This is a genomic window from Streptacidiphilus sp. PB12-B1b (genome assembly GCF_014084125.1).
In the GTDB taxonomy this organism is placed as follows: domain Bacteria; phylum Actinomycetota; class Actinomycetes; order Streptomycetales; family Streptomycetaceae; genus Streptacidiphilus.
Genome location: NZ_CP048405.1, coordinates 4,840,864 through 4,897,256, shown reverse-complemented (window position 1 = coordinate 4,897,256; position 56,393 = coordinate 4,840,864). Strand labels below are relative to the sequence as shown.

Annotated in this window: 50 protein-coding genes (2 of these 50 only partly in view); 26 read left to right on the top strand and 24 right to left on the bottom strand. The window is 74.2% G+C overall.

Annotated features, from left to right (window positions below; all coding sequences use genetic code 11):
* From GXW83_RS21655 to GXW83_RS21645, 3 genes are all read left to right on the top strand, one after another.
* Positions 1-784, top strand: partial view of an ABC transporter substrate-binding protein gene (locus GXW83_RS21655; RefSeq protein WP_182444669.1) — the 3' portion only. 542 nt of this gene lie to the left of the window's left edge; the window shows 784 of its 1,326 coding nt (coding positions 543-1,326); its start codon lies beyond the left edge, outside the window; its stop codon occupies positions 782-784.
* 123 nt (positions 785-907) lie between these two features.
* Positions 908-1,897, top strand: a complete 990-nt coding sequence (locus GXW83_RS21650; protein WP_225447161.1) for a carbohydrate ABC transporter permease — start codon at positions 908-910, stop codon at positions 1,895-1,897.
* A 1-nt stretch (position 1,898) separates the two neighbouring features.
* Complete coding sequence (locus GXW83_RS21645; protein ID WP_182444668.1) at positions 1,899-2,786, top strand: carbohydrate ABC transporter permease; 888 nt, start codon at positions 1,899-1,901, stop codon at positions 2,784-2,786.
* A 47-nt stretch (positions 2,787-2,833) separates the two neighbouring features.
* Here the strand turns inward: GXW83_RS21645 and GXW83_RS21640 are convergent, their stop codons facing one another.
* Together GXW83_RS21640 and GXW83_RS21635 are read right to left on the bottom strand one after the other, a co-directional pair.
* On the bottom strand, positions 2,834-5,554 hold the full coding sequence (locus GXW83_RS21640) for a DUF4132 domain-containing protein (RefSeq protein ID WP_182444667.1): 2,721 nt from the start codon (positions 5,552-5,554) through the stop codon (positions 2,834-2,836).
* Positions 5,555-5,648: 94 nt separating this feature from the next.
* Positions 5,649-6,641 (bottom strand): LacI family DNA-binding transcriptional regulator, encoded by a 993-nt coding sequence (locus GXW83_RS21635; RefSeq protein ID WP_370466889.1) that lies wholly within the window; start codon positions 6,639-6,641, stop codon positions 5,649-5,651.
* A 262-nt stretch (positions 6,642-6,903) separates the two neighbouring features.
* Here GXW83_RS21635 and GXW83_RS21630 point away from each other — a divergent pair, with 262 nt between their 5' ends.
* Positions 6,904-9,405, top strand: coding sequence for an RICIN domain-containing protein (locus GXW83_RS21630; RefSeq protein ID WP_182444666.1), 2,502 nt, complete (start codon positions 6,904-6,906; stop codon positions 9,403-9,405).
* Between the two features lie 94 nt (positions 9,406-9,499).
* On the opposite strand, the gene GXW83_RS21625 is transcribed toward GXW83_RS21630, so the two are convergent.
* Positions 9,500-10,894: a lipase maturation factor family protein gene (locus GXW83_RS21625; RefSeq protein WP_182444665.1), complete on the bottom strand. Its 1,395-nt coding sequence runs from the start codon at positions 10,892-10,894 to the stop codon at positions 9,500-9,502.
* A gap of 117 nt (positions 10,895-11,011) precedes the next feature.
* Between GXW83_RS21625 and pcp the strand changes: the two genes are divergently transcribed.
* On the top strand, positions 11,012-11,656 hold the full coding sequence (gene pcp / locus GXW83_RS21620; protein ID WP_182444664.1) for a pyroglutamyl-peptidase I: 645 nt from the start codon (positions 11,012-11,014) through the stop codon (positions 11,654-11,656).
* Here pcp and GXW83_RS21615 read toward each other — a convergent pair.
* The 5 genes from GXW83_RS21615 to GXW83_RS21595 form a co-directional block, all read right to left on the bottom strand.
* Positions 11,653-12,603: a pseudouridine-5'-phosphate glycosidase gene (locus tag GXW83_RS21615; protein ID WP_182444663.1), complete on the bottom strand. Its 951-nt coding sequence runs from the start codon at positions 12,601-12,603 to the stop codon at positions 11,653-11,655. The genes pcp and GXW83_RS21615 overlap by 4 nt on opposite strands.
* Complete coding sequence (locus GXW83_RS21610; RefSeq protein WP_182444662.1) at positions 12,600-13,721, bottom strand: PfkB family carbohydrate kinase; 1,122 nt, start codon at positions 13,719-13,721, stop codon at positions 12,600-12,602. The genes GXW83_RS21615 and GXW83_RS21610 overlap by 4 nt, the downstream gene beginning before the upstream one ends.
* Before the next feature lie 50 nt (positions 13,722-13,771).
* Entirely contained in the window at positions 13,772-14,845 is a 1,074-nt protein-coding gene (locus GXW83_RS21605) for a TIGR03617 family F420-dependent LLM class oxidoreductase (protein ID WP_182444661.1), read from the bottom strand.
* A gap of 153 nt (positions 14,846-14,998) precedes the next feature.
* Entirely contained in the window at positions 14,999-15,967 is a 969-nt protein-coding gene (locus GXW83_RS21600; protein WP_182444660.1) for an electron transfer flavoprotein subunit alpha/FixB family protein, read from the bottom strand.
* 59 nt (positions 15,968-16,026) lie between these two features.
* Positions 16,027-16,812 (bottom strand): electron transfer flavoprotein subunit beta/FixA family protein, encoded by a 786-nt coding sequence (locus tag GXW83_RS21595; RefSeq protein WP_182444335.1) that lies wholly within the window; start codon positions 16,810-16,812, stop codon positions 16,027-16,029.
* Between the two features lie 141 nt (positions 16,813-16,953).
* Here GXW83_RS21595 and GXW83_RS35400 point away from each other — a divergent pair, with 141 nt between their 5' ends.
* From GXW83_RS35400 to GXW83_RS21580, 3 genes are all read left to right on the top strand, one after another.
* Positions 16,954-17,292, top strand: a complete 339-nt coding sequence (locus tag GXW83_RS35400) for a hypothetical protein (protein WP_370466746.1) — start codon at positions 16,954-16,956, stop codon at positions 17,290-17,292.
* A 106-nt stretch (positions 17,293-17,398) separates the two neighbouring features.
* On the top strand, positions 17,399-18,253 hold the full coding sequence (gene ddaH, locus GXW83_RS21585; protein WP_370466888.1) for a dimethylargininase: 855 nt from the start codon (positions 17,399-17,401) through the stop codon (positions 18,251-18,253).
* A 139-nt stretch (positions 18,254-18,392) separates the two neighbouring features.
* Positions 18,393-18,587, top strand: coding sequence for a hypothetical protein (locus GXW83_RS21580; RefSeq protein ID WP_182444659.1), 195 nt, complete (start codon positions 18,393-18,395; stop codon positions 18,585-18,587).
* A gap of 19 nt (positions 18,588-18,606) precedes the next feature.
* Here the strand turns inward: GXW83_RS21580 and GXW83_RS21575 are convergent, their stop codons facing one another.
* A complete protein-coding gene (locus tag GXW83_RS21575) occupies positions 18,607-21,630 on the bottom strand; it encodes an AfsR/SARP family transcriptional regulator (RefSeq protein ID WP_182444658.1) in 3,024 nt (1,007 codons plus the stop codon).
* Positions 21,631-21,792: 162 nt separating this feature from the next.
* Here GXW83_RS21575 and GXW83_RS34315 point away from each other — a divergent pair, with 162 nt between their 5' ends.
* Positions 21,793-21,954: a hypothetical protein gene (locus tag GXW83_RS34315; protein ID WP_225447160.1), complete on the top strand. Its 162-nt coding sequence runs from the start codon at positions 21,793-21,795 to the stop codon at positions 21,952-21,954.
* A gap of 224 nt (positions 21,955-22,178) precedes the next feature.
* On the opposite strand, the gene GXW83_RS21570 is transcribed toward GXW83_RS34315, so the two are convergent.
* Both GXW83_RS21570 and GXW83_RS21565 read right to left on the bottom strand, forming a co-directional pair.
* Positions 22,179-22,442 (bottom strand): zinc-ribbon domain-containing protein, encoded by a 264-nt coding sequence (locus GXW83_RS21570; RefSeq protein ID WP_182444657.1) that lies wholly within the window; start codon positions 22,440-22,442, stop codon positions 22,179-22,181.
* A gap of 191 nt (positions 22,443-22,633) precedes the next feature.
* Positions 22,634-23,170, bottom strand: a complete 537-nt coding sequence (locus tag GXW83_RS21565) for a DUF4232 domain-containing protein (protein WP_182444656.1) — start codon at positions 23,168-23,170, stop codon at positions 22,634-22,636.
* Positions 23,171-23,367: 197 nt separating this feature from the next.
* Between GXW83_RS21565 and GXW83_RS21560 the strand changes: the two genes are divergently transcribed.
* Entirely contained in the window at positions 23,368-23,964 is a 597-nt protein-coding gene (locus tag GXW83_RS21560; RefSeq protein WP_182444655.1) for a TetR/AcrR family transcriptional regulator, read from the top strand.
* A 43-nt stretch (positions 23,965-24,007) separates the two neighbouring features.
* Here GXW83_RS21560 and GXW83_RS21555 read toward each other — a convergent pair whose 3' ends face one another.
* From GXW83_RS21555 to GXW83_RS21535, 5 genes are all read right to left on the bottom strand, one after another.
* Positions 24,008-25,276, bottom strand: a complete 1,269-nt coding sequence (locus tag GXW83_RS21555) for an MFS transporter (protein ID WP_225447159.1) — start codon at positions 25,274-25,276, stop codon at positions 24,008-24,010.
* A 167-nt stretch (positions 25,277-25,443) separates the two neighbouring features.
* Positions 25,444-26,235, bottom strand: a complete 792-nt coding sequence (locus GXW83_RS21550; protein ID WP_182444654.1) for an ABC transporter permease — start codon at positions 26,233-26,235, stop codon at positions 25,444-25,446.
* Positions 26,232-26,999, bottom strand: coding sequence for an ABC transporter permease (locus GXW83_RS21545; protein ID WP_182444653.1), 768 nt, complete (start codon positions 26,997-26,999; stop codon positions 26,232-26,234). The genes GXW83_RS21550 and GXW83_RS21545 overlap by 4 nt, the downstream gene beginning before the upstream one ends.
* On the bottom strand, positions 26,996-27,982 hold the full coding sequence (locus tag GXW83_RS21540; RefSeq protein ID WP_182444652.1) for an ABC transporter ATP-binding protein: 987 nt from the start codon (positions 27,980-27,982) through the stop codon (positions 26,996-26,998). The genes GXW83_RS21545 and GXW83_RS21540 overlap by 4 nt, the downstream gene beginning before the upstream one ends.
* Positions 27,982-29,139 (bottom strand): hypothetical protein, encoded by a 1,158-nt coding sequence (locus GXW83_RS21535; RefSeq protein WP_182444651.1) that lies wholly within the window; start codon positions 29,137-29,139, stop codon positions 27,982-27,984. Before GXW83_RS21535 ends, GXW83_RS21540 begins: the two co-directional genes overlap by 1 nt.
* Positions 29,140-29,446: 307 nt before the next feature.
* Here GXW83_RS21535 and GXW83_RS21530 point away from each other — a divergent pair, with 307 nt between their 5' ends.
* The 12 genes from GXW83_RS21530 (at position 29,447) to GXW83_RS21475 (ending at position 44,657) form a co-directional block, all read left to right on the top strand.
* Entirely contained in the window at positions 29,447-30,367 is a 921-nt protein-coding gene (locus GXW83_RS21530; protein WP_182444650.1) for a nucleoside-diphosphate kinase, read from the top strand.
* Entirely contained in the window at positions 30,364-31,239 is an 876-nt protein-coding gene (locus tag GXW83_RS21525) for a metallophosphoesterase (protein WP_182444649.1), read from the top strand. The genes GXW83_RS21530 and GXW83_RS21525 overlap by 4 nt, the downstream gene beginning before the upstream one ends.
* Before the next feature lie 166 nt (positions 31,240-31,405).
* Positions 31,406-31,564, top strand: coding sequence for a hypothetical protein (locus GXW83_RS21520; protein WP_182444648.1), 159 nt, complete (start codon positions 31,406-31,408; stop codon positions 31,562-31,564).
* Between the two features lie 53 nt (positions 31,565-31,617).
* Positions 31,618-32,703 carry an alkaline phosphatase family protein gene (locus GXW83_RS21515; protein WP_182444647.1) on the top strand — a complete coding sequence of 362 codons (1,086 nt, stop codon included), beginning with the start codon at positions 31,618-31,620 and terminating at the stop codon, positions 32,701-32,703.
* Positions 32,704-32,791: 88 nt separating this feature from the next.
* A complete protein-coding gene (locus tag GXW83_RS21510) occupies positions 32,792-34,012 on the top strand; it encodes a hypothetical protein (protein WP_182444646.1) in 1,221 nt (406 codons plus the stop codon).
* Entirely contained in the window at positions 34,009-35,787 is a 1,779-nt protein-coding gene (locus GXW83_RS21505; RefSeq protein WP_182444645.1) for an aminotransferase class I/II-fold pyridoxal phosphate-dependent enzyme, read from the top strand. The genes GXW83_RS21510 and GXW83_RS21505 overlap by 4 nt, the downstream gene beginning before the upstream one ends.
* The gene (locus tag GXW83_RS21500; protein ID WP_182444644.1) at positions 35,777-37,750 is read left to right on the top strand and encodes a DUF4910 domain-containing protein; all 1,974 of its coding nucleotides are present in this window, start codon (positions 35,777-35,779) and stop codon (positions 37,748-37,750) included. The genes GXW83_RS21505 and GXW83_RS21500 overlap by 11 nt, the downstream gene beginning before the upstream one ends.
* Positions 37,751-37,755: 5 nt before the next feature.
* Positions 37,756-38,778 (top strand): GNAT family N-acetyltransferase, encoded by a 1,023-nt coding sequence (locus tag GXW83_RS21495; RefSeq protein ID WP_225447524.1) that lies wholly within the window; start codon positions 37,756-37,758, stop codon positions 38,776-38,778.
* A 401-nt stretch (positions 38,779-39,179) separates the two neighbouring features.
* On the top strand, positions 39,180-40,883 hold the full coding sequence (locus tag GXW83_RS21490) for an ABC transporter substrate-binding protein (RefSeq protein WP_182444642.1): 1,704 nt from the start codon (positions 39,180-39,182) through the stop codon (positions 40,881-40,883).
* Positions 40,884-40,894: 11 nt separating this feature from the next.
* On the top strand, positions 40,895-41,968 hold the full coding sequence (locus GXW83_RS21485) for an ABC transporter permease (RefSeq protein WP_182444641.1): 1,074 nt from the start codon (positions 40,895-40,897) through the stop codon (positions 41,966-41,968).
* Positions 41,965-42,951: an ABC transporter permease gene (locus GXW83_RS21480; RefSeq protein ID WP_182444640.1), complete on the top strand. Its 987-nt coding sequence runs from the start codon at positions 41,965-41,967 to the stop codon at positions 42,949-42,951. Before GXW83_RS21485 ends, GXW83_RS21480 begins: the two co-directional genes overlap by 4 nt.
* Positions 42,951-44,657: an ABC transporter ATP-binding protein gene (locus GXW83_RS21475; RefSeq protein ID WP_182444639.1), complete on the top strand. Its 1,707-nt coding sequence runs from the start codon at positions 42,951-42,953 to the stop codon at positions 44,655-44,657. The genes GXW83_RS21480 and GXW83_RS21475 overlap by 1 nt, the downstream gene beginning before the upstream one ends.
* Before the next feature lie 103 nt (positions 44,658-44,760).
* Here GXW83_RS21475 and GXW83_RS21470 read toward each other — a convergent pair whose 3' ends face one another.
* Entirely contained in the window at positions 44,761-45,543 is a 783-nt protein-coding gene (locus tag GXW83_RS21470; protein ID WP_182444638.1) for a VWA domain-containing protein, read from the bottom strand.
* A gap of 209 nt (positions 45,544-45,752) precedes the next feature.
* On the opposite strand from GXW83_RS21470, the gene GXW83_RS21465 reads away from it, so the two are divergent.
* The gene (locus GXW83_RS21465; RefSeq protein ID WP_182444637.1) at positions 45,753-46,067 is read left to right on the top strand and encodes a nuclear transport factor 2 family protein; all 315 of its coding nucleotides are present in this window, start codon (positions 45,753-45,755) and stop codon (positions 46,065-46,067) included.
* Positions 46,068-46,095: 28 nt separating this feature from the next.
* Here the strand turns inward: GXW83_RS21465 and GXW83_RS21460 are convergent, their stop codons facing one another.
* Genes GXW83_RS21460 through GXW83_RS21430 form a run of 7 tightly spaced genes read right to left on the bottom strand, consistent with a single transcriptional unit; the run spans position 46,096 to position 53,959 of the window.
* The gene (locus GXW83_RS21460; RefSeq protein ID WP_182444636.1) at positions 46,096-46,833 is read right to left on the bottom strand and encodes a DUF5134 domain-containing protein; all 738 of its coding nucleotides are present in this window, start codon (positions 46,831-46,833) and stop codon (positions 46,096-46,098) included.
* Between the two features lie 5 nt (positions 46,834-46,838).
* Positions 46,839-48,125: a VWA domain-containing protein gene (locus GXW83_RS21455; protein ID WP_182444635.1), complete on the bottom strand. Its 1,287-nt coding sequence runs from the start codon at positions 48,123-48,125 to the stop codon at positions 46,839-46,841.
* Entirely contained in the window at positions 48,118-49,077 is a 960-nt protein-coding gene (locus GXW83_RS21450; RefSeq protein WP_182444634.1) for a MoxR family ATPase, read from the bottom strand. Before GXW83_RS21450 ends, GXW83_RS21455 begins: the two co-directional genes overlap by 8 nt.
* Positions 49,074-50,066, bottom strand: coding sequence for an XdhC family protein (locus GXW83_RS21445; protein WP_182444633.1), 993 nt, complete (start codon positions 50,064-50,066; stop codon positions 49,074-49,076). The genes GXW83_RS21450 and GXW83_RS21445 overlap by 4 nt, the downstream gene beginning before the upstream one ends.
* A 26-nt stretch (positions 50,067-50,092) precedes the next feature.
* Positions 50,093-52,471, bottom strand: coding sequence for an aerobic carbon-monoxide dehydrogenase large subunit (locus tag GXW83_RS21440; protein WP_182444632.1), 2,379 nt, complete (start codon positions 52,469-52,471; stop codon positions 50,093-50,095).
* Positions 52,468-53,037 carry a (2Fe-2S)-binding protein gene (locus GXW83_RS21435; protein WP_182444631.1) on the bottom strand — a complete coding sequence of 190 codons (570 nt, stop codon included), beginning with the start codon at positions 53,035-53,037 and terminating at the stop codon, positions 52,468-52,470. The genes GXW83_RS21440 and GXW83_RS21435 overlap by 4 nt, the downstream gene beginning before the upstream one ends.
* Before the next feature lie 31 nt (positions 53,038-53,068).
* The gene (locus tag GXW83_RS21430) at positions 53,069-53,959 is read right to left on the bottom strand and encodes a xanthine dehydrogenase family protein subunit M (RefSeq protein ID WP_182444630.1); all 891 of its coding nucleotides are present in this window, start codon (positions 53,957-53,959) and stop codon (positions 53,069-53,071) included.
* Positions 53,960-54,165: 206 nt separating this feature from the next.
* Here GXW83_RS21430 and GXW83_RS21425 point away from each other — a divergent pair, with 206 nt between their 5' ends.
* From GXW83_RS21425 to GXW83_RS21415, 3 genes are all read left to right on the top strand, one after another.
* On the top strand, positions 54,166-55,152 hold the full coding sequence (locus tag GXW83_RS21425; RefSeq protein ID WP_182444629.1) for a LysR family transcriptional regulator: 987 nt from the start codon (positions 54,166-54,168) through the stop codon (positions 55,150-55,152).
* Positions 55,153-55,260: 108 nt separating this feature from the next.
* Positions 55,261-56,340 carry an SRPBCC family protein gene (locus GXW83_RS35115; RefSeq protein WP_182444628.1) on the top strand — a complete coding sequence of 360 codons (1,080 nt, stop codon included), beginning with the start codon at positions 55,261-55,263 and terminating at the stop codon, positions 56,338-56,340.
* Positions 56,333-56,393 carry the 5' portion of an XdhC family protein gene (locus tag GXW83_RS21415; RefSeq protein WP_182444627.1) on the top strand. It continues 1,124 nt past the right edge of the window, so the window shows 61 of its 1,185 coding nt (coding positions 1-61); it begins with the start codon at positions 56,333-56,335; the stop codon falls past the right edge of the window. Before GXW83_RS35115 ends, GXW83_RS21415 begins: the two co-directional genes overlap by 8 nt.

Below are 56,393 nucleotides of genomic sequence, written 5' to 3'. Positions count from 1 at the left end.
CTGGGAGCAGCTGCAGAGCGAGGCCGAGACGCTGCAGAGGCAGGGCCTGGTGAAGTACGGCTTCGCCGGGCAGTTCGACTCGTACGAGGGTCTGACCTGCGACTTCACCGAGTTCGAGGCGGACGCCGGCGGGCAGAGCGTGAACAGCGGCGGCACCGCCTCCACCATCGATTCCGCCGCCTCGGTCAAGGCGCTCAGCTACATGCGGGGCCTGATCACCAGCGGGGTCGCGCCGTCCGCGATCACCACCTTCCAGGAGCAGCAGTCCGAGTCGCTGTTCACCTCCGGCCAGGTGGCGTTCCTGCGCAACTGGACGTACGCCTACGCCGACTCCAACAGCCCGGCCAGCTCCAAGATCGTGGGCAAGGTCGGCATCACCAACCTGCCCACCTTCGCCGGGCAGACCGCCCCGGGCTACTCCGCCACCGGCGGCTGGAACCTGTACGTCAACCCGCACAGCAAGAACCTCGCCGCCGACATCGCCTTCGTGAAGTGGATGACCGGCGTCCAGGCGCAGACCATCATCGGCGCCCAGGGCGGCGAGATCCCCAGCAACGCCGCCGCGCTGGCCAGCAGCACGGTGCAGAACTCCAACCCGGCGTTCCCGGTCGCGGCCAAGAACAAGCTGCAGGCCCGCCCCTCCAACGTGGCCGCGTACGCCCAGGTCAGCCAGGGCATCTACAGCAACGTCAATGCCGCGCTGAGCGGATCGACCACGCCGCAGAGCGCCGTGTCGGCCGCGGACAAGGCCATCGGCTCCGCGCTGGACAACAGCGGCCTGTAGGCCGCAGCAGGAACAACCGGCCGCAGCCGCAGGGGCTGTGACCACCCGTCGGGGACGGCTCCAGCCGCGGGGCCAGGAGCCGCCCCCGACCCCAGCGACCACCCACCAGCCGATGGGACTCCCATGAGCGACACCCAGATGCACGCCGGCACACCGCCGTCCGGTCCCCCCGCCGCCGCCTCCGGCGCCGGGCCGCGCCGCACCCGCGCCACCTCGCCCCACTCCCACCTGCAGCGGCGGTCGGCCCGGCTCGGCTGGGCCTTCGCCTCCCCGGCGCTGCTGGTCGTCGCCGCGGTGATGGTCTTCCCGGTCGTCTACTCGGTGGTGATGTCCTTCAGCAACGTCGCCGTCACCGGCAACGGCATCCACCTGGGCTCGGCCACCACGGGCAACTACCGGATCCTGCTGGACTCCCCGCGCTGGCAGCACGCCCTGGTCTTCACCGTGCTGTACACCGTGGTCACGGTCACCCTGGAGATGGTGCTGGGGACGGCGATCGCCCTGGTGCTGGAGCGGCTGAAGACCGGGCGCGGCTGGATGATGGCGCTGCTGCTGCTGCCCTGGGCGATGATCACGGTGATCTCCGCCGAGCTGTGGGCCTACATCTACAACGGCGTCTACGGCGTGCTCGGCGCGGTGATGCAGCCGATCCTGGGCCACAACGTCAACGTGCTCGGCACCCCGCTGCAGGCGTCCGCCGCCATGGCCGTCGCCGACATCTGGAAGACCACCCCGTTCGTCGCCATCATCGTGCTGGCCGGTCTGGTGATGCTGCCCGGCGACATCGTCGAGGCCGCCCGGATCGACGGTGCGGGCGCCTGGACGATCTTCTGGAAGGTCCGGATGCCGCTGCTGCGGCCGACCCTGGCCATCGCCGTCATGTTCCGCATCCTGCAGGCGTTCGGCCTGTTCGACCTGCCGTACGTGCTCACCAACGGCGGCCCGGGCACCAGCACCGAGTCGCTGGCCGTGCTCGGCTACCGGGTCCTGTTCCAGGACCTCAAGTTCGGCCCCGGCGCAGCCGTCGCCACCAGCACCGCCGCCCTCGTGCTGATCGGATGCCTGCTGTTCCTCAGGGTCTTCCGCGCACAGGTCGGCACCGAGGAGTTCTGACATGGCAACCACCACCCTGACCGGACCGAGCGGCCCGGCCGCCCCCGCCCGGACGCCCTGGCGGCTGCGCCCGGCGGCCCGGGTCCTGAACTTCACCAACCTGGCCGCGCTGGTGATCGCCGCGTTCGTGGCGCTGCCGCTGTACTGGCTGGTCGCCACCTCGTTCAAGCCCGGCAGCGAGGTCACCTCGGCGTCCGCGGTCCCGCAGCACCCATCGCTGTCCAACTACAACTCGGCGTTCTCCACCTACGGTTTCGCCACCTACATCGAGAACTCGGCGATCGTCGCGGTCTGCACCACCGTCCTGGTCCTCGGGCTCGGAACGCTGGCCGGGTACGCGCTGGCCCGGCTGCCCATGCGCGGACGGCACGGCATCATGACCGCGCTGCTGATGATCTCGCTGTTCCCGACGGTGGCCCTGGTCGCCCCGCTCTACCTGCTGCTGCGCGACATCGGCTGGCTCAACAGCTACCAGGGGCTGATCCTCGCCTACACCGCGCTGACCCTGCCGTTCGCCATCTGGATCCTGCGCAACTACTTCCTCAACATCCCCCGGGAGATGGAGGAGGTGGCCTGGATGGACGGGGCCTCGCCGCTGCGCACGGTCTTCTCGGTGATCCTGCCGCAGGCCCTGCCGGGGCTGTTCACCGCCGGGGTGTTCACCTTCGTCGCCGCCTGGACCGAGTTCCTGGTCGCGCTCAGCGTCAACAGCGACGACCGCTACCGCACCGTCCCGGTCGGCATCGCCCTGTTCGGCGGCCAGTTCACCACCCCCTACGGCACCATCTTCGCCGCCTCCGCCGTGGCCATGCTGCCCATCGCGCTGCTGGTGCTGATCTTCCGCCGGGCCGTGGTCTCCGGCCTCACCTCCGGGGCGGTCAAGGGCTGACCGGGCGGCCCGGGCCCCGGCCGCCGCACCGCCCCGGCCGGGGCCCGTCATACCGCGGTCAGCTGCTCCAGGTCGACCAGCAGCTCGGAGGCGGTCACCGGGTCCAGCCCGCCGAAGCGCAGGGGGCGCCCGTCGTGGGCCTGCCGGTCCTGCGGGCGGCAGGCCAGCCGGACCGACTCCAGGCGCTGGTCGGGGAACTCCCCGGCCGCCCCGGCGACAATGCCCTCGTCCAGCGCCACCACCAGGTAGCGGCTCTCGCCGAGCCGTTTGGAGATCCACCGCTCGACGCCCGCGTCCTGCGGCTGCCCGCGCTCCCAGCCGCGCCGGGTCAGCCCCAGCAGCCGGCCCACCGGCACGGTGCGGCCCTCGAACCGGAGCAACCGGTCGGCCCCGGCCTCGGTCGGCGTCAGCGCCCGGACCGGCCGCGCCAGTTGCGGGAACGGCTGCACGATGCCCTGCCCGGCGAACAGCGCCGACCAGGCCGGCACCTCCCCGGCCAGCTCCAGCGGATGCGCCGCCCGCACCCCGGCCTTCGCCGGGAGCGGCACCTCCCGGTCGGCGGCGTCGGCGAAGCCGCCGCCCCCGGTCACCCGGAAGGCGGTGGCCGTGCCGTCCGCCTCGGCCAGCCAGACCAGCCGCCGCACCAGCTGCCCCACCAGCGGATGCCCGACGAGGAACTCCCGGAACTCCCCGGCGGTCCACTCCCGCCGGGACACCATCGCCGCTTCCAGCCGCCACACCTGCTCCGCGGCGACGGTGCGGACGTCCTTGCGCAGCGCGGCGAAGCGCCTGCGCCCGGCGGGGGCCAGCTCCGGGTCGTCCCCGGGGCCGGGCGCGGGCAGCTCCTTGCGGCGCCCGCCGTCGGCGTCCCGCACGAAGGGCCGCAGCTGCTCGTCGAAGCCCACGGTGAAGCGGCGCGGACCGTAGTCGACGACGGTGCTGCCGTCCGGCTCCAGGCCCAGATCGGGGACCAGACGGTCCGCCAGCTGCTCGGCGGTCAGCCCCAGCCCGGCGGCGACCTCGGCGATCTTCTCCTGGGCGCGGGCCTTCAGGGCCTTGAACCGCACCCGCTGGGCTATGCCGTGCAGGTGCAGCAGCGCCACCTCGCTGCCGATCCGGGCCAGCACCTCCAGCCCCTCCACCGCCCGGCGGTGCGCACCCTCGCCCGGCCACGCCCACAGCACCGGCGCGAACCGGCGGACCGTCCCGTCGTCGCCCAGCTCGCCGAGGGCGTACAGCGGCCAGCTGTCCTTGGCGGGCATGGACGCCAGCCGCCACTCCTCGAACAGCGCCCAGGCGAACTCGGCCAGCGACTCCGCCGTGCACGCGGCGGTGATCTCGGCCAGCCCGGGGTACACCCGGCCCGGCCCGGACAGCGCCAGCACGGTCAGCACCTGGCGCACGGCGGACTCCGGCAGCGCCGCGCCGCCGCCCGCCAGCACGATCTGCGGCAGCAGCGCGGGCTCGGCCCACTCCGGGAGTTCGGGCATCCGCGCGGGCAGCGCGCCCAGCAGCGGATCCGCCCCCGCTCCGGCCCGGGCCCGCCGGCCCACCCACGGCGGCTCGACCAGCAGCCGCGGCAGCGCCGATGACGGGGCGTCCGGCAGCTGCGGGCCCGGCCCGGCCAGCGACACGACCAGCGCGGCGACCTCCCGGTCCAGCTGCGGCAGTGCCGCCAGGCACCGCCCGCGCTGCGCCCGCACCCGGGGGGCGAGCAGCCGCCGGACGGCCGCCGCCTGCGGGCCCGGGCCCAGGGCCGCCGCGCCCATCAGCCTCAGCGCGCGCACCGGGTAGCGGCGCATCGCCGTCGCCAGCTCGGGGCGCACCGGCTTGCTCGCCATCCGGGAGAGCAGCAGCGCGAACGCCTCGTCGGTGGGGAACTCGGCCAGGGCCGCGGCCAGGGCGCCCAGTTGGGCCGGGTTCCCGGCCTCGGCGAAGGCCTCGGCCAGCAGCGGCACGGCGGCCGTGCCCAGGCCCTCGGCGACGGTGGCCACCAGCGACAGCGGCCAGCCGTTCCACCCCATCCGCGCCCCGCTCCCCAGCGCCGCCAGCTGCTCGGCGCTGGAGAGCGAGCACAGCAGCAGCGCCCGCAGCGCCGGGTCGGCGGCGGCGGTCACGGCCGGGTCGGCGCAGCACTCCTCGACCCAGTCCGCCTCGCCGGGCACCAGGTAGGAGACCACCACCCGGCTGCGGGAGCCGGTCCGGCAGCCGGCCAGGGCGGTGACCGCCGCCCGGTAGCCGGGCTCGTCCGCCGCCGCCAGCAGTGCTCGGGCCCGGTCGGCCTGCGGGCGCAGCTGGTGCGCGTCGACCGTCCCGGGCTCGGCCGCGAAGCGCAGCGCCGGGGGGCTCTGCTGGTTCCAGAAGGGCTCGATCTCGAACAGCGCGGCGGCCGCGCAGGCCGCGAAGGGCAGGCCGTGGGCGGCGGTCCAGGCGTCGGTGAAGGCGCCGCCCGGCAGCCGGTGGCTGTTGCCGACGACGGCCAGGGCGGCCGCGCCCAGCGGGCTGGGCCGGCCGCCGAGGTGCTCGCGCATGGCGGCGACGATGCGCGGATCGCTGTCGGGCGAACCGAGCATCCGGTCGAGCCAGTCGGCCTCCTGCCGCAGCGCCCCGGCGACCAGCGCCTCGGCGTCCGCGACCGGCGCGGGCAGGGCCTGGGGCGTGCCGCCCCGGCGCGGGTGCAGGGCGCGCCGCCACCCCTGCGGCAGCACGAACACGGTCTCGTCCGGCAGGCCCGGCCCGGTCCCGCTGTCGAACTCCTGCTGCTGCACGGCCGCCCCCTCGCTCCGGTGATCAGTCGGCGCCACCCTAGCGAGGGCCACTGACAATCCCCGGCGCAGCGGCTGGCGGAGGGCGCGGCGGCGGTCAGCGGGCCGGGCCGGTGCTGTCCCGGACGACCAGGGCGGGCCGCAGCAGCTGGAGCGCGTTGGTGGGGCGCCGGTCCTCGGTGACGGCGCGCAGCAGCAGCTCGATGGCCTGCTGCGCCATCTCCCGCTTGGGGAAGGACACGGTGGTCAGCGCCGGGCGGGAGAGCCGGACCTCGGCGATGTCGTCGTGGCCGACCACCGACAGGTCGTCGGGGACCGAGAGCCCGGCCACCCGGGCCGCCTCCAGGGCGCCCAGGGCCAGCACGTCATGGGTGGCGAAGACCGCGGTCAGCCCCGGGTCGGCGGCCAGCGCCGCGCTCCCGGCGGCGAAGCCGCCCTCGGGCGAGGGCTCCGGCGCGGCGAAGACGGCGCTGTCGGGGACGGTCAGGCCGTCGGCGGCGAAGGCGCGGCGGAAGCCCCGCACCCGGCCGGCGTGGGCCGGGAGGCTGGCCAGCACCGCCACCCGCTCGTGCCCCAGCTCGCGCAGGTGGCGTCCGGCCAGGTAGCCGGCCCGCTCGTAGTCGATGGTGACCACCGGGAAGAGATCGGGGGCCTCGGTCTCCCAGGCGCAGAGCACCACCGGGAACCGGGCGTCGGCCAGCAGCGGCAGGTGGTCCAGGAGGTCCTGGTCGCCCGCGATCAGCAGCGCGTCCACCGAGCGGCTGGACAGCCCGGCCAGCTGCCGCCGGGCGCGCTCGCCGTCCTGCCGGGTGGTGCACAGCAGCAGGTAGTAGCCGTGCTGGTCGAGGATGTTCTCGACCTCCTCGATGACCTCCGAGTAGAAGGAGCTGGCCACGGTGGGCACGAACAGGCCGACCGTCATCGTGGTGCCGGTGGCCAGCGAGCGCGCCACCAGGTTGGGGGTGTAGCCCAGCTCCTCGATGGCGGCCCGGACCCGGGCGGCCGTGTCCGGGCGCACCGGCACCCGGCCGGTCACCACATTGGAGACGGTCTGCTTGGTGACCCCGACCCGCGCGGCCACGTCCTGCATCGTCACCACGGACATCCCCCAGGCTTTACCGGTCAAGCAATGTACCCGGAACCTAGCCTCGGGGTGACAGCCAGTCAAGGGATTCTCGGCGATATGACCGATATTCCGCCGGGACTCCGCCGGGAATGGTGAGAGATCTGCGTCCGCATCTTGTTTTACCGGTCAAGTGAGCCCTACCGTTCCGACCCAACCGGGCGGGTCTGCGGCAGGCGGACGTGCCGAGGCAAGGGCGTCCAGGGCGTCCCGAAGAGAAGGAGTACCTGTGTCAGCTCCTCGTAGAAGGCCCCACCGAAGGGTCGCGGCAGCCCTCACCGCCACGGCCCTGGCCCTGGCCGGCGGCGCGCTGGCCTCCGGCACCGCCGCCTCGGCGGCCCCGGCCGCCGCCGCGTACACCGTCACCATCGGCTCCACCGGGAGCTACGCGTACGCGGACGACACCCCGGCCAGCCCCTACCTCGACAAGGACGGCACGTTCTACTTCCAGGAGTCGCACTCGCTGTACGGCGCCACCGACTCCCGGCAGTGGGACTTCTACACCGGCAGCAACTTCAGCACCGCCACCGCGGATTCGGCGCTGGACAACGCGGTCGACCCGGCCAACTCCAGCGACGGGAACAACAACACCACCTGGCGCTGCAACAACAGCCCCACCGGGCTGACCGCCACCGCCGAGACGGCGGACTCCAGCTACGCCGAGAAGAACTACTGCGACCTGGTCGGCGTCTGGGTCGACCCGGACACCGGCGACTGGTACGGCCTGGTGCACAACGAGTTCACCCCCGAGCCGTTCGGCGACGGCCTGCACTACGACTCCATCGACTACGCGGTCTCCACCGACCAGGGCAAGGTGTGGACCATCAAGGGCCACGCCATCACCTCGCCGTACAGCACCACCCGCGGCGACATCGGCGCCTTCCCGAACCAGACCTACGACTACGGCGACGGCGACCCCCGGCTGTACGTGGACACCGCCTCCGGCTACTTCTACGTCTACTACGGCTCGCGGATCATCCCCAAGGGCGGCGTGGGCGGCAGCAACGGCGGCCTGGCGCACGTCGCCCGCTCGCCGATCGCCGACAAGATGGCGGCCGGCTCCTGGCAGAAGTGGTACGACGGCAGCTGGTCGCAGCCGGGCGTGGGCGGCCTGGAGAGCAACATGGAGCCGGTGACCGCGGCCGACCCCACCGGCTGGACCCCGGTCGCCGACGACTACAGCCCGGCCACCACCGGCAGCGTCGACCAGCAGGTCGGCGCCGGTGAACTCCCGGCCAAGTCACCGCTGTTCATCATGAACATCACCTACAACGCCTACCTCGGCCTGTACATCGGCGAGCCCGAGGTGGTCTCCGGCACGCAGCCGCAGCAGTTCTACGCCACCGACGACCTCGCCACCCAGAAGTGGACCCTGATCGGCGACTCCGGCAGCTACCGGTCCAGCTCCTGGTACCGCTGGTTCCTCGACAGCGCCAACCTGACCAGCTCCACCATCGTCGGCAAGACCTTCCGGTCGTACTGCGCGATCTCCTGCGCCAGCTCCGACGGCGAGTACGCCAACGTCACGGTGGACTCGACCGCGCCCGCCGCGCCGCCGGTGGACCCGACCCGGACCTACCGGATCAGCAGCGGGGACGGCCGGGTCCTGGCCCAGGTCTCCGGCAGCTCGGCGACCACCTCGCTGGCGGCCGGCACCGGCTCCGCCCTGCAGGCGTGGGCCTTCGCCGCCAACGGCGACGGCTCCTACCGGATCACCAACGCCTCCACCGGCCAACTGCTGGGCGTGGACTCCAGCAGCACCGCCCACCGGGCCTGGGGCACCGCGCCCACCGTCACCGCCGCCGGCTCCGGCGGGCCCGGCATCGGCCAGCAGTGGTTCGTGATCCCCGACACCGACGCCACCGGCGCCGCCACCGGCAGCTACCGGCTGGTCAACCGCTACAGCGGCCTGGTAATCGGGATGCAGTCGGCCTCCGGCAGCCTGGCCGAGACCACCCCGGCCCGCTACTGGACCGACACCACCGGCAGCAGCGTCGGCGGCGCGCGCACCGCCTCGCAGCAGACGCTGACGCTCACCGCCGTCGGCACCGCCGCCGAGAGCGTCTCGGTCGCCGGGCCCGGCGGCCAGACCGGCACCGTCGGCACCGCCGTCTCGCTGCCGATCAGCGCCACCGACTCGGCCGGCAAGGCACTCACCTACTCGGCCACCGGCCTGCCCGCCGGGCTGACCGTCAACTCCGCGACCGGCGTGATCAGCGGCGTCCCGACCACGGCCGGCAGCAGCACCGTGACCGTCACCGCCAGCTCCGGCACGGCGTCCGGCTCGGCGTCGTTCGGCTGGGCCGTGGCCGCGGCGGGCAGCCTCAACGGCACGCACACCCTGGTCACCGGCGGCAACGCGCTGGACGACCCGAACCACAGCACCACCGCCGGCACGCAGCTGATCACCTGGCCGGCCAACGGCGGCGCCAACCAGAGCTGGCAGTTCACCCAGCAGCCGGACGGCTCCTACCAGCTGGTCAACAGCCAGTCCGGGCTCTGCGCCGACGTGGACGGCGGCTCCACCAGCGCCGGGGCCGAGGTGATCCAGTGGACCTGCACCGGCGGCAGCAACCAGCACTGGACCGTCACCCAGCAGTCCGACGGGCTGTACACGGTGGCCTCGGTCAAGAGTGGGCTGCTGCTCACCACCGCCTCCACCGCCAGTGACGCGCCGGTGACCCAGCAGGCCGCCACCGGCTCCCCGCTCCAGCAGTGGAGCATCGGCTGACGCACCGCCGAGGCACGTGTGCGGCCGGTCCACGGAACCCGCTCCGTGGACCGGCCGCCTGCCGGGAGCGCCACCCTTGTCCGCCGCGGCCTGGTCACCGGGGGCCCGGGGCGGCCGGCAGCGGCCGGTGGTACGGGCCCACCGGCTCGCGGTGCCACCACGCCCCGGTGGCCCGCCGCTCGGCGCGGGTGGTGAAGCGGTAGCGGTAGAGCGTGGCCCGGACCTGCGCCGGCGGCCGGTCCGGGAAGGGGTTGCCGCGCAGCAGCCGCAGCGTGTCCCGGTCGCCGTCCAGCAGCCGGTTCAGCAGCGGGACCAGCCACGGCCGGGCGTAGCCGGGATTGAGCGCGGCGAACCACATCAGCCAGTCCAGGCGCAGGTGGTAGGGCGCCCACTGGCGCGGGCGTCGGCGCGGATCGCCGGGCTTGCCGCGGAACTCGTAGGCGAGCCAGGTGTGCCCGTCGGCACTGCCCTCCAGCACCACCTCGTGCCGCAGCCGGGTGACGCTGCCGAACGCGCCGTAGGTGTTCACCAGGTGCAGCGGGTCGAAGGAGCGGTTCATCGCCTGCTGCCGCGAGAGCAGGTTCCGGGCCGGGCGGTAGCTGAGCACGACCACCAGTGCGCTGTAGGCCAGCACGCAGGCCAGGAACCAGTCCGGGGTGGCCGGGTACGCCCGCCGCGAGCCGGTGCCGACCGCGCTCAGCGCCAGCGTGACGGTCAGCCAGTTCAGCCAGGCGAAGTTCCCGGACAGCACCAGCCACAGCTGGGTGGCGACGACCACGCCCGCCGCGACCGTCGCCCCCGGCTGGGGCAGGAACAGCGCGACCGGCGCGACCAGCTGCACCAGGTGGTTGGCGGCGGCCTCCACCCGGTGCAGCGGGCGCGGCAGGTGGTGGAACCACCAGCTCAGCGGGCCCGGCATGGGCTGGGTCTCGTGGTGGTAGTACAGGCAGGTCAGCTCCCGCCAGCAGCGGTCGCCGCGCAGTTTGATCAGGCCCGCCCCGACCTCGACCCGGAACAGCAGCCAGCGGATCAGCAGCAGCACCGGCCACGGCGGGGCGGTGTGGGCGTTGCCGAGGAAGACGGCCAGCGCGCCGGTCTCCAGCAGCAGCGACTCCCAGCCGAAGGAGTACCAGGTCTGGCCGACGGAGACGATGGACAGGTACAGCGCCCACAGCAGGGCCCACAGCGCCATCGCCGCCCACAGCGGCAGCACGTCCCCGAGCCCGGCGGCCAGCGCCGCCGCCAGCAGGACGCCGCTCCAGGCGACGCCCACCAGGAACCGGTCCGAGTAGTGCAGCCGGAACAGCGTGGGCGCCTCGCGGCCGGTGGTCCGGGCCAGCAGGCGCGGCGCGGGCAGCAGGCCGTGCTCGCCGATCAGCGCCCGGCACTGCCGCGCGGCGGCCAGGAAGCCCACCAGGTAGATCCCGGCCAGGGCGCGCTGGAAGAGCAGCCGACCGAGCCAGTAGTCGGGGGCGTCGAACCAGCGCATGGGCACTACTGTGCCGGACGCGGCCGCCGCAGCCGGGGAGGGGCGCGGGGAACCTGCGCCGGACATGGGCCAGGATGGCGGTGACCGGCACCGACCGCCAGCACCTGGGGGAGACCCATGACCCGCGTCCTGTTCACCGGCTTCGAGCCGTTCGGCGGAGAGAGCGTCAACCCGTCCTGGGAGGCGGCGGCGCTGGCGGCGGCCGAGCCCCCGCCGGGCGTGGAGGCCGTCGCCGTCCGGCTGCCCTGCGTCTTCGGCGACGCCCTGGACGAGCTGCGCGCGGCCGTCCGGCGCACCGGCCCCGAGCTGGTGGTCTGCGTCGGCCAGGCGGGCGGGCGGCCGAATGTGACGCTGGAGCGGGTGGCCGTCAACGTGGACGACGCGGCCATCCCCGACAACGCCGGGCGCCGCCCGATGGACCTGCCGGTGGTGCCCGGCGGCCCGGCCGCGTACTTCGCCACGCTGCCGATCAAGGCGTGCCTGGCGGCGGTCCGGGAGGCCGGCGTCCCCGCCTCGGTCTCGCAGAGCGCGGGGACGTTCGTGTGCAACCACGTCTTCTACGGGCTGATGCACCTGATCGCCACCGACCACCCGGGGGTGCGCGGCGGCTTCGTGCACCTGCCGTACGCCCCGGAGCAGGTGCTCGCCCGGGCGGCGCCGTCGCTGCCGGTCGCCGACGCGGCGCGGGCGCTGCGGGTGGTGGCGGCGACGGCCGCCACCCGCAGCACCGACCTGCGCCTGGGCGCGGGCGCCGTCGCCTAGCGCGCGGCCGCGGCCCGCCGCAGCGCCGTGTACTCGACCGCCACCTGCGCGCCGAGCACGGCGTTGTTCTTGACCAGGGCGATGTTGGTGCGCAGGCTCTCGCCGCCGGTGAGTTCCACGATCCGGCCCAGCAGGTACGGGGTGGTCTCCTTGCCGGTGATCCCGTCCCGCTCCAGCTCGGCGAGGGCCTGCGCGATGATGTCGGCGATCTGGTCGGCCGGGATCTCCTCGTCCTGCGGGACGGGGTTGGCGATGCTGACGCCGCCCTCGATGCCCAGATCCCAGCGGGCGTCCATGACGGCGGCGATCTCGGCGGGGGAGTCCACCCGCAGGGGCGCGGCGAAGCCGCTGGAGCGCGAGTAGAACGCCGGGAACTCGTCGGCGCCGTAGCTGAGCACCGGCACGCCCAGGGTCTCCAGGGTCTCCAGGGTGAGCCCGATGTCGAGGATGCTCTTCACCCCGGCGCTGATGACCGCGACGCTGGTGGCGGCCAGTTCGGTCAGGTCGGCGCTGACGTCGAAGCTGGTCGGCGCCCCCCGGTGCACGCCGCCGATGCCGCCGGTCACGAAGGTGCGGATGCCGGCCAGCGCGGCCAGCCGCATGGTGGCCGCGACGGTGGTCGCGCCGTGGCCGCCGCGCGCCATCACATACGCCAGGTCGCGGACGCTGGCCTTGGCCACCTCGCCGCTGGTGGCGAGGAGTTCCAGGTCGTCCGGGGCCAGCCCGATCCGGGGCCGACCGTGCAGCACGGCGATGGTCGCCGGGACCGCCCCGCCCTCGCGGATGAGGGCCTCCACCTGGGTGGCCATCTCCACGTTCTGCGGGTAGGGCATGCCGTGGCTGATGATGGTGCTCTCCAGCGCGACCACCGGTCGGCCTTCGTGCAGCGCCTCGCGGACCTCGCCGGTCAGCTCCAGCCTCGGGTGCGGGGTGTGAGGGGTCGTCATATCGGGCTCCGGGTGCTGTGGTTGAGCGTCTCTTCGATCAGGCGCGGGGTCAGGTCGGGTCGTACGGTGGCCGGGTCGGCGATGGTCAGCGCGGCGGCGGCGTGGCCGTAGCGGGCGGCGTCCACCGGATCGCCGCCCGCCAGCAGGGCGTGCACGAAGGCGCCGAGCATGGCGTCGCCCGCCCCGGTGACGTCGCGGACGGTCGCGGGCGGCGCCGGGATGAAGGTGTGTCCCTCGCCGCGGGTGCTGAGCAGGCTGCCGCGTTCGCCCAGCCGCACCCAGGCGTGCTCGACGCCCTGCTCGTGCAGTGTGGCGGCGGCCAGGATCAGCGCGTCGTCGTCGGGGACGGGCCGTCCGACGAGCGCCTGGAGCTCCTGCAGGTTGGGCGAGACCGCGAAGACCGGCCAGGCCTTGGCCAGCAGCGGCACCAGCAGCGCGGCCTTGGGCACGCTCACCGGCTCCAGCAGCGCCGGCACGTTGTGGCTGCGGGCCAGGTCCAGCGCGTAGGCCAGCACCTGCGGCGAGAGGTTGCCGTCCAGCACCAGCATGCTGGCGTGGCCGATCAACTCCCGTGCGGGGTGCAGGTCCTCGGGGGCGAGGGCGTCGGTGGCGGCCATGTCGGCGACGGCCACCACCAGATCGCCGTCGGCGTCGAGCACCGCGGTGTAGGTACCGGTCGGGTGCGGGCTGCGGTGCACGTGGTCGACGTGGACCCCGGCCGCCTGGGCCTCGCCCAGCAGCCGCTCCCCGGCGGCGTCCCGGCCGACCGCGGCGATCAGGTGGGTGGGCGTGCCCAGCCGGGCCAGGTTCTCGGCGATGTTCCGCCCCACCCCGCCGGAGGCGGTGTGTGAGCGGCCCGGGTTGCTGGTCCGCTGCTGGATGGGCGCGTGGCTGCGCACCTTGACGTCCACGTTGGCGCCGCCTATCACCACCACCGCGTTCTCCGGGCGGACGATGTAGCCCCGGCCGAGGATGGCGCCCTTCTTGCCGAGGTTCGACAGGTGGACGTTGACGGCTGCCCGGGTGGTGCCGAGGTGGTCGGCGATCTCCTGGGGTCCGGCGAGTGGATCGCGGCGCAGGAACGCGACGATCTCACGCTCCCGCTGGGTCAGCATCATGCTTAGTAGAGTAAAGCATCTTTGCTCCACTAAGTATCCCTGGGGGTGGCCTATTCCTTCCGGTCCAGCGCGCGGACCGCCGCCAGCACCTCCAGGGCGTCCGCCGGGTCCGCGTCGTCCGTGGCGGGGCTGACCGACAGCCGGGTGACGACGCCCGCGTAGCGCCGGTGGATCTCCCGGGCCGCCTCCTCCGGCGTGCCGGAGACGGCGAAGGTCCGGAACACCTCGTCGTCGATCAGCTCGCCCATCTCCTGCCAGCGGCCCCGCAGCGACATCCGGTGCAACTGCTCGTGCAGCTCGCCCCAGCCGTGCAGCTCCAGCACCGACCGGTAGGCCGGGGTGGAGGCGTAGAAGGCGATGCGTTCGCGCACGACGATCCTGGCGGCCGCCAACTCCTCCTCGGTGCGCCCGGTCGCGGCCAGCACATTGCCGACGACCTCGAACGGGCGGTCGGTCCACGGCGCCCGCTCCGCCTCGGCCTTGGCCCGGGCCGCCAGCACCCCCGGCAGCAGCTGGCGGGTGAGGTGCTCCACGGAGCTGAAGGGGTGCGCGATGAAGCCGTCGGCGACCGCTCCGGCGGTGGCCGCCATCCGCGGCCCCACGCCGGCCAGCAGCAGCCGTGGGGCGCCCGCCTCGATCCGGCCCGGGGTGAACGCCGGCGTCATCAGGGTGTGCGTGTAGAAGTCGCCCCGGAAGACCAGCCGTTCGCCGGTCTGCCAGCTGTCCCAGATGGCCCGCACCGCGTGCAGGTACTCCGCCATCCGGGCGGCGGGCCGGTCCCAGGGCATGCCGAAGCGGCGTACGACATGCGGCTTGACCTGCGAGCCGAGCCCGACCACGGCCCGCCCGCCGGACGCCTCGTGCACGCCCCACGCCTCGTACGCCAGCGTCATCGGGGTGCGCGCGAAGGCGATGGCGACGCCGGTCGCCAGCTCGATCGATCGGGTGGCGTCCGCCGCCCGGGCCAGCTGGACGAAGGGGTTGTGCGCGGTCTCCGACACCACCAGCCGGTCCATGCCCCGGCTCTCGGCCGCCCGCGCGGCCGCCAGGATCCCGCCCGGACGGGCGGGGGCGGGGGCGTCGAACAGCAGCCGCGGTGCGGTGCGGGCGGTGGCGGTGGCCATCGGGGGTCTCCTCGTCGCTGTGCGTCCTGGGGTGACCCTATGCCCGTGCCGCAGGGCCCCGGCCGGTGGTGCGGTCGGGGCCCTGCGGGGTGCGTCCGTGGTGCTCGTAGTGCTGGTAGTGCTCGTGGTGCGAGTGGTGCTGGTGGTGCGGGGTCAGCCCTTGCGGGTCTTGACCTCGGCGGTGAGCTGGGGCAGGACGGTGAACAGGTCCCCGACCACGCCGTAGTCGGCCAGCTCGAAGATCGGCGCCTCGGCGTCCTTGTTGACCGCCACGATCGTCTTGGAGGTCTGCATCCCCGCCCGGTGCTGGATCGCCCCCGAAATCCCGTTGGCGATGTACAACTGCGGAGACACCTGCTTGCCGGTCTGCCCCACCTGGTTGCTGTGCGGATACCACCCCGCGTCCACCGCCGCCCGCGAGGCACCCACCGCCGCACCCAACGAGTCCGCCAACTCCTCCACCACCCCGAAACCCTCGGCCGCCCCCACACCCCGGCCACCGGAGACCACGATCGCCGCCTCCGTCAACTCCGGACGCCCCGAGGACACCCGCGCCGTCCGCGAGACCACCCGCGTCCCGGACGCCGCCGCCGAGAACACCACCTCCACCGGCACCACCACCCCCGCACCCGCCACCTGCTCCGGCGCCACCGCATTCGGCTTCACCGTGATCACCGGCACCCCACGACTGACCCGCGACGCCGTGGTGAACGACGCCGCGAACGCCGACTGCACCGCCACCGGACCCCCCTCACCCGCCGACACATCCACCGCATCGGTAATCACCCCCGAACCCAACCGCAACGCCAACCGCGCCGCCACCTCCTTCCCCTCACCCGACGACGACACCAGCACCGCCACCGGCGCAGCCGCCTTCGCCACCTGCTCCAACGCATCGACCTTCGGCACCACCAGGAACTCACCGAACTCCGCCGCGTCAGCGGTGTACACCTTGACCGCACCGTACTGCGCCAACGACCCCGCCACCCCCTCCGCGGCCCCGCCCGCGCCCAGCAGCACCGCCGCCGGCTCACCCAACCGACGCGCCAGCGTCAACAACTCCAGCGCCGGCTTGCGCACAGCACCGTCCACATGGTCGACCAGGACCAGGACCTCACCCATGACTCAGCTCTCCAAAAACGTCGATGTGCAGGAAGGAAACGCGATGAGCACGCTGGGGCTCAGATGAACTTCTGCGCGGCCAAGAACTCGGCCAGCTGCCTGCCGCCCTCGCCCTCGTCCTTGACGATCGTGCCCGCGCTGCGCGCCGGACGCGCGGTCACCCGGTCCACCGCCGTCCACGCCCCGCCCAGACCCACCTCGTCCGCCGCGATCCCCAGATCCTCCAGATCCAACGAGACCACCGGCTTCTTCTTCGCCGCCATGATCCCCTTGAACGAGGGGTACCGCGCCTCACCCGACTGGTCGGTCACCGACACCACCGCCGGCAGCGACGCCTCCACCACCTCGCTCGCCGCATCCCCGTCCCGACGACCCCGCACCGACCCGCCCTCCACACTCACCTCGGACAGCAGCGTCGCCTGCGGCACACCCAACCGCTCCGCCAGCAGCGCCGGCACCACCCCCATCGTCCCGTCCGTGGACGCCATCCCGCACACCACCAGATCGAACCCGGTCTTCTCCAGCGCCCGCGCCAGCACCGCCGAGGTCCCGATCACATCCGTACCGTGCAGATCCTCGTCACTCACGTGCACCGCCTTGTCCGCACCCATCGACAACGCCTTGCGCAACGCGTCCTTCGCATCGTCCGGACCCACCGTCAGCACCGTCACCTCCGCATCCCCCGACGCCTCCGCGATCCGCAACGCCTGCTCGACCCCGTACTCGTCCAGCTCCGACAGCAGCCCGTCCACCGAATCCCGGTCGGTCGTCGCATCCTCCGCGAAACGACGGTCACCGGTCGCATCGGGCACGTACTTCACACAGACAACGATCCTCAAGCTCACGGCCTGTCTCCTGTACTGGTACTGGGGTGGTGACAGCAGCCTAAGGGTACTCAGTGCCATTGGCAAAGGCACTCAGTGCCATTTCTTGAGTGGTCTTCGTCTCCCCCCTCCTGGGTGGGCTCAGCGGGTTCGGTGTTGCGAATGGTCGCCGATGGGCATGAGACGAGTGAGATCGCCCAGCGCCTCGCCTACTCGCAGCGGACGGTGACCACGGTCGTGCACGACATCACCCAGCACTTCCGGCCACGCAACCGCGCCCCTGTGGTCGCCGAACGCCCCCCACGGAACGCGCCGCGCACCTCTGCGCCGCGCACCCCCGTGCCGCAACCTGCCGTGCCGCTGGTGCGGACCGTCGGCGAGGCGGCCGTCCGGGCAGCCGACCGGCACCCCGGCCGTCTTCGGGGGGCGAGCGCAACGCGGTCATCGCCCGCACGCCGCACCATTCCTGATGCACCGTCAAGTACCTTACCTACGAGCTGATGTCCCGCCTGCAGTCCCGCGACCGGGCACGCCCCTCGCCCTCGCGGTACGGCACGGGCTCATCCAGGAAACGGAAGAAGGACCCCACGTGCCCCACAACGACACCATCGCCGAGCCCCGCCTCGCGCCGCGCCCCGGCAGGTCCGGCCGGGAGCGTGTCGCCCGCCCGCGCCGCCTGCTGATGTGCCCGCCGGTGCACTTCGACGTCACCTACTCGATCAATCCGTGGATGGACCCGCAGCAGCCGGTGGACGGCGGCCTGGCCCTGGCCCAGTGGACCAGCCTGCGCAACCTCTACCAGGAGCTCGGCCACACGGTCGAGGTGATAGAACCGCTGCCCGGCCTGCCCGACATGGTCTTCGCCGCCAACGGCGCCACCGTCGTCGACGGCCGGGTCCTCGGCGCCCGGTTCCGCAACGTGCAACGCACGGCCGAGGGCCCGGCGTACCTCGCCTGGTTCGGCGAGCACGGCTGGACCGACCTGCACTGGCCCGAGCACATCAACGAGGGCGCGGGCGACTACCTGGTCGTCGGCCGCACACTGCTGGCCGGCACCGGCTTCCGCACCGACCCGCGCTCGCACGCCGAGGCGCAGGAGTTCTTCGGCCTGCCGGTGGTCGGCCTGACCCTGGTGAACCCGCAGTTCTACCACCTGGACACGGCGCTGGCGGTGCTCTCCGAGGACGAAGTCATGTACTACCCCGAGGCGTTCAGCCCGGGCAGCCAGGCCGTGCTGCGGGAGATGTTCCCGGACGCCGTCCTGGCCACCGCCGAGGACGCGGCGGTCTTCGGGCTCAACGCCCTCTCCGACGGTCGGCACGTGCTGCTGCCCGAGGCCGCCGTGCAACTGCACCAGCGGCTGCGGGAGCGCGGTTTCGAGCCGATCGGCGTGGACCTCACCGAACTCCTCAAGGCAGGCGGCAGCGTCAAGTGCTGCACCCTGGAACTGCACCCCCGCTGAGTCCGCGTTGATCGCCTGTTGAGCCGCGCGCCGCAAGCTGTAGCCAGCGGCACGTCCCGACGGCGTGCGGATCGCAGACGCGAGATCGCTCACGCGGGATCGCTGACGCGTGATCGCGGACGACGTGGAGGAACAGGCCATGACCCAGCGCACCGGAGACCGCCCCTGCCCGGAGGTCCGCGACCTGGCGCGGGTGATCCCGCTGCACGCCGCGCTGCGTCCGGGCGCCGAGCCGACCGAGCCGGTCGGCTCGGGCCCGGGCGCGGTGCTGCCCGGCCCCTGGCACTGGTTCACCCACCGGGACATCCCGCGCACCGGCGGCGACCCGAGCTGATCCCGGCCGCGCGCGGGCCTCAGCCCGGTCCGGCGGCGACCCGGGCCAGCAGCTCGCGGGTGCCCGCCGCCTCCGGGGCGCGCAGCTGCTCGAACAGCCGGGCGGCGGTCTCCAGGCACTCCCCGGCCCGCTCCCGGACGCCCTGCTCGGCCAGCGCCCGGCCCAGCGCCGCCAGCGCCAGCGCCCGGGCGTACCCGCTGTCCAGCTCCTCGGCGATCACCTTCGACTGCTCGGCCGAGGCCACCGCCTCCGACCACAGCGCCTGGTCGGCCAGGCACTCGGCCAGCCGCGCCAGCGCCAGCCCCTCCAGCGAACGCCGCTGCTGCTCCTGGAAGTAGTCCAGGGCGCGCCGCAGCCGCTGCACCGCCTCGCCGATGCGCCCGGCCGCGCGCAGCGCTATGCCCAGCTGGTAGTAGCTGTCGGCGACGCCGGCGGCGCTGCCGGAGTCCTCGGCGATGGCGGCCGCCCGGGCCGCGCAGGCCACGCCCTCGTCCGGACGCCCGGCGTTCAGGTGCACCCGGGCGATGTTGCCGAGCACCCGCGCCTGCCCGGTGGTGTTGCCCAGCGCCTGGCACAGCGCCAGCGACTCCTCGAAGTACTCCAGCGCCTCGGCCGGGCGCGAGGTGAGGTTCAGCACCAGCGCGATCTCGTTGGTGACGGTGGCCCGCAGCGCCTGGTCGGCGGCGTCGTCCGGGGCCAGCAGCTCCAGGGCCCGGCGCAGCGTCGGCTCGGCGTCTCGGTGGCCCGCCGCCAGCCGGTCCAGCAGCCCGCCCAGGTAGCAGACCCGGGCCTCGGTGGCCCGGTCGCCCCGGCGGCGCGCGGCCACCCCGGCCGGGCGCAGCACCTCGCGGAACCGGGCGGCGTGCACCTGCCCGTCCAGCAGCCACACCAGGCCCAGCAGCAGGTCGACCGCGAAGCGCAGCCCCGGCCCGACGGCCGCCGTGTCCGCGTCCGCCTCCGCCGCCTCGCGCACCACCTGCTCGGTGATGGCGAAGATCAGCGCGCTCTCGCTGTGCGGCCAGCGGGCCGCCTGCTCCCGGTCGCCGAAGCGCAGCCCGGCGGTCCGGGTCGGCTGGAAGTGCCGGACCAGGGCGCCGTCCGGGTCCAGCGCCCGGGAGGCGTTGGCCATGCTGGCGAGCAGGTGGTCGGCCAGCAGCAGTACCGCGCCCGCCCGTTCGGCGGCGGTGTCCTCGCGCTCGCTGCGCCGCCGGGCGAACAGCCGCAGCAGGTCGTGGTACTGGTAGTGGCCGGGGGTGCGGGAGAGCAGCAAGCCGGCGCTGTGCAGGGACTCCAGGACGTCCTCGGTGTCCCGCTCGGGCCGTCCGACCGCCGTCGCGGCCGCCGCCGTGGTCAGGCCGTGGCCCTCGGGCAGGGCCAGCAGCCGGAACGCCCGGGCCTGCTCCGGCTGCAGCTGCTCGTAGCTCAGTTGGAAGGTCGCCTCCACACCGAGCGAGCCCAGGTGCAGCTCGTCCAGCCGGCGGCTCTGGTCCGCCAGCCGCTCGGCCAGCGCGGCGGCGCTCCAGGCCGGGCGGACGGCCAGCCGGGAGGCCAGGATCCGCACCGCCAGCGGCAGGAAGCCGCAGGCCGAGACCAGCGCCTCGACCGCCTCCGGCTCGGCGGCGGCCCGCTCGGCGCCGACGACGGAGGCGAACAGGTCCAGTGCCTCGCCGCGCCGGAACGCCTCGATCTCGAACAGCCGGATGCCGGGCAGCTCCACCAGTTGCGCCCGGCTGGTGACCAGCACCGCGCACCCGGCGGTGCCGGGCAGCAGCGGCCGGATCTGGGCCGCGTCCCGGGCGTTGTCGATGACGATCAGCATCCGGCGCCCGGTCAGCAGCGAGCGGAACAGCGCCGAGCGCTCGTCCAGCCGCTCCGGGATACCGCCGGGAGCGACCCCCAGGCTGCGCAGGAAGTCGACCAGCACCAGCCCCGGGTCGGTGAGCAGTTGCTCCCCGCCGCGCAGGTCGGCGAAGAGCTGGCCGTCCGGGAACTGCTCCCGGACCTGGTGCGCCGCGTGCACGGCCAGCGTGGTCTTGCCGGAGCCGCCGATGCCGAACAGCGTGATCACCGGCACCGCCTGGCCCGCCGGGGCGCGCAGGGCGGCGACCAGGGAGCGCAGTTGCTCCTCGCGCCCGGCGAAGTCCGGTATGTCGGTCGGCAGTTGCGCCGGGACCACGGAGCGGTACACCGCCGCGCTGTCCGGGGCCGGCTGGGCGGCGGACGCCCGCCGGTCCGGCACCGCCGCCAACTGCGGGTCGGCGCCCAGGATGCGCTGGTGCAGGGCGCTCAACTCAGGCCCCGGGTCCACCCCCAGCTCCTCCACCAGCAGCGTCCGGATCTCGGCGAAGCAGGCCAGCGCCTCGGCCTGGCGCCCGCCCCGGTACAGCGCCAGCATCCGCAGCTCGCGCAGGTGTTCGCGCAGCGGGTGCTCGGCGACCAGCTCCTCCAGCTCGTCCAGCACCTCGACGTGGCGGCCCAGCTCCAGGGCCAGCTCCAGCCGGGCCTCGGCGGCGGCCAGCCGGCGCTGCTCCAGCCAGCCGCGCTGCTGCTCGGCGTACGGGCCGGGGACGCCGAGCAGCGCCTCGCCCTGCCACAGCGCCAGCGCTGCGCCCAGCCGCTCGTACGCGAGTTGGACCTCCCCGGCGGCCCGCAGCCGGTCGGCCTCGGCGACTGCGGCGGTGAACGCGTGCACGTCCACCGAGAGGGCCGGATCGCCGGGGGTGCGCAGGATGTAGCCGTCGCCGACGGAGACCACCACCGCGCCCGGCGCCCGCCGCGCCCGCCCGGGTTCGAGCACCGCGCGCAGCCGCGAGGCGTAGGTGCGCACCGCGCCCACCGCGTGGTCCGGGACCTCGCCGCCCCACAGGTCGCCCAGCACCTGCTTCAGCGGAACCGTCTGACCGGGCCTCAGCAGCAGCGAGGCGAGCAGCGCCACCTGCTGCGGCGAGCCCACCTGGAGCTGCGCCCCGTCGCGCCAGGCGGACACCGCGCCGAGCAGCTGGAAGCGGAACTGCGGATCCACGGCCGCACTGCCGTCCGTCATGGTGACTCCCCGTCGGCCTCCCACTCGCACGTTCGAGCCGAGGCCGAACGTACCACCCCCGTCCTGGGCCCTCCGCACCAATCCGTCCTCCGCGTTGAATCGTTGTTTATTCGGGTCTGCGATGCTCTTCGGCGTAGGAACCAGCGAGAAGAGGGCAGCACCATGACCACGCCTGAGGCAGTAGAGCCGACCACTGTAGAAGCCGCCGTCGTCGGCGGCGAGGCCGGGGCCGCCGGCGAAGGCCACCCGCTCCCGGAACTCCCGCTGGAGTCGGACCGGCGAGAGGGGACGCCGCGTCCGGCAGACATATCCACCCACCCGTAAGTGCCCGACGCCGCTCGGGGGGCCGTGGACCGCGGCTGATCGGGGGCCGAGCGGCGGGTCCGGCCCGTGGTCGGGTGGGACGGCTGGGTGTGACAGGTGGCGGGACTTCCTCCGGCGTCCGGGGGGAGGTCGGAGGGAGCCCGACCACCGCCCGCTCGGGGCCATCGGCCCCGGGCGGGCCTTTCGCATGCCCGGGGCCGGTCACGGCCGCCCCGCGCCGGGGCTCAGAGCTGCGCCGCGCCCTGCTGCATCGGGGCCTGCCCGGCCTGGAACTGCTCCGCCTGGTCCTTGGGCAGCTTGTGCTGCACGCCGCAGGCGGTGCACTGGGTGCTGTAGGTGGAGCTGATCGGGAAGAGCGGGATGAAGAACAGGGTGAACTTGACCACCCGCCGTCTGATCGCGTGCGCGGCCGTGCTGCCGCAGCGTCCGCAGACCAGTACCACCATGGCCAGCTGGTAGACGTACCGGCGGGTGCCGAAGATGATCATGTCCGTGCTCCTTGGGCCAGGGGTGCCCGCCCCCCTGGGACGCGCGTCGTGGGGACGATTGTGGCGTCTCCACGGCCGCCCCCGGACACCGGGGTGAGCGGGCCCCGCGCCGGGGGGCGACGAATCCCTCCAGGTCCGGACGGTTCGGGCGGCGGTCGGCCTGCGCAGCGGCGCAGGCCGACCGACCGGGTTCAGCCGACCGGCGGCTTGGCGGCCAGCGCGGTGACGTTGAGGCTGCCGTCGTTGATCGGCCCGGGGGTGAAGCCGATGGTGCGGAAGGTGGTCTCGTCCGGCGGGGTCACCTCCAGGTACGACGGGGTCACCGACTTCACCCCGTAGGGGGCGTTCCAGGCCAGGTCGGCCCAGGCGGACTGGCCCGGCTTGAGCGTGACGGTGTGCCGCCCCGGGTCGGCGGCGAAGTAGGTGGAGCCCCAGTTGACCTTGATGGACAGCACGCCGTGCTTGGCGTTCTGCAGGCCGAGCCCGGGGTAGCCGTAGACGGTGCAGGTCTGGTGCGAGGTGTTGGTCAGCGCCAGGTTCTCGCCGAAGTTGCCCACACCGGCCTGGTTCGGGTCGGCGTGCAGGGAGGCGGTCAGGCCCGAGGTGTGGCAGCGCGGCACGGCGCGCGGAGCCGGCGCGGCGGCCGAGGCGGACGCGGCGGTGCCCGCGACCAGCAGGGCGGCGGCTGCCGCGGTCAGTCCGGCGGTCCGCTTCAAGCTCGTCTTCATGGTGTCTCCCTTACGGCGGAGGAATCGGTGGTCGGGCGGGGAGACGACACAGCGGGCCGTCCGGTTGTAAAGGGCGGGCAAAACATCCGCTGCGGCGCGGGGCCGGGGCCGGGCCCGGTGGCGGCCCGGTGCGGGCGGGCTGACGTGGGCGGACGGTACGATGCGGGCGTCGAGCGGCGGACGGCGGAGAGGCCGGCATGGGTGAGCAGGACGGGGGCCGTCCGGCCAGGGGCCGGCCGCGCAGCGAGCGCGCCCGGACCGCGGTGCTGGAGGCGGCGGCCGACCTGCTGGTCAGCGGCGGCATCGAGGCCGTGACCATGGAGGCCATCGCAGCCCGCGCCCAGGTCAGCAAGGCCACCCTGTACAAGTGGTGGCCCTCGCGGGCCCATGTGATGCTGGACAGCTTCTTCAGCCGGACCAGGCACACCACCGCCGTCGACCAGGACGCCTCGCTGGAGGAGGTGCTGGTCTCGCAGATCGGCTCGCTGGCGGTGCTGTTCCGGGACACCGAGTCGGGGCCGCTGATGGCGGATCTGATCGCCGCCGCGCAGGCCGACCCCGACATCCGGGCCGCCCTGGACGAGCAGTGGCTGCGTCCGCGCCGGCAGATCAGCGAGGGGCTGCTGCGGGCGGCGGTGGAGCGCGGCGAACTGGACCGGGGGACGGATCTGGCCGCCGCCGTCGACCAGCTCTTCGCCCCGGTCTACCACCGGCTGATGCTGGGCCACGAGCCGCTGCACGACGAGCTGGCGGCGACCCTGGTCGGACAGCTGCTGCGCGGCCTGCGGGCGTAGCCGGTGCCCGCGTGGACCCTGGCGCCTCGTGCCGGGGGAGGCCCTAGCGCCCGCCCCCGGCGCGCCCGCGCCGCAGCGCGGAGACGGTCCAGACGGCCAGGCCGACCACCGGCAGCGCCGCGCCGAAGAGGGTGACCCCGCTCCAGCCGTACGAGTCGTGCACCGCGCCGGAGGCGGCGGTGGCCAGCGAGCCGCCGAGGAACACCGAGGTCATGAAGACGGTGTTGACCCGGGCCCGGGCGTCGGCGCGCAGCCCGTAGATCTCCCGCTGGCTGAAGACCTGGTGGCTCTGGACGGCCAGGTCCAGCAGCACCCCGGCCAGCGCCAGCAGCACCAGGCTGCCGGAGCCGACGTCGGCCAGGACCATGGCCACCGCCGCCAGGGCCAGCGCGATGCCGCTGCCCCAGTGGCCGTGGCCCCGGTCGCCGAGCCGCCCGGCCAGCGGCGCGGCCGCCGCTCCGGCCGCGCCCACCAGCGCGAACAGCCCGATGCCGACCTGGCCGAGGTGGTGCCGGCTGATCAGCTCGAAGGAGACCGAGGTCCAGAAGCAGCTGAAGGCGCCGAACATCAGCGCCTGGCACAGGGCCCGCCGCCGCAGCGCGGGCTCCTGCGGGATCAGCCGGACGGTGGAGAGCATCAGCTGCCGGTAGCCGCTGGTGTGGTTGGGGTGGCGCTTGGGCAGCAGCCGCACCAGCAGCACCGACAGGACGATCATCAGCACGGCCGACACCAGGTAGATGGTGCGCCAGCCCCAGGCGGCGGCGACCAGGCTGGAGACGGTGCGGGCCAGCAGGATACCCAGCAGCAGCCCGGCCATGACTGTGCCGACGACCCGGCCGCGCTGCTGCTCGGGGGCCAGGTGCGCGGCGAAGGGGACCAGGATCTGGGCCACCACCGACGTCATCCCGACCAGCACGGACAGGGCCAGGAACACCCCGAAGTCGGGCGAGAGACCGGCCCCGAGCAGGGCGGCGGCGGTCACCAGCAGCGTCCGCGAGGCCAGTGCCCGGTTTTCCAGCAGGTCGCCGAGCGGCAGCAGCACGACCATGCCCAGGGCGTAGCCGAGCTGGGTGAGCGTGACCACCAGCGCGGTGCTGCCCTGGCCCACGCCGAAGGTCCGGGCGATGGGGGAGAGCAGCGGCTGCGCGTAGTAAATGTTGGCCACCGCCATGCCGCAGGCCACGGCGAGCACCAGCACCACCCGCCGCAGCCGCGCGGGCGACAGTGCGGGCGCGGCGTCCGCCTGCGCCGGGGTGCGGGCCGCCGCTCTGTCGACCGAGGTCCCCTGTGGGGCCTTGTGTGCGTCCTGCACGTGTTCCTCCTCGGCGCGCCGTCTGCTTCCGACCGCTTTTTCTGAACGCTACGTTCACTATACAGCGGTGCGGCCGTCCGCAGCGAGCGGTGCCGGGGCGCCGGGGCAACGCGACGAACCCCCCGGTCGCGGCCGGGGGGCTCGGGCGGAGCGGATGGGGCGGCGGATCAGGTCAGGAACAGCGCCGCCCCGTCGCGGCGGCTGCGCCGGGCCCGCCAGGCCAGCACCGCGACGGCCGCGACCAGCCAGCACGCGCCGACCGCCGCCTCCTGCGCCGCCAGCACCGCCGTCCGTCCGGCCGCCTGCCCGGCCAGAGTCTGCCGGATGGCGAGCAGTCCGTGCGTCAGCGGCAGGCACTCGCCGACGCGGCCCAGGAACGGCCCGACCGCGCTGCGGGGCACCTCCGGGCCGCAGACCATCATCATCACCGCCAGCGCCGCATTGGAGACCACATTGCGCAGGTCGGGGGTGGTCAGCACGAGCGAGCCGAGGAACAGCCCCAGGCAGTAGGTGGTCAGCGCGACCAGCACGATCAGCCCGGCGGCCACGGCCACCGAGGCCACGGTGAGGTGCAGCCCCACCACCGGGCTGAGCAGCAGCACCGCGCCCAGGCCGCAGACCACCCCGTCCGGCAGCCAGAACAGGCTGCGGCCGACCAGCACCAGCGACGGGCTGCTGGGCGAGGCGACCAGCAGCGGCAGCGTGCCGTTCTCCAGCTCCCAGGTGGTGGACGCGGTCGCAAACAGGCCGTGCACCGCCACCAGCACCATGGAGTTGCCGATCAGCAGGTAGCGCGCCTGGCCGGGGCCGAGCAGGTCGCCGGCGGTGGTGAAGAACAGCGCCTGGGCCAGCATCCGGACGAACCAGCCGAACAGCCAGGTCTTCCAGGTGAAGACGGCGCTGTGGTCGGCCGCCCCGGCCCGGGTGGCCCAGCGCAGCACCTGCAGGTGACGGTTCATCGCAGCCCCACCGTTCCGTTCTCCCTGACCAGACGTACGACGCGGGCGAGCACCGACCGGCCGCCGAGCCCGGCCAGCAGGCCGAGGCCGAGCACCACGCAGACCCGCCAGGCCACCCCGGCCACCGGGGCCGGGGCCAGCGCTGCCCGCAGCAGGTCCGAGGACCAGGAGAGGTAGACCAGCCGGCCGATCGGGTGGGTCCACTCCGGCAGCCGGTCGATCGGCACGAACACCCCGCCGAGCAGCAGGATCGGATAGCTCAGCGAGTTCTGGAAGGTGCGCGCGGTCCGGGTGGCCACGAACAGCGCCGCCATCAGGCAGGCCACCCCGGCGGTGGCGACCGCCGTCGCCAGCAGGCCCACCACCAGCACCACCGGGTGGTACACCCGCGGCACCATGCCGAAGCCGAGGACCGCGACGGCGGCCACCTCCACCACGGTGAGCAGACTGATGGCGGTGGCCACCCAGACCCGGCTGAGCACCAGCCGGGCGAAGTCGACCGGGGCCGCGATCACCAGCTCCAGCGTGCCCAGGGCCCGATCGGAGTCGACCACCTCCCCGGAGATCAGCATCGCCATGCTCCACACGGCCATCAGCACCGGCGCCAGCAGCCCGTACGCGACCAGCTGCGGCTGCCCGCTCTGCCGCACCAGCAACAGGAAGACCGCCGCCATCAGCGGCGTGCGGACCAGGTCCAGCAGGTAGTCGCGGTGGGTCAGCACCAGCCGTCCCTGGAACCGCCAGGCGGCGAGCAGCAGGGTCACCGGGCCACCACGCTGCGCTCCTCGTTCCGGTGGACCAGCTGGAGGTAGACCTCCTCCAGGCTGGGCAGCTCGGTGCGCACCTCGGTGACGCCCGCCGAGACCACGAAGGCCAGCACCCGGCCGACCGCCTCCTTGCTGTCCACCGAGATCACGGCCGCGCCGTCCTCCGCGGGCACCACCCGGGCCACGCCGGGCAGTTCGCGCACCCGGTCCAGCACCGGCCCGGCGGCGGTGATCCGGATCCGGTCCTGCTGCGAGACCAGCCGGGCCAGCGTCCGGGGAGCCTCCGCGGCGACCACCTGGCCGTGGTTGATCATGGTGACCCGGTCACAGAGCACCTCGGCCTCGTCCAGGTCGTGGGTGGCCAGCAGCACGGTCCGGCCCTCGCCCGCGAGGCGGCCGATCAGCTCGCGCAACTGCCGTGCGGCCAGCGGGTCCAGGCCGTTGGTGGGCTCGTCCAGCAGTACCACCCGGGGATCGGCCAGCAGCCCCCGGGCCAGGTGCAGCCGCTGGCGCATGCCGACCGAGTAGGTCTCCACGCGCTCGTCGGCCCGCTCGGCCAGGCCGAACTCGTCCAGCAGCTCCTCGGTCCGCGCGCGGCCGGCGGTGCCGGACATGCGGTACAGCGCAGCCCAGTAGCGCAGGTTCTGACGCGCCGTCAAACGCGGATACAGGCCGCGCTCGCCGCCGAAGACGATGCCGAGCAGCGGACGGATCCGCTTGTAGTCGGCCGCCAGGTCGTGCCCGAGGATCCGGGCGCTGCCCGAGGACGGCAGCAGCACCGTGGACAGGATCTTCATCAGCGTGCTCTTGCCTGCGCCGTTCGGGCCGAGCAGCCCGTGCACCTCGCCCTGCTCGACCGCGATCGAGACCCCGTCCAGGGCGGTCACCGCGGGGCCGCGCCTGGCGCGGTACTCCCGCCGCAGATCCACGGTCTCCACCGCGAGTTCGGCCCGCCCGGGGCCCGGGCTGCTGTCCGGCATCACAACTCCCTCTCCGTGGCGGAAGGGGCGCCGCCACTCGCCTCGTCCAGCCACTCCTGCCGGGCGGCGCCGCAGACCAGGAGGAACGAGCCGATGGGTGTCCGGGCCACCAGCTGGCGGCCGACGTCGTCCAGGCGCCACTCGGGCCCGGGGGCGCCGTCCAGGGGCACGGCGAACAGCGGCACCCCGGCGGCCAGCGCCCGGCGCGGCCCGGCCCAGCGGTGCAGCAGGTCGGAGGCGGTGTCGGCGAGGCGTCCCGCCTGCTCCTCCACGCCCGCTTGGGCGGCCGCCGCCAGCAGCCGGACCGGGCTGCTCCAGCGCCGCAGCGCGCCCGCCGCCCGCAGCAGTCGTGCCCGGACCACCGCCGCCCCGGGTGCGGGCACGGTGGCCGGGGGGCTCCAGCCCAGGCGGGCGATCCGGCGCATGGCCTCGCGCCACTGCGGCAGCAGCCCGGTCCTGGCCAGGTCCGCGGCCACCTGCGCCAGCTCCTGCCGGTCCAACTCGCCCAGCAGCAGCATCAGATCGAGCAGGTCGCGCGAGCGGAACGGGCGCTCCCAGCGCTCCGCCACCAGGGCCACGGCGCTGGCCGCCAGCGGCGAGCGCACCGGGCGCGCCAGCTGCCAGGCCGGGCGGCGCACGTCGGTCACGATCTCCGCGGTCACCAGCCCGACCGCGTACGGTTCGCCGGTGGCCGAGGGGCGGCGGAACTCCGCCATCAGATGGTGCGGCAGGCTGTCCCCGGCCCGGGCCGGGCCGAACGTCAGCGCCTCCAACTCCCAGCCGGTCTCGGCCAGATGGCGGGCGCAGGCCCAGAAGTCCCGGTAGTGCGGGCAGACCACGTCCAAGTCGCCGGCCGAGCGCAGGATGCCGGGCGGGTAGAGCGCGGCGACCGTCATCCCCTTCAGCAGGTACGTCTCGGGTGCGAGCTTGTGCAGCCCGTCCCAGAACTGCCGGTAGTCGTCGATGCGTTCGCGGCAGGCGGCCAGCTCCCGGGCCTGGGCGGCGGTGAGTTCGGCGCCCTCCGCGGCCCACAGGCTCAGCAGGGTGGCGGCCAGCTTGTGCCCCTCGGCCCGGGCCGTGCCGAGGACCGTCTCGCGCGGGCACTGCGGTGCGAGGCCCAGCAGCTCGCGGACCGTTCCGGTCGATACTTCAGTCAACCCCGACTCCGTCGCTGCGTGCGGGCCCTGGGGCGACCAGTGCCGTGATTCCGTGCATGGGTGCGATCAGGATCCGCGACAAGCATGACCAGCGAATCCTGACCACACCGGCGCCGATGGTTACCGGCGGCCCTTCGTGCGAATACGCACCTTCTTCGTGGCGACCATGGGAACTCCCTTCTTGATCTGCTCGGTCCGGAAAGTCAGCTCATGGTATTCCCGTAGCATGGAACATGACAATGCCTCAAAAAGCGTAGAGAATACGTCTGTTGAAGCAGTCGAAGCGAATGGACGGAGCAGACCGCCGATGGCAGCCGACACCGCCGAGCCGTTCCTGCGGCCCCCGTTCACCGTGGATCCGGTCCGCCGCGCAACCTATCCGGACGACATCTACTTCCGCGAGACCGTACAGCTGCTGGAGCGGCTGGAGCCGGACCGGATCGAGCGGATGGTGCTGCACAGCAGTTTCCTGGTGTTCAAACCGGAGGCCGTCGTCGGACGCCGGATCGGCCCCGCGCTGGACTTCCTGGCCGGGCACGGCTTCGAACCGCTGGGCTGCGCACCGGTCCGGATCGACCCGCGCACCCACCGTGAGCTGTGGCGTTACCAGCTCAACGCGGCCCCGTTGGCTATCGTCCGTACCGTGGACATGATCCTGGACGCCGGCCCGTGCCTCTTCGTCGCGCTGCGGGACACGCACGGCCCGGAGCGGACCGGGACGACCGCCGCCGCCCGGCTGAGCGAGCTGAAGGGGTCCTCCCGCAACCGCGCGGCCAACGGCGGCACGCTGCGCGAGACCCTCGGCTGCGAGCTGCTCTGCCTCAACTTCGTGCACGCCCCCGACGACCCCTCCGACCTGGTCAGAGAGGTCGGCGTGCTGTTCCCGCGGCAGCGCACGGCGGCGGTGCTGGCGATGCTGGACGCCGAACCCTCGCCCGCCCGCAGCCGCGCCCTGGCCGAGCAGACCCGGCAGCTCTACGCCGACCACCCGGCCCACCCGCTGCGCCCCGGTCCGCAGCAGCCGCCGATCGGCGCCGAACTGCACGCCAGGCTGGACGAGTTGGCCGAGGCCGACAGCCCGGTCCCGCTGTGGGACCGGATCGTGGCGGCCGCGCAGCTGGTGGACCGGCTGCCCTCCGCCGCCCGGGGGCCGCTGATCGGTCCGCCGCCCGGCGCCCGCCCGGACCACCAGCGCCCGACGGCCCAGCCCAGCGGGAGTGCCCGATGAGCGACCAGGGGCGTCCGGAGGCCGCCGACGCCGCCGGTGACGACACCGCCCGCGTCGACACCGCCCCTGACGACACCGCCCGCTACGGCCCGGCGCCGTGGGAGGACGGGCCGCGCCGCCTCGGCCGGTACGCCCGGATCGCGGTGCTGTCCGACGTCCACGGCGCGGTCACCGCGCTGGAGGCCGTGCTCGCCGAACCCGAGCTGCGCTCCGCGGACCTGGTGGTCCTGTGCGGTGACCTGACGTGGGGCCCGGAGCCGCAAAGGGTGCATGAGCTGATCGCAGGGCTCGGCGGGCGGGCCGCGTGCGTCCGCGGCAACGCCGACCGGTACGCGGTGGAGGTCGCCACCGGCGCGCGGGAGCCGATCGGCCCCCGGGAGGCGTGGATTCCGGCCCGGCACTCGCCCGAGGCCCTGGAGTTCCTGGCCCGGGTTCCGTTCAGCCTGGTGGCGGAGGTGGACGGGCTCGGCCCAGTGCGCTTCTGCCACGGCTCGCCGCGCAGCGACCACGAGCTGGTCACCTTCGGCACGCCGGAGTCGCGCTTCGCCGAACTCGCCTCCGGGATCGAGGAGTCGACGCTGGTCACCGGCCATACGCATCTGCAGTTCGACCGGGCCGTGGCCGGTCGGCGCAGTGTCAACCCGGGCAGCGTCGGCCTGCCCTACCACCTGGGCGAGCCCGGCACCGCCTACTGGGCCCTGCTCGGCCCGGACGTGCAGCTCAGGTCCACCCGCTACGACCCGGCGCAGGCGGCGGCCCGGGCCATGGAGTCCGGCGATCCGGGCGCGGAGCGCTTCGTCGCCACGCTGCTGCGACCGCCCACCCCGCAGGAGATCCTCGCCGACGCCGAGGCCCGGGTGTTCTCCGGCTGAACCGCCAAGCTGCCGAACATAGCGTCAACCATGTTTTGAAAAACTTGAGTTGATGGAGAATCAGTTTGCCTCTCCATCGCTTTCCGGGTATTGACAGTCGAGCCGGGGGTATGTTGACCTGTCCCTGCAAAGGCCCTTCGCGCGATTCTCTCAGCAGGAGGAATTCATGCAGACAGCCCCGCAGCCCCAGCAGACCGCAACCAGGACCTCCTCGGCCCCGGTGATGCTGCTTCCCCGTCTCGTCGAGCGCATGATCACCGACCGCCAGGCCGTGCACATCGCCAAGTTCCGCACCACCTGCACGGATTGTGTCCCGAACTACTGAGCGGCGAATCGCGCGTCGGCGGGCGTACGACTGCGCCCGCCGACCTTCGCGTGGTGCCCGAGGTCGTTGAGCGGCAGCTGCGTGCCGCCTCCCGCGGCGTCGTCGTCCTGGCGATCGACGGCCTGTCGTACGAAGCAGCCGAGCAGACCCTGCCCCACGCCCGGCTGCGACCGCTGCGCTCGACCTTCCCCAGCACCTCGACCACCGCCTGGCTCACCTCCGTCACCGGAGTGGGCGCGGCCGACCACGGCGTCGTCGGCATGGTCTACCGCGCGCCCGGCGCCGACCGCGTCACGCACCTGGTCTCCGGCCGGGAGAGCGGCTTCGGCCCCCAGCAGCGCGGCCGGAACGCCACGCCCGCAACGGAGTTGGTGCGCCCCACGCCGACCGTGTTCGACCGCTGCGCCGCCGCCGGGCTGCCCGCCCTGGTCATCGGCGCCGAATTGCAGCAGCTGACCGGCGCATGGGCGGCCGCGCTGCTGCACGGCGCGCGGCTGCTGCCCTCGCCGGACATCGCCCCGAGCCCGGACCCGTCGGCCGTCGCCGAACGCACGGTGCGCGAGATCGAGGCCGTCCTGGCCGATCCGCCCGCCGAAGCCCCCTGCCTGCTCTGGGCCTACGTCAACCTCGACGACCACATCCACCGGGCCGGCTACGATAGCCGCCTGCGCGCCGCCGTCCGACTGCTGGACGAGGCGGCCACCCGCTGGGCCGACGCCGGATGGAGCGTCCTGGCCCACGCCGACCACGGCCTGGCCCCGGTGGCGCCGCGGGCCGACCTGCTGGAGGCGTGGGCCCGGCTGGACAGCCCCTCGCACTGCTCGCTGCCCGGCGGCGGCGCCGGGCGGGTGCGCTGGATGTACCCGCGCCCCGGGCACGAGGACCGGCTGGCGGCCGAGCTGGCCGACGCCCTCGGCGAGCAGGCGCTGGTGCTCACCCCCGAGGACCTCGACCGCCGGGGCCTGCTGCCCGCCTCGCCCGCCGTCCGGGACCGGATCGGCGCGGTGGTGGCGGTGGCGGCCTCCCCGGGCTTCCCGGTCCCCGATCCCGGACTGGCCTGGGAGCACGGGGCGTTGAGCGAGGCCGAGATGCTTGTCCCGCTCGCCGCCTGGGGCCCCGACCCTGCCCTGATTTTTTAAAGCCGTCCCGACCACCGCAACCCTGAACCGCACCCGTCACCACCGCACCCGTCACACCGTCCTGAACACCATCCGAGAAGGAGAACGCGTGAGCACGGTCGTCTTTCGCAACAAGACCGGCGGTTCGGAGACCCTGCACGCGGCGCCGGGCCAGACCCTGCTCGACGTCCTGAGGGTCAACGGCATACCGGCCAACGCCGTGCTCGCCTACCGCCGCGGAGCGGTGGTGCCGGAGGCGACCGTCGTCATCGAGGCCGACGACGTGATCGAGGTGCGCCAGGTCCGGCACTACGACCTGGACGTGCTGCGTCGCCCCAAGGACCACACCTACGCCGCGCCGGACCCGGTCTACACCAAGTCCATCCTGTTCGACCACGGCGGCACGCTGGAGCGCCGCACCGAGCAGCTGACCGCCGAGACCTTCGTCGAGTACGTCGAAGAGACCTTCGTGCAGAGCATCGCCTCCGGCGGCACCATGCGCGCCGGGGACCGGATCGTCATCGGCCTCTCCGGCGGGCGGGACAGCGTGGCCTACCTGAAGCTGCTGGAGCGCACCCGCGGGCGTTGGCCCGACGTCGAGATGACCGCCGTGACCATCACCGGCCTGCCCGACTGGGAGGAGCCGGCCACCTTCCAGGCCGCCCTGGACGCCTGCGCCGGGCTCGGCCTGGACCATGTGATCGTCACCGCCGAGGAGGTGGCCGAGCTGTTCAAACTGCGCGGCTCCTTCGTGGAGGTGATGAACCGGATCGTCGCCGGCGAGCACCGCAACATGAACATGGTCATCGGCCACCAGGTGCTGCGCCGGATGCTGGAGCGCGAGGCCGAGCGCAGCGGCTCCTCGGTGGTGGCCTTCGGCTTCAACGCCGACGACCTGGTGGCCAGCATGGTCACCTGGTTCACCACCGGCTTCCGGATGGGCGGCATCCCGGTCCGCGAACTGGGCGACATGCGCTACGTCTTCCCGCTGTACCGGATCACCAAGAAGGAGCTGACGCTCTACCTGGAGCTGGTCGCGCCGGAGCTCAACCGGCAGGGCGCCCCCGGCCGCTTCACCACCGGCCCGGACGAGCGCTCCCTGGCGTACGCCATGGCCGACCACCTGTACGACCTGTGGCCGGGCATCGACTACTACGTCTTCAACGCCTTCGAGAACGTGCAGCGCTCGCTGCTGCCGCTGGTGGACGACGTGTGCCGGGTCTGCGGCGGACGCTACGTGCTGATGGAGGGCGTGGCCAACCCCGCCGGGCTCTGCGACGTCTGCGGCTTCCTGCAGCGACAGGAGGCGCTGCGGGCGGACGCCGGATGACCCGACCCTGGTACCAGGACTTCTTCACCGAGGACTTCTGGGCGGTCGCGGAGCACGAGTACACCCCCGGGCGCACCGAGGCGGAGGCCGACTACCTGGCCTCCGCCCTGGCCGGTGCGCCCGGGCGGCGCGTGCTCGACCTGGGCTGCGGCACCGGGCGGCACGCCGTCGCCCTGGCCCGGCGCGGGTTCCGGGTCACCGGGGTGGACGCCGTCGGCTGGGCGCTGGAGCGGGCCGCCGCCTCGGCGACCGCCGCCGGCGTCCGGGTGGACTGGCTGCACCTCGACCTGCTGCGCGAACTTCCTTGGCCGGTCGAGGAGTTCGACGCGGTGGTGTGCCTGCAGTCGTTCGGCTGGGGGAGCGACGCCCAACAGCTGCGGCTGCTGCGGGAGGCCCGCCGGGCGCTGGTCCCCGGCGGGCTGTTGCTGCTGGACCACTCCAACGCGCTGGCCATCGCCGCCCGTTACCAGCCGGAGGCGGTGTTCGAGACCGAGGGGCTGCGCGCGGACTTCCGCCGCAGCCTGCGGGTGGTCTCCGGGCGCAGCGCCGGCTCGATCGAGGTCCGCCGGGCGGGCCGCGCGCCCGTCGTCGTCCGCGACGACGTCCGGCTCTACCAGCCCGCCGAGGTGGGCGCGTTGCTGTCCCGGGCCGGGCTGGTGGTGGAGCGGGTGGAGGCGGACTTCACCGCCGGCCGGGAGGTGACCGCCGCCTCGCGGTACGTGCAGTTCACCGCCCGCCGGCCGGCCCCGCCCCCGGCCGCGATCGACACCTGGCGGCCGGACGCCCCGGCCGGCGCGGACGACTCCGCGCTGGACCTGCGCTGGTCGCCGGACGAGGCGGGGTACGTCCGCGCCGCCGTCGAGCGGGCCTGCCGGGAGCTGGGCCCGGAGCTGCTGACCGCCTACCACGTGACCGACCCCTTCGCCGGGCGGCAGTCCGCGCCGGTCCTCTCCGAGCACTTCGGGGTGGAGCTGACCCCCGACATGGTGACCGCCGGCAGCGGCGCCACCGGCCTGCTGCACGCGCTCGCCGCGCTGTCGCTGCCCGGCCCGGTGCTGTACCTGGAGGACGGCCACCCCGACCTGCCGCACTGGGCGGCGGCGCTGGGCGCCGAGACCGTCGCCGCCAGCCGGGAGTCGCTGGTCGACAGCCTGGACCGGCACGCCCCCGCGCTGCTGGTGCTGGACCACCCCTCGATCACCGGCGACCTCCGGGACCGTGCCGAGCTGGAACGGACGGTCCGCGCCGCCCGGGAGCGCGGCGCGGTCGTGGTGCTGGACGAGGCGTACGCCACCTACGCCGGGCCCGCCGCCAGCTGCGTACCGGCGGTGGCCGAGCACGACAACCTGGTGGTGCTGCGCAGCATGTCCAAGGGCTACTGCTGCGGCGGGCTGCGGATCGGCTTCGCGCTGGCCTCGCCCGGGCTGACCCGGCGGCTGCGCGAGACCGCCCCGCCGCTGGCCGCGAACAGCGCCGGGCTCGCGGTGGCGCTGCGGCTGCTCGCCGAGGGCGACGTCTTCGCCGCGCTGCGGGCCAGGATCGCCGAGGTCAAACCGGAGGCGGCGGCGGCGCTGCGCCGAGCCGGGATCGAGCTCACCGAGGGCGCGCCCTGCCTGCCGTGGCTGACCGCGCCCGCCGACGACCACACCCGGGCCGTCCTGGCCAAGCGCGGCCTGCGGGCCAAGCCGGTCGGCGAGCGGCTGCTCAAGATCGCCGTCCCGCTGTCCGAGGACCGGCTGGACGCCTTCCGGGAGGCCGTCGCCGATGCCCGCTAGCCCGCCGACCGGCCTGACGGCCGACCCGCCGCACGGGAAGCCGCCGTCCAGGAAGCCGATATCCGGGCAGCCGCCGTTCGGGGAACCGCCGACCGGCCCGCCCTCGGGCGGGCTCGCCGACCTCGGCGCGCTGGTCGGCCGGGTCCACCGGGAGATCGACGCCGAGGAGGCCATGCGCCGGGTCGCCCGGCTGGTGGCCTGGGACCGCTACCAGGGCTCCGCCGGGATCGCCGCCGCCGCCGACTACGTCGCGGGCGAGGCCGAGCGCGTCGGCCTGACCGGCGTCGAGGTGCTCTCCTTCCCGGCGGACGGCCGCACCGCCTGGTGGACCTTCACCTCCCCGGCCCCGTGGACGCCGCGCGCAGCACGGCTGTGGGTCGCCGGACGGCCGCCGCTGGTCCGCTACCCCGAGCAGCCCTACGCCCTGGCCGCAGGCTCGGCGGCGGCCGACGGCGAGGCGCCGCTGGCCCTGCCGCAGGAGCCGGGCTGGAAGCCGGGCGCGGTGGTGCTGCTGGGCTCGGCGGCGGAGCTGGGCCCGGAGCTGTTCGCCCGGATGCGGCAGGAGCGCGCGGCGGGCTTCTGCGTGGTCACCCACCCGGACCGGGACGACCAGGTCGGCCGGGTCGAACTGCCGCCCGGGACAGGGCTGTTCGGGTTCAGCGTACGGCCGGGCCAGCTGGCCGGACTGCGCGCGGCGCACCGCCGGGGCGAGCCGGTGCGGGTGCTGGTCGAGCTCGACCCAGGGCCCGGGCGGATGCCGGTGGTGGTCGCCCGCACGCCGTCCGGGGACGGCCCGGGGTGCCTGCTGGCCGCGCACCTGTGCCACCCCGCGCCGAGCGCCAACGACAACGCCTCCGGGGTGGCGGCGGCGCTGGCCGCCGGACAGGTGCTGGCGGGCCGCGAGCTGCGCCGCCCGGTCCGCTTCGTCTGGGGCCCCGAGTTCACCGGGCTGGCCGCCTGGACCCACCGGGCCGTCGAGCAGGGCGCGTGGCCGCTGCCGATGATGGCGGTCAACCTCGACATGGTCGGTGAGGACCAGCGCCGCTGCGGCGGCCCGCTGATCGTCGAGCACGGCCCGGAGTACCTGCCGCACTTCGCCGGTGCGCTGGTCGAGGCGTGCGTGCGGGCGCTGCCCCCGGCCGCCCGCTCCTACAGCGGCGCGGTGGACTGCGACGTCTGGGCCTGGCGGGCCACCCCCTTCGTCGGCGCCTCCGACCACGCGGTCCTGGCCGACCGGGCGATCGGCTGCCCCTCGGTGCAGCTCGGCCACTGGCCCGACCGCTTCAACCACTCCAGCGCCGACACCCTGGACAAGGTCGATCCGCAGGAGCTGCGCCGGGCCGCGGCCGTCGCCGCCTCGGCCGCGCTGGTGGCGGCGCAGGCCGACGGCGCGGCGGCCGGAGGCATCGCCGATCTGCTGGTGCGCTGGACGGCCGAGCGGATGACCGCCTGCCTGCCGCCCACCGCCGACCGGCACGCGGCCGCCCGGCTCACCCGCCGCTGGCAGTACGGCCGCGACGCCCTGCGGACGCTCGCCCCGCTCGGCGCGGACGCCGCGCAGCTGGACGCCCGGGCGGCCCGGCTGGACGACCTGCACCGCGCCCTGTCCGCCGCCTGGCCCGACCGCCCGCACACCGGAGCGGACGCCGAAGCGCATGCCGGAGCGGACGCCGGTCCGGCGCTGTGCCGGGCCTGGCCGGGGCCGTTCAACCTGCGGGCGCTGCTCGGGGCCGTCGCCCCGGAGGACCGGAACTGGCTGCTGCGGGAGTCGGCGGCGGACCGGGGCCGCTTCTACGCCTGCGCGATGGCGCTGGCGCAGTCCGTCGACGGCAGCGCCGACGCCGCCGCGGTGGTCCGCGCCGCCGAGCTGGACTCCGGGCTGGATCAGGCGCCCGGCTTCGGGCCGCGCTTCCTGGCGGCGATGGTACGGGCGGGCTGGCTGCACGAGACGGACGAGAGGTGAGCGGGATGCAGGTGGTGGTCACCGGTTCCATCGACGGGACCGATCTGGACGGCTGGGCCCGGGTGGTCGCCGCCGACGCCGCGCCCGTCCACTACACCCCCGCCTACCTGCGGGCCTACCAGGAGCACCCGCTGAGCCCGTACACGGCCGTCCGCTACCTGACGGTGGTCCAGGACGGCCGCCCGGTCGCCGTGCTGCCCTGCTACCTCCAGCAGCAGGGCGACCCGTACGGCGCGCTGGCCGGCGCCGGCCTGCCGACGGGGGACCGGCCCGCGCTGCTGGGGCACAGCTGGTACTGCTACGACACCCGGGTGCCGATGCTGCCGACCGGCGCCGAGCAGCGCGAGGCGGTGCTGGAGGTGCTGCTGGACGCCTTGGAGAAGCTGCGGATCGCCGAGGGCGCGGGCGTGGCCGGGCTGGTCAACGTCGCCGAGCACGATCCGCTGCTCGCCCTGGCCCGGCGCCGGGGCTGGCGGGTGGCGCCGATCGTGGACCGCTACCAGCTGCCGCTTCAGGCGGCGCCCACGTACGAGTCCTACCTGATGACGCTGGGCACCCGGACCCGGCGGACGCTGCGGCAGTACGCCCGGCGCGCCGAGGAGGCCGGGGTCACGCTCACCATCGAGGCCCCCACCCCCGCGCGGCTGGCGAGCGTGTGCGCGCTCACCCGGCTGACCGCCGCCAAGTACGGCAGCGCCGACATGTACCCGGAGCCGGCCTTCACCGACTTCGTCATGGGCCTCGGCGAGCACGCCCGGGTGGCCCGGGTGGACCAGGGGGACCGGCCGCTGGCGGCGGCGGTGCTGCTGCTGGACGAGCAGCGGCTGCACATGTGGGTGGGCGGCGCGGCCGAGGCCACGGTCGACCGCTTCAGCCCGAACTACCTGCTGTGGGCCATGGAGATCCGCGCCGCCATCGAGCTGGGCAAGAGCTGGGTGGAGGGCGGCCGGAGCAACCGGACCATGAAGGAGCGCTACGGCATGCGGCAACTGCCGCTGTACGCCTGCGTCACCGCGGAGGCCCCGTGAACCGGCCCGACCGCCGCTCTGTCCAGCATGCGGACGGTCTTTTGGGACGCTGCTGTCAGGCCCAATCACCAACAACGCTCCTGGCCAGCCATGATGACTGGGCGTCAGCAGGTGGTGCGTTTCGATCGGGTCGGCCCGCTTTGACGGGCCCTGAACCGCTGCTTACGATCACTGCCATGCACACCGACGCCACAGCTCCCCAGCCCACGACCTACCGGGTCGTGCTGCTGGCCATGTGCGCGCACAGTGTCGCCGACATCCTCTGTTGATGTCCGCCTCGGGCTGATCGCCCCGCTTCTCCCGCCCTGCACGGGCCCACTCCTTTGCTGCCTCTCTGCGTGCGTGCCCCGCCGCGCGCTGCCCCCTGCCCGGGTCATCCCTTCGTCCAAGGACCTCCCACCATGCTCCGCCCTGCCCGCATAGCCCTGCTCGGCCTGCCCGCCATCGTCCTCGGCAGCCTGCTCACCGCCTGCAACGGCTCCGGCTCGTCGACCTCGACCAGCGCCGCGTCCTTCTCCCCGGCCACCTGCCAGGGCGGCACGCTCTACGTCCTGGACCAGAGCAAGGAGCCCACCGGCTACGACCCGGCCGAGCTGTACACCTCCGGCGGCGGGGCCATTCCCCGGCTGTTCTTCCGCACCCTGACCACCCGGCAGAGCGTCCCGGGCACCGCGGGCACCAAGGTCGTCCCCGACCTGGCCACCGACACCGGCGAGCCCAGCGCCGACGCCACCGTGTGGACGTACCACCTCAAGCCCGGCCTGAAGTTCGCCGACGGCTCGGCCATCACCTCCGCCGACATCAAGTACGGAGTCGAGCGCTCCTTCTCCTCGCAGCTGGCGGGCGGCCCGCCGTACCTGCGCGACTGGCTGGTCGGCGGCGCCGACTACCAGGGCCCGTACGGCGCCGATCCGGACCTGCCCTCGATCACCACGCCGGACGCCGACACCATCGTCTTCCACCTGCGCAAGTCCGAGGGCGACTTCCCCTACCTGGCGGCGGAGACCCAGTTCGCGCCGGTCCCCAAGGCCAAGGACACCGGCAAGAACTACAACACCGACCCGGTCTCCTCCGGCCCGTACACGATCGCCTCCTTCACCAAGGGGCAGTCGCTGGACCTGGTCCGCAACAAGTACTGGTCGCGCTCGACCGACAGCCAGCGGCTGGCCTGCCCCGACAAGATCGACATCAGCCTGGGCCTGTCGCCCGCCGTGATCAACCAGCGGCTGAGCGCCTCCATCGGCAACGACGCGGACGCCATCACCACCGACACCACGCTGGACCCGGCCACCCTGGCGAAGATCGCCGGCAACCCCGCGCTGAAGAAGCGCACCGCCAGCGGCACCTTCGCGCAGACCACCTACCTGGCCTTCAACCTCACCAAGAAGCCCTTCGACAACCAGCTGGTGCGCGAGGCGTTCTCGTACGCGGTGGACCGCACGGCCGTCGTCAACGCCGAGGGCGGCTCGCAACTCGCCCGCCCGGCAACGACGTTCAACCCCACCAGCCTCACCGCCGCCTACCACCCGTACGACTACTTCCCGGCCGGCGCCACCGGTGACCCGGCCAAGGCCAAGCAGCTGCTCGCCCAGGCCGGCTACCCGCACGGGCTGACCGTGTCGCTGGCGTACGACAACGCCACCAACGCCGCCGACGCCACCGCGCTCCAGCAGGCGTACGCCAAGGCCGGGATCACCCTGCAGCTCAACGGCATCGACGACTCCGACTTCGAGACCCAGGTCGGCAGCACCACCACCCAGCCCGCGCTCACCCTCACCAGCTGGGGCGCCGACTGGCCGAGCGGCGCGCCCTTCCTCACCCCGATCTTCGACGGTCGGGAGATCGTCAAGGGCGGCGGCAACTTCAACCTCGCCCAGTACAACGACCCGGCGGTGAACGCCCAGATCGACAAGATCAACAAGATCACCGACTATGCCACCGCGCAGCAGCAGTGGGGCGACCTGGACGCCCAGCTCGGCAAGCTGGCGCTGACCGTGCCCCTCTACACCGGCGTCGACCAGGTGCTCTACGGCTCGCACGTGAAGAACACCTACGTCGACCAGTGGCGCGGCTGGTACGACATCGCTTCCGTCTCGGTGAAGTGAGCCATCGTCAGATGACTGTCATTCCTGACATTCCGTCAGGTGTCGCACCCGCCGACGCCGTCCCGCCGGGCAACCGCCCGGCGGGCGGCGCCGCCGCCGTGCTGCGCCGACTCTGGTCCCGCCCCGGCTCGCGCGTCGCCCTGGTCGCGGTCGCGCTGCTCGTCCTCGCCGCCCTGGCCGCACCCTGGCTGGCCGGCCTCGAAGGCCAGGACCCGGACACCTACCACGACGAGCTGTTGAACTCGGTCACCGGCGGCAGCCCGCTCGGCAGCTTCGGCGGCATCAGCAGCCACCACTGGCTCGGCGTGGAGCCCACCACCGGCCGCGACCTGTTCGCCCGACTGGTCTACGGCGCCCGGATCTCGCTGTCCGTCGCCGCCGGGGCCACACTCGGCCAACTGCTGCTCGGCCTGCTGGTGGGCCTGTCCGCCGGGCTCGCCGGACGCCGCCTGGACGCCCTGCTCAGCAGGTTCACCGACCTGGCGCTGTCGCTGCCCAGCCTGTTCTTCTCGATCGCGCTGCTCGCGGTCGTCCCCGCCTCCTTCCCGAGGCCGCTGCTGCTCTGCATCATCCTGGCCGTCTTCGGCTGGGCCTCCACCGCCCGGATCGTGCGCGCCGAGACGATGGTGCTGCGCGAACGCGAGTACGTCTCGGCCGCGCTGCTCACCGGCGCGGGCACCTGGTGGATCGCCCGCCGGGAGATCCTGCCCGGGCTGGTCGCGCCGGTCGTCACCTACACCGCGCTGGCGCTGCCCGGCAACATGGTGGCCGAGGCCGGGCTGTCGTTCCTCGGCCTGGGCGTCCGGCCGCCGACGCCCTCCTGGGGGCAGATGCTCTCCGGAGCCACCACCTGGTTCCAGGTGGACCCCACCTACGTGCTCATCCCGGCGCTCACCCTGCTGCTGTGCGTGCTCGCCTTCACCGCGCTCGGCGAGTCGCTGCGGGTCGCGCTCGACCCCAGGGCCGCCCGTACCACCAAGGTCCGCACCACCGGCCGCGTCCGCACCGCCAAGGCCCGCGCCACCGATGCCGACCGCACCACGGCGGCCGACCGCACCAACCCGGCCGAGGAGGCCGGACGATGACCTCCTTCCTGCTGCGCCGGCTGTTCGGCGCGCTCGGCGTGCTGCTCGCCCTGTCCGCCGTCGTCTACGTGGTGTTCTACCTGATCCCCGGCGACCCGGCCGTCCTCGCCTGCGGCAAGGGCTGCACCGCCGCCCAACTCCAGGCGGTGCGGCACTCGTTGGGCACCGACCGGCCGATCTACGAGCAGTACTGGACGTTCCTGACCACCCTGGTCGGCGGCCACAGCTTCAACACCGGTCCGACCACGGTCTGGTGCTCGGCGCCCTGCCTCGGCTACTCGTACCAGAGCTCCGAGCCGGTCACCCAGATGCTGTTGCAGCGGCTGCCGGTGGACGTCTCGCTGACCCTGGGCGCGGCTGTCATGTGGCTGGTGCTGGGCATCGGCGCGGGCCTGTACTCGGCCCGCCGCCCCGGCTCGCTGCGGGACCGGGCCACCACCTTCACCGTGCTCGCCCTCAGCTCCACCCCGGTGTTCATCCTGGCCCTGTTCCTGCTGGTGGTGGCCTGCGTGTGGATCCAGGTGCTGCCCTTCCCGACCTATGTCCCGATCACCGAGGACCCGCTCCAGTGGGCGCAGAACCTGCTGCTGCCGTGGCTGGCCATCGCCCTGGTCTCGGCCGCGACCTACGCCCGGCTGACCCGCTCCGGCGTGCTGGAGACCCTCGGCCTGGACCACATCCGCACGCTGCGCGCCTACGGCTGGAGCGAGCGCCGGATCGTCACCCGGCACGCCGTCCGGGGCGCCCTGCCGACCCTGGCGACCATGGCCGCCATGGACATCGGGACGACCATGGCGGGCGCGGTCTTCACCGAGACCATGTTCGGCCTGCCGGGTCTCGGCAAGCTGGTGGTGGACTCCGCCTCCTCGCTGGACCTGCCGGTGGTCTGCGGCATCACCCTGATCGCCGGAGCCCTGATCATCCTCGCCAACACCGCCGCCGACGTGCTGAACGCGGCGCTCGACCCGAGAGTCCGAATCTGATGGGCACCTCCGTACCGACCCCCGTGCTGCAGGTCGAGGAGCTGAGCATCCGCTACCCCGGCCCCGGCGGCTCGCACGCCGAGGACCAGGGCGCGGTCACTGCGCTGCGCGGCCTTTCCTTCGACCTGATGCCCGGTCAGGTGCTGGGCCTGGTCGGCGAGTCGGGCTCCGGCAAGTCCGCCGCCGCGCTGGCCCTGCTGGGCCTGCACCGGGGCACCCCGGCCCGGGTCGGCGGCTCGGTCCGGCTGCACCGCGACGGCCTGCCGCCGCTGGACGTCAACACCGCCGGCGACGAGGAGCTGCGGCGGGTGCGCGGCAGCGAACTGGCCATGGTCTTCCAGGAGCCGCTGACCAGTCTCGACCCCTACCGCCGGGTCGGCGCGCAGATCGCCGCCGTGCACCGGCTGCACTACGGCTCCGACCGCGCCACCGCCCGCAGCCACGCCGCCGAGGCGCTGGAGCGCGTCGGCATCGACCCGGCCACCCGCTACCGGGCCTACCCGCACGAGTTCTCCGGCGGCATGCGCCAGCGCGCGCTGATCGCCATGGCGCTGGTCCTGCGCCCCCGGGTGCTGGTCGCCGACGAGCCGACCACCGCACTGGACGTCACGGTCCAGGCCCAGATCCTGGACCTGCTGGACGGGCTGCGCGCGGAGACCGGCATGGGTCTGGTGCTGATCAGCCACGACCTGGGCGTGGTCGCCGGGATCGCCGATGACGTGGTCGTCCTGCGGCGCGGCGAGGCGGTGGAGCGCGGCCCGGTCACCGCCGTCCTGGGCGCGCCCGAACACCCCTACACCCAGGACCTGTTGGCCGCCGTCCCGAGGATGGACGCGGAACTGACCCAGCGTCAGCAGGCGGCGGAATCCGCCGAATCCGCCGCCGACGAGGACGCCCTGCTGCGGATCGAGAAGCTGACGGTGCGCTACCCCGGCGGCTCGCGCGGCAGTTCGTCGGTCCATGCGCTCAAGGGCGTTGATCTGACGGTTCATCTGGGCGAATCGCTGGGCATCGTGGGGGAGAGCGGCAGCGGCAAGACCACCCTGGGCCGCACCCTGGTGCGGCTGCTGGAGCCGACCGAGGGCCGGGTGCTCTACCAGGGCCAGGACATCGGCGCCTGGCGCGGCCGGACGCTGCGCCGCTCGCGCCGCGATCTGCAGATGGTGTTCCAGGACCCCACCTCCTCGCTCAACCCCCGCCGCAGCCTGGTCGATTCGGTCGCCGAGCCGCTGCGGGTCCAGGGCGTCCGCGACGCCCGCCGGCTCCGGACCGAGGCCGGGGAGCTGCTGGAGCGGGTCGGCCTGGGCCCGGCGCTGCACGATCGCTACCCGCACCAGGTCTCCGGCGGGCAGCGCCAACGGGCGGCCATCGCCAGGGCGTTGATCCTGCGGCCGAGGCTGGTCGTCTGCGACGAGCCGGTCTCGGCGCTGGACGTCACCACCCAGGCCCAGGTGGTGGCACTGCTGGCCGAACTGCGCGCGGACTTCGACCTGACGCTGGTGTTCATCGCCCACGACCTGGCCGTGGTCCGCCAGGTCAGCGACCGGATCGCGGTGATGCGCCAGGGCGAGGTGGTCGAGATCCTGGCCGCCGCCGACCTGGCCGACGCCACCCACCCGTACACCCGGGCGCTGCTGGACGCCGCGCCGGTACCCGACCCGCAGGCGGCGCGCGAGCAGCGCCGGGCCAGGACGGCAGCGGCCTGACCCCGGCCCGTCCGCCGCCCGGCCGCGCCTTCGCCCGCCCCGGCGGGGGCGCGGCCCGCGACCGCGCTTCAGCGGCGGTCGGGCTGCGCCCCGGCTCCGTCGGTCAGCGGACGATGCCCTGGGCCCGGGCGGCCTCCAGCCAGCGCGGGTACTCGTGCATCAGCTTGTTCAGCAGCGTCTGATCGGCCATCCCGGCCGGGTTCCCGCCGACCGGGAAGAAGCCGGCGTTGTCGACCGCCCGGCCCTCCATGGTGTCCAGCTGCTTCAGGAACTCGAAGTGGTTGCCGAAGCCGACGAACTGCCAGAAGATCGGTAGCTTGGCCGCGCTGCGGATGGCCCGCTCGGCCGCCGGACGGGAGTCGGGCTCACCGTCGGTCTGGAACACCACGAAGGCCGGGGCCTTGGACTTCGACTTGTGGTAGTGCTTGGTGACCGCCTCGATGGCGGCGGCGTAGTTGGTGGTGCCGAAGTCGCCGCAGGCGAGGTGCTCGCGCTCGATGCGGCCCTGGTAGTCGTCCAGCCCGATCTCGACCGCCTTGTGCGCCTTCCAGCCGAAGAAGACGGTGGGCACGACACCGTCGTCGTCCAGGTGCGCGGCCAGCGCCAGCACCTGCTCGGCCAGGCGCTGCACCGAGCCGTCCTGGTAGTAGCGGTGCATGGAGCCCGAGTGGTCCAGCACCAGGTAGACGGCGGCGCGGTGGCCGCCCAGCCCGTACTTGTCCAGCGAGACGGCGGCCGACTTGTACAGGTTGACCAGGCCCGGGGCGCTGGCGGTGACCTTGGCGAGGCTGACCCCGGGGCCGCTCGGTGCGGGGCCGCCCGCGGGTGCGGTGGCGGCGGGGGCCTCGGGTCTCTCGTGCTGCTTGTCGCGGTGGAACAGTCCCATGGGATGCGGTCCTTTCGAGGTACGCCGGCGGCGACCGGCCTGCGGACGGTACCGCAGCCGCCCGCGCCTGCGCTGCTGCTCCGGCGGACCGGACGACTGCGCCGAGCGGGTGACGTGCCGCCCCCGGGGTGTACTCCGCCGCGCGTCCGGGGCCCGGAGCGGTTTGACTCCCTTCCAGGAACACCCGCCGCCACCCGCAGCCGAGGAGCATGCCCGTGACCCCCACCGACCCCGCCGTCCGCGCCCTGGTCTCGGCCGTCAACGCGGGCGACCGCGACGCCTTCCTGGCCGCCCTCGCCCCCGACGCGACCATGTCCGACGACGGCAGCGACCGCGATCTGCACGACTGGATCGACCGGGAGATCTTCACCGTCCGGGGCCGGATGGACGTGCTGTCCGAGTCGGACGGCGGCCGCAGCCTGGTCGCCCGCTTCAGCAACGACACCTGGGGCGAGATGCGCACCGCCTGGCGCTTCACCGTCGCCGACGGCAAGGTCAGCCGCTTCGACACCGGCCAGGCGTGACCGCACCCCGCCCTGTCAGGCGGTGCGGCTACACCATGGCGAACAGCAGGTAGACCATGGCCAGGCACATCCCCAGGTCGCAGCCGTCGGCCGCGCGCGGCGCGAGGAAGCCCCCGGCGGCGCGGGCGCGCGGGGCCAGCGCCCGCGCGAGCACCGCCACCGCGCAGCCGACCAGGGCCAGGCCGAGCAGCAGCGCCAGCAGCGGCCAGCGCGGGCCCGCCGCAGCCGCGCCTGCGGCGGGGGCGCCCGGCAGCGCCAGATACATGTAGAGCATCGTCCCGGTCAGCACCAGATGCGGCACATGCGCGCCCACGCCCACCCGAGAGGTGCTGCCGCCGCCCCCCGCCCCGCAGGACGCGCCACTGCCGGACCACCCACCCCAGGCCCGGCCCCGCCCGTGCCGAGCGGACGTGCCGCGCTCGGGCCAGCGGTTGCCGGAGGCGGAAGCGGCTCCGCCGCCGGTGGTGGCGCTCAGCGTCGGGCGGGGGTGCAGCTCGGCTGCGGCGCGGAGGGCGAACCAGGCGGTGGCGGCGGCGAAGACGGCGGCCCAGAGCGGTGCGGCCAGCGGGTCCAGGCCGGGGACGAGCATGCCCGCCATGGCGACGCCCATCAGCGCGTGCCCGACGTCGACGTCCCGCGCGCTGGGCCGTCGCCACAGCCGGGCGGCCACCAGTCGCCCGGCGCAGTACAGCGCGGTGGCCAGCATCGCGGCGGCGACCGTTCCGATCAGCCAGCCCGCCGCACCCCCGCCGGTCATACCCGTCATCCCGCTCATCGTCCGCTCCCGGACGACCGTCCCGACCGTCCCGGCTGCCCGTGCCGCCGACCGCCGTCCTCCCCGGCGATCGCCTCGACCACCTCCGCCAGCGCGGCCGCGCTGTGCCCGCTGACGAAGGCGTCGCAGTACGGCAGCGCTGCGGCCATCCCCCCGGTGAGCGGCGCGTAGCCGGGGGCGGCCTTGCGCGGATTGACCCAGACCACCCGGTGGGCCAGCAGGCTCAGCCGGGCCATCTCGCGGCCCACCGCCGCCGGGTCCTCGCCCTCCCAGCCGTCCGAGAAGACCACCACCACCGCGCCCCGGGCCATGCCCCGGCGCCCGTAGCCGCCGAGGAACTCGGCCAGCGCCCGGGCGATCAGCGTGCCCCCGGACCAGTCCGGGGCGGTGCGCCCGGCCCGGCGCAGCGCCGCGTCCGGCGTGGCATGCCGCAGGACGGGGGTGAGCCGGGTGAGCCGGGTGGCGAAGACGAAGATCTCGGCGGCCACCCCGGAGCCCGCGCGGGAGCCGACCCGGGAGAAGAACCGCAGGTAGGCACGGGTGTAGGGCTCCATGGAGCCGGAGATGTCGCAGAGCAGCACCAGCGGTCGGCGGCGCAGCCGGCCGTGCGAGCGGGCCAGCCGCAGCGTCTCGCCGCCGGTCCGCAGGCTCTGCCGCAGGCTGCGCCGCAGATCGACCCGGCGGCCCCGGGGGTCGGCCTCGCGGCGGCGGGTCCGGCGCAGCGGCAGCCGGGGGACGAGGGCGTCCAGCAGCCGGTCCAGCTCGGCCAGCTCGCCCGGCCGCAGGCTGCCGAAGTCCTTGTGGGCGAGGGTCTCGTCGCTGCTGCCGATCAGCCGCAGCGCGTCGGTGCCCTCCGGCGGCTCCGGGCGCGGCGGACGGTCGGCGTCGGGCTCCTGCTGCGCCGCGCCGCCGGGCAGGCGCGCGTCGGCCGGTCGTGGCGGCGGGCCCGCCGAGTCCGGGGCCGCCGGGGGACCGGGCACCAGGCCGGGCAGCGGCGGGTTGGCCGAGTCGCCGCGCGGCCCGGCCGGATCGGTCAGGCCGCCGAAGACCAGGGCGAAGATCCGGTCGAAGGGCGCGATCTGCTCGCGCCCGGTGACGTAGGCCAGCCGGGCCGCCCAGTACAGGGCGGCCCTGTCCACCGGCGGCAGCAGCCGCAGCGCCTCCACGAAGCGCACCGACCGCTCCGGGGTGGCGACCACCCCGGCCCGGTGCAGCTCCGCGCCGAACCGGGCGGCGAACTCGGCCCGGTCGAAGCAGGGCAGGACGCCCGGCGGCTCAGCCATCGGGCGCGCCGACCAGCCAGGCCAGGCCGCGCTCCCGCACCAACCGGTGGTCCTCCCGGTACTTCACCAGAACCCCGAGGGTGCGGTCGGCGGCGTCCGGATCGAGCCGCTCGACGCCGAGCAGGGACAGCGCCAGCACCCAGTCGATGCTCTCGGCGATGCCGGGCGGCTTCTGCACCTCCAGCGTGCGCAGCCGCCGGACGGACGCCGCCACCTCGGCCGCCAGCGCGGCCGGGGCGTCGGGCACGCGCCGCCGGACGATCTCGATCACCCGATCGGTGTCGGGGTAGTCGATCCAGTGGTAGAGGCAGCGGCGCTTCAGGGCGTCGTGCAGGTCCCTGGTCCGGTTCGAGGTCAGCACCACCACCGGGGGGACCACCGCGCGGACCGTGCCCAGCTCCGGGATGGTGACGCTGGCCTCGGCCAGCACCTCCAGCAGGAACGCCTCGAAGTCGTCGTCGGCGCGGTCGATCTCGTCGATCAGCAGCACGGCCGGGGTCGGGCCCGGATGGGTGAGCGCGGCCAGCACCGGGCGGCGCAGCAGGAAGGCATCGGAGAACAGGTCCGCCTCGGCCAGCGCGGTGCCCCGGGCCTCGGCCAGCCGAATGCTGAGCAGTTGGCGGGGGTAGTTCCACTCGTACAGCGCCTCGGCCGAGTCCAGGCCGTCGTAGCACTGGAGCCGGATCAGCGGGCTGCCGAGCACGGTGGCCAGCGCCCGGGCCGCCTCGGTCTTGCCCACTCCCGGCTCGCCCTCCAGCAGCAGCGGCTGCGGCAGCCGCAGCGCCAGGTAGAGGGCGGTGCACAGCCCGGTGTCGGTCAGGTAGCCGACGGCGTCCAGGGCCGCCCGCAGCGAACCCGCGTCCGGCGCTGCCCGCGCGACGGCGGCCCGCGCCCCGGCCTCCGGGCCGGTAGGGGGGTCGGCGGCGCGGTCGGCGGGGGGCTCGGGGGTCATGACGCTTCCGCGTACCTGGCCGGGTCCTGGGCGTAGCGGTCGCGGCAGCCCGGGGAGCAGAACCACTGGCGCGCGCCCCCGGCGTCGGTGCTGGGCGTGTCCAGGACGACCGCCACGGACATCCCGCAGACCGGATCCACCGCCGTCACCGGCCGGGCCCCCGCAACCGCCCGACCCGACGCCCCCGTACCCGACGCCCCTGCGCCCGGCGCGACCCCGCCCGCTGCCTCCGAAGCCTCCGAAGCCTCGCCGTCGGGGACCTGCACCGCGTGCCGGGAGGCGACGAGTTCGGCCAGGATCGACACCGCGATCTCGCCCGGTGTCCGGGCGCCGATCCACAGACCGGCCGGGGTGTGGATGCGGGCGCGCTGCTCGTCGGTGAGGTCCAGCCCGGCGAGTACCGCGCCGCCGCGCCGACGGCTGGCGACCAGGGCGATGTACGGCACCCCGGCCCGGGCAGCCAGGGTCAGCAGCTGCTCCTCGTCGCGTCCGTGCGAGGCGACCACCACGGCCGCGGCCTGCGCCACCTCGTCCGGGGTCGGCGGCTCGGGGCCGTCGCCGCGCAGGTCGTAGTCCAGGCCGGGGCCCAGCGCCAGCAGCGCCTGGGCGATCGGCGTCCCGCCGTGCACCAGCACGGTCGGGGTCGGCCGCAGCGGCTCCAGGAAGATCTCCAGCTCGCCGCCGGACAGGCAGGGGTTGGCCACGTCCAGGGCGCCCTCGTCGGGCTCGGCCGAGGCGTCCGGCTCCGCGCCGTCCGGGGCCGGGGGAACGTCCGGGGTGATCCGCAGCAGCAGCGACTCCCCGCTGGTCAGCAGCCGCAGCGCCTGGAGCCGGACGGTGGCTTCGGCGCAGACGCCGCCGACGAAGCCCTCGATCCTGCCGTCCGGCAGGACCAGCGCGGTGTCGCCGGGGTGGGCGCTGGCCGGACGCCGGGCCCGGACCACGGTCGCCTTGACGAAGGGCACCTGGTGGGCGCTCAGGTCGGCCATTCGCCGGTCGAGTGCGGTGCCGGGCCTCACTGCGGGGCCCCCACTCCGCCGTGCATGGCCAGCCAGACCCGGCCCGGGGTGAGCGGCATGTCGGCGTGCCGGACCCCGATGGCGTCCAGGACCGCGTTCACCACCGCCGGGGGCGAGCCGACGGTTGCGGACTCGCCGATGCCCTTGGCCCCGATCGGGTGGTGCGGCGAGGGCGTGACGGTGTGGTCCAGCTCCCAGGCGGGCACCTCCAGCGCGGTGGGCAGCAGGTAGTCCATGAACGAGCCGGAGAGGCAGTTGCCGTCCTCGTCGAAGGCGATGATCTCCATCAGCGCCATGCCGACGCCGTCGGCCAGCCCGCCGTGCACCTGGCCCTCGATGATCATCGGGTTGATCCGGGTGCCGCAGTCGTCCACCGCGATGAAGCGGCGGACCTTCACCGCGCCCGTCCCCGGGTCCACGTCCACCACGCAGACGTACGCGCCGAAGGGGTAGGTGAGGTTGGGCGGGTCGTAGACGGTGGTGGCCTCCAGGTGGCCCTCCACGCCCTCGGGCAGCTCCAGCGTGCCGTGCGCGGCCAGCGCGATCTCCTGGATGGTCTTCCCGCTGGTGGGATCGCCCTTGACGAACCAGCGGCCCTTCTCCCACTCCAGGTCGTCCGGGGCGATCTCCAGCATGGCCCCGGCGATGATCCGGGCCTTGTCCCGGACCTTGCGCGACACCACGGCCGCCGCCGCGCCCGACACCGGGGTGGAGCGGCTGCCGTAGGTGCCCAGGCCGAACGGGGTCTGGTCGGTGTCGCCGTGGACGACGTCGATGTCCTCCGGCGGGACGCCCAGCTCCTCGGCGACGATCTGCGCGAAGGTGGTCTCGTGGCCCTGGCCCTGGGACTGCACGCTCAGCCGCAGCACCGCCTTGCCGGTGGGGTGCACCCGCAGCTCGCAGCCGTCGGCCATGCCGAGGCCCAGGATGTCCATGTGCTTGCGCGGCCCGGCGCCGACGGTCTCGGTGAAGAACGACAGCCCGATGCCCATCAGCTCGCCCCGGGCCCGCCGCTCGGCCTGCTCCCGGCGCAGCGCCTCGTACCCGGCCAGGTCCAGCGCCTTGCGCAGACAGGTCGGGTAGTCGCCGGAGTCGTACTCCCAGCCGGTCTTGTTCTGGTACGGGAACTGCTCGGGCCGCAGCAGGTTCTTCATCCGCAGCTCGGCCGGGTCCGCGCCCAGCTCGTGCGCCAGGCAGTCCACCATCCGCTCGACCAGGTACACCGCCTCGGTGACCCGGAACGAGCAGGCGTAGGCCACCCCGCCGGGCGCCTTGTTGGTGTAGACGCCGGTGACCGAGCAGTGCGCGGCCTCGATGTCGTAGGAGCCGGTGAAGATGTGGAAGAACCCGGCCGGGTACTTGGTCGGCTGCGCGGTCGAGTTGAACGCCCCGTGGTCGGCCAGGACGTTCACCCGGACGCCCAGGATGCGGCCGTCCCGGGTGGCCGCGATCTCGCCGCGCATGTGGTAGTCGCGGGCGAAGGAGGTGCTCATCAGGTTCTCCGAGCGGTCCTCCATCCACTTCACCGGCTTGTGCGTGAGGATCGAGCCGACCACCGCGCACACGTAGCCGGGGTAGATGCCGACCTTGTTGCCGAAGCCGCCGCCGATGTCCGGCGACACCACCCGGATCTTGTGCTCGGGCAGGCCCGCCACCATCGCGTACAGGGTGCGGTGGGCGTGCGGCGCCTGGGTGGTGGACCACAGCGTCAGCTTGCCGTCGACCGGGTCCATGTCGGCGACGCAGCCGCAGGTCTCCAGCGGCGCGGGGTGCACCCGGGGGTAGAGCATCTCCTGGGCGACGACGACGTCGGCGCGGGCGAACACCTCGTCGGTGGCGGCCCGGTCCCCGGCCTCCCAGTCGAAGATGTGGTTGTCGGTCCGGCCCTCCTGGTCGTCCCGGATGACCGGCGCGTCCGGGTCCAGCGCGTGCCGGGCGTCGATCACCGGATCCAGCGGCTCGTACTCGACGTCGATCAGCTCGATGGCGTCGCGGGCCGCGTAGTGGTCCTCGGCGACCACGAAGGCCACCTCCTGGCCCTGGAACCGCACCTTGTCGGTGGCCAGCACCGCCTGGGTGTCCATGGACAGCGTCGGCATCCAGGCCAGTCCCAGGGTCTCCAGGGTGGCGCCGGTGATCACCGCCTTGACCTTGGGGTGCGACTCGGCGGCGGAGGTGTCGATCGAGACGATCCGGGCGTGCGCCAGCGGGCTGCGCAGCACCGCGCCGTGCAGCATGCCCGGCAGCCGGACGTCGTCCACGTAGTGGCCCTTGCCCCGGACGAAGCGCGGGTCCTCCTTGCGGGTCAGCCGCCCGTAGCCGATCGGGCGCTCCTCGGGCGCCTGCGCCGGCGCGCTGTCCTCGACGGTGGTCATGCCGCCCTCCCGGTGCTCTCGGCAGGGGCGTCCGCCCGTGCGGCCGCCTGCCCGTCCTGCTCGCCGGCCTGCCCGTCCTGCTCGCCGGGCTGCCCGCCCGGCTGCTGGGCCGGATGCCGCGCGGCCCACTGCACCGCGCGGACGATGTTCAGGTAGCCGGTGCAGCGGCAGAGCTGGCCGGAGATGGCCTCGCGGATCTCCGGCTCGGACGGGTCGGGATTGCGGTCCAGCAGCGCCCGGGCGGTGAGCATCATGCCCGGGGTGCAGAAGCCGCACTGCAGTCCGTGGTTCTCGATGAAGCCCTGCTGGACCGGGTCAAGCCCCTCGGCGCCCTCCAGCCCCTCCACGGTGCGCACCTCGTGGCCGGACGCCATCGCCGCCAGGATGGTGCAGCTCTTGACCGGTTCACCGTCCAGCAGCACCACGCAGGTGCCGCAGTTGCTGGTGTCGCAGCCCCAGTGGGTGCCGGTGAGGCCCAGGTCGTCGCGGAGGAAGCGCACCAGCAGATGCCGGGCCTCCACCTCGGCGCTGCGGTCCTCGCCGTTGACCTTGATGGTGACCTGCATCGTCGTCCGTCCTTTCCGCCCGTCGGGCCCGTCAGGCCGCCCGCGCCGTCCGGCTCGCCGCACCGGCCCGCTCGGCGGCCCGGCGCAGTGCCCGTACGGTCAGCTCCCCGGCCAGGTGCCGCTTGTAGGCGGCGGTGCCCCGGCCGTCCGTGACCGGGTCGCAGTCCTCCGCGGTGATCCGCCCCGCCTCGGCGAACGTCTCCTCCGTGGGCTGCCGCCCGGTCAGCGCCTCCTCGGCGCGGACCATGGAGACCGTCGATCCGCCGAGCGCCGCCAGCCCGATCCCGGCCCGGTCGATCCGCCCCTCCCGCAGCGCCAGCGCCACGCCCGCCGCCGCCACCGCCCAGTCCCCGGCCTTGCGCTCGACCTTCTCGTAGGCGCTGCCCGCCTCCGGCAGGATCAGCAGCCGGATCTCCACCAACATCTCGGCGGCGCCGACCGCGGTCTCGTACGGGCCCCGGTAGAACTCGGCCATCGGCACCGCGCGCACCCCCGCCCGGCCCCGGACCACCGCCACCGCCCGCAGCGCCGTACACACCGCCGACAGGTCCTCGGACGGATCGGCCTGGCAGAGCGAGCCGCCGATGGTGCCCCGGTTGCGCACCGGCGGATCGGCGATCACCCGTTCGGCGTCCTGGACGATCGGGAAGTACCGGCCCACCAGCTCGGACTCCAGCAGGGCGCGGTGCCGGGTCAGCGCGCCGACCCGCAGCTCGTCGCCCTCCACCCGCAGGTAGTCCAGGTCGTCCAGGTCGTTGATGTCGATCAGGTACTCCGGCCGGGCCAGACGCAGCTTCATCATCGGCAGCAGGCTGTGCCCGCCCGCGATCACCCGGGCCTCCTCGCCGAGACTCTCCAGCAGCGTCAGCGCCTCGTCCACACTCGACGCCCGCCGGTACTCGAACGGCGCGGGAACCTGCACGGCGGCCTCCTCGGGTCCGCGACCCGTTGCCGGGCCGACGCTCTTACCGCACGATCGCACTGTGGCCCTGGGGGAGCGGGGGGTCAACGACGACTGAAGGGAATGGTTAAGAGCCCCGCGCCGCTGTGCTTGGTGCGGCCGGAGCAGCCGAAGCAGCCGTCGCGGCCGGCGCAGTGCGCGACCGCGGCGCGACCCGGGAGGCGTCGATGACCCTCACCCAGCTCAGGGCGTTCGTCGCGGTGGCCAGGCTCGGCTCGGTCAAGGCCGCGGCGCTGTCGCTGCGCGTCAGCGAGCCCGCCGTCTCCAGCGCGGTGGCCGCGCTCCGCCGCGAGCTCGGCGACCAGCTGTTCGTCCGCGCCGCCGGGGGGATCGCGCTGACGCCGGGCGGGCGCAGGCTGGCCGCCGGGGCGGCGGAGATCGTCGGGCTGGCCGAGGACACCTGCAGGCGGGTCCGCGAGGCCGGGAGCGGCAGCGTCTCGCTGCGGGTGGCGACCACCGAGACCAGCGCCGAGCAGATCCTGCCGCCGCTGCTGGAGGCGTTCCTGCGGCGCCGGCCGGAGATCGAGTCCACCACCCTGGCGGTGCCCGCCGCCCTGCTGGACCAGGTCCTGCTGGACCGCCGGGCCGACGTCGCCATCGGCGCCACCACCGGCGAGCCCGCCGCCGACGACGTGGTGGAGCGCTTCCCCTTCCTGCGGTTCCAGCTGGCCGTCGTCGCCGCCCCCGCCTACCTGGGGCTGCGCCCCGGCGCCCCGGCCGAGCGGCCACGGCTGCCGGAGAGCAGGCTGCCCCGCGAGCGCTGGCTGCTCGGACCCGGCGGCCTGGACCCGGGCACCCCCGGCGGGGCCTTCCTGGCCCGGCACGGCGTCGGCGACTCCTGCACCTCGATCTTCCCCAGCGCCACCGCCGCGCTGAACGCCGCCGTCGCCGGGGACGGCCTGTCCGTCTCCCTGGTCCACCTGGTCCGCGACCAGCTGCGGCAGGGCGCGCTGACCCTGGTGGACGTCCCCGGCCTGCCCGTCAACGGCATGCTCTACGCCGGGGCGCTGCGCGGCGCGCGCCGCTCCCCGGCCGCCTCGGCGCTGTGCGGCTTCGTCACCACCCCGGCGGCGCTGGAGAGCCTGCTCACCCGGGCCACCGGAGTCCCGGTGGGGCACTACCGGCCGACCGTGCACGTCACGCTCTGGAGCTGAGCCGCCCGGACGAACCCTCTTAAGCAAACGCTGAAGAGCGCGTTGACGGTGACCCACCGCGCGCAGATCGTTGCTCCGTAGGCCGCCCGGCAAGGAGGCTTCTCCGCCATGGACTTCAGCAACGAGTTTCGTGTGAGCCTGCCGGTGGAACCGGCCTGGGACCTCTTCAACGACGTCGAACGGATCGTCCCGTGCATGCCGGGCGCCGCCCTCACCGGGACCGAGGGCGAGGACCGCTACCACGGCACCGTCAAGGTCAAGGTCGGCCCGGTGACCGTGCAGTACAAGGGCGTGGCCACCTTCGAGGAGCGGGACGCGCAGACCCGCACCGTGCGGATCAAGGCCGCCGGACGCGACAGCCACGGCCAGGGCAACGCCGACGCCGAGGTCACGGTGAAGCTCACCCCGGACGGTGACGGCACCCGGGTCGCGGTGGGCACCCACCTGAGCGTCACCGGCAAGGCCGCGCAGTTCGGCAAGAGCGTCATGGAGGACATCAGCCGCAAGCTGCTGGACCAGTTCGTGGACTGCCTGGAACGCCGCCTCGCCACCGAACGCCGGCCTGCGGCCGGGGCTGCTGCGAAGCCCACGACCGAGGCCGTGGCTGGGGTCGGGGCCAACGCCCGGCCCGCGACCAGGGCTGGGGCTGAGGACCTGTCTGCGCCGGAAAATGGGGCTGAGGGTCCGTCCGGGTCTGCGGCGGAGCCCGCAACCGGGGCCGGGCCCAAGGACCGGTCCGGGCCCAAGGCTGGGGCCAACGCCCAGCCCGCGCCCGAACTCGGGTCCAAGGGTCTGTCCGCGCCCGAGGCCGGGGCCGTGGCTGGGGTCGGGGCTGGGGCTGACGCCCGGCCCGCTTCCGAGGCTGGTGCCAAGGATCGGTCTGCGCCGGGGGTCGGGGCGGGGGCCGGGGCTGATGCCCGGACCGTGCGCGAAAGCGGGGACGGGGACCGGAGCGGGGCTGGGGTGGAGGCCGGGGCTGCGCCGCAGGGGCTGCCGGGGGACGACGGGGTTGAGGCGATCGATCTGTTCGGGGTGGCGCGGGGGGCGCTGCTCAGGCGGGTGGCGCCGCTGGTCGGCGCCGGTGCGCTGGTCGCGCTCGGCCTGGCCGTCTGGCTACGGGCGAGCGGTCGGCGCCGTAACGGCGCGGGCTGCCGCTGCGGGGGCCGCTGCGAGGCGTGCCATGCGTGATGTGCTGGACCAGGTCTACCCCTGGTACCTGGCCGGGGAGACCTTCGCCCTGG

Bases quoted from the DNA above. Each gene is read 5' to 3' on its own strand.
- GXW83_RS21445 (WP_182444633.1), bottom strand. From the start codon at position 50,066: ATGGCCGACCTGAGCGCCCACCAGGTGCCCTTCGTCAAGGCGACCGTG.
- GXW83_RS21550 (WP_182444654.1), bottom strand. From the start codon at position 26,235: ATGAACCGTCACCTGCAGGTGCTGCGCTGGGCCACCCGGGCCGGGGCG.
- GXW83_RS21635 (WP_370466889.1), bottom strand. From the start codon at position 6,641: ATGCAGGACGTGGCCGCGCGGGTCGGGGTCACCAAGCAGACCGTCTCC.
- GXW83_RS21480 (WP_182444640.1), top strand. From the start codon at position 41,965: ATGACCTCCTTCCTGCTGCGCCGGCTGTTCGGCGCGCTCGGCGTGCTG.
- GXW83_RS21520 (WP_182444648.1), top strand. From the start codon at position 31,406: ATGCAGACAGCCCCGCAGCCCCAGCAGACCGCAACCAGGACCTCCTCG.
- GXW83_RS21435 (WP_182444631.1), bottom strand. From the start codon at position 53,037: ATGCAGGTCACCATCAAGGTCAACGGCGAGGACCGCAGCGCCGAGGTG.
- GXW83_RS21625 (WP_182444665.1), bottom strand. From the start codon at position 10,894: ATGCGCTGGTTCGACGCCCCCGACTACTGGCTCGGTCGGCTGCTCTTC.
- GXW83_RS21565 (WP_182444656.1), bottom strand. From the start codon at position 23,170: ATGAAGACGAGCTTGAAGCGGACCGCCGGACTGACCGCGGCAGCCGCC.
- GXW83_RS21600 (WP_182444660.1), bottom strand. From the start codon at position 15,967: ATGGGTGAGGTCCTGGTCCTGGTCGACCATGTGGACGGTGCTGTGCGC.
- GXW83_RS35115 (WP_182444628.1), top strand. From the start codon at position 55,261: ATGGACTTCAGCAACGAGTTTCGTGTGAGCCTGCCGGTGGAACCGGCC.
- GXW83_RS21475 (WP_182444639.1), top strand. From the start codon at position 42,951: ATGGGCACCTCCGTACCGACCCCCGTGCTGCAGGTCGAGGAGCTGAGC.
- GXW83_RS21495 (WP_225447524.1), top strand. From the start codon at position 37,756: ATGCAGGTGGTGGTCACCGGTTCCATCGACGGGACCGATCTGGACGGC.
- GXW83_RS21465 (WP_182444637.1), top strand. From the start codon at position 45,753: ATGCCCGTGACCCCCACCGACCCCGCCGTCCGCGCCCTGGTCTCGGCC.
- GXW83_RS21570 (WP_182444657.1), bottom strand. From the start codon at position 22,442: ATGATCATCTTCGGCACCCGCCGGTACGTCTACCAGCTGGCCATGGTG.
- GXW83_RS21615 (WP_182444663.1), bottom strand. From the start codon at position 12,603: ATGACGACCCCTCACACCCCGCACCCGAGGCTGGAGCTGACCGGCGAG.
- GXW83_RS21560 (WP_182444655.1), top strand. From the start codon at position 23,368: ATGGGTGAGCAGGACGGGGGCCGTCCGGCCAGGGGCCGGCCGCGCAGC.
- GXW83_RS21605 (WP_182444661.1), bottom strand. From the start codon at position 14,845: ATGGCCACCGCCACCGCCCGCACCGCACCGCGGCTGCTGTTCGACGCC.
- GXW83_RS21500 (WP_182444644.1), top strand. From the start codon at position 35,777: ATGCCCGCTAGCCCGCCGACCGGCCTGACGGCCGACCCGCCGCACGGG.
- GXW83_RS21525 (WP_182444649.1), top strand. From the start codon at position 30,364: ATGAGCGACCAGGGGCGTCCGGAGGCCGCCGACGCCGCCGGTGACGAC.
- GXW83_RS21540 (WP_182444652.1), bottom strand. From the start codon at position 27,982: ATGCCGGACAGCAGCCCGGGCCCCGGGCGGGCCGAACTCGCGGTGGAG.
- pcp (WP_182444664.1), top strand. From the start codon at position 11,012: ATGACCCGCGTCCTGTTCACCGGCTTCGAGCCGTTCGGCGGAGAGAGC.
- GXW83_RS21490 (WP_182444642.1), top strand. From the start codon at position 39,180: ATGCTCCGCCCTGCCCGCATAGCCCTGCTCGGCCTGCCCGCCATCGTC.
- GXW83_RS21440 (WP_182444632.1), bottom strand. From the start codon at position 52,471: ATGACCACCGTCGAGGACAGCGCGCCGGCGCAGGCGCCCGAGGAGCGC.
- GXW83_RS21530 (WP_182444650.1), top strand. From the start codon at position 29,447: ATGGCAGCCGACACCGCCGAGCCGTTCCTGCGGCCCCCGTTCACCGTG.
- GXW83_RS21575 (WP_182444658.1), bottom strand. From the start codon at position 21,630: ATGACGGACGGCAGTGCGGCCGTGGATCCGCAGTTCCGCTTCCAGCTG.
- GXW83_RS34315 (WP_225447160.1), top strand. From the start codon at position 21,793: ATGACCACGCCTGAGGCAGTAGAGCCGACCACTGTAGAAGCCGCCGTC.
- GXW83_RS21485 (WP_182444641.1), top strand. From the start codon at position 40,895: ATGACTGTCATTCCTGACATTCCGTCAGGTGTCGCACCCGCCGACGCC.
- GXW83_RS21425 (WP_182444629.1), top strand. From the start codon at position 54,166: ATGACCCTCACCCAGCTCAGGGCGTTCGTCGCGGTGGCCAGGCTCGGC.
- GXW83_RS21505 (WP_182444645.1), top strand. From the start codon at position 34,009: ATGACCCGACCCTGGTACCAGGACTTCTTCACCGAGGACTTCTGGGCG.
- GXW83_RS21650 (WP_225447161.1), top strand. From the start codon at position 908: ATGAGCGACACCCAGATGCACGCCGGCACACCGCCGTCCGGTCCCCCC.
- GXW83_RS21645 (WP_182444668.1), top strand. From the start codon at position 1,899: ATGGCAACCACCACCCTGACCGGACCGAGCGGCCCGGCCGCCCCCGCC.
- GXW83_RS21450 (WP_182444634.1), bottom strand. From the start codon at position 49,077: ATGACCCCCGAGCCCCCCGCCGACCGCGCCGCCGACCCCCCTACCGGC.
- GXW83_RS21610 (WP_182444662.1), bottom strand. From the start codon at position 13,721: ATGATGCTGACCCAGCGGGAGCGTGAGATCGTCGCGTTCCTGCGCCGC.
- GXW83_RS21470 (WP_182444638.1), bottom strand. From the start codon at position 45,543: ATGGGACTGTTCCACCGCGACAAGCAGCACGAGAGACCCGAGGCCCCC.
- GXW83_RS21460 (WP_182444636.1), bottom strand. From the start codon at position 46,833: ATGACGGGTATGACCGGCGGGGGTGCGGCGGGCTGGCTGATCGGAACG.
- GXW83_RS21580 (WP_182444659.1), top strand. From the start codon at position 18,393: ATGACCCAGCGCACCGGAGACCGCCCCTGCCCGGAGGTCCGCGACCTG.
- GXW83_RS35400 (WP_370466746.1), top strand. From the start codon at position 16,954: ATGGTCGCCGATGGGCATGAGACGAGTGAGATCGCCCAGCGCCTCGCC.
- GXW83_RS21455 (WP_182444635.1), bottom strand. From the start codon at position 48,125: ATGGCTGAGCCGCCGGGCGTCCTGCCCTGCTTCGACCGGGCCGAGTTC.